General features: G+C 34.4%; 38 protein-coding genes, 2 pseudogenes and 1 other annotated feature. Of the genes and pseudogenes, 27 read left to right on the plus strand and 13 right to left on the minus strand.

What is annotated here, in order from left to right; all coding sequences use genetic code 11:
- Positions 1 to 178 precede the first annotated feature (178 nt).
- From HNQ35_RS12555 to HNQ35_RS12575, 5 genes are all read left to right on the plus strand, one after another.
- Complete coding sequence (locus tag HNQ35_RS12555) at positions 179 to 2,398, plus strand: DNA translocase FtsK (RefSeq protein WP_146938651.1); 2,220 nt, start codon at positions 179 to 181, stop codon at positions 2,396 to 2,398.
- A gap of 74 nt (positions 2,399 to 2,472) precedes the next feature.
- Entirely contained in the window at positions 2,473 to 3,582 is a 1,110-nt protein-coding gene (locus HNQ35_RS12560; RefSeq protein WP_146938650.1) for a nicotinate phosphoribosyltransferase, read from the plus strand.
- A 163-nt stretch (positions 3,583 to 3,745) separates the two neighbouring features.
- The gene (murC, locus tag HNQ35_RS12565; protein ID WP_146938649.1) at positions 3,746 to 5,050 is read left to right on the plus strand and encodes a UDP-N-acetylmuramate--L-alanine ligase; all 1,305 of its coding nucleotides are present in this window, start codon (positions 3,746 to 3,748) and stop codon (positions 5,048 to 5,050) included.
- A gap of 156 nt (positions 5,051 to 5,206) precedes the next feature.
- A complete protein-coding gene (locus tag HNQ35_RS12570) occupies positions 5,207 to 5,617 on the plus strand; it encodes a DUF948 domain-containing protein (protein WP_146938648.1) in 411 nt (136 codons plus the stop codon).
- A 38-nt stretch (positions 5,618 to 5,655) separates the two neighbouring features.
- Complete coding sequence (locus tag HNQ35_RS12575) at positions 5,656 to 6,108, plus strand: YtxH domain-containing protein (RefSeq protein WP_146938647.1); 453 nt, start codon at positions 5,656 to 5,658, stop codon at positions 6,106 to 6,108.
- Positions 6,109 to 6,754: 646 nt separating this feature from the next.
- Here HNQ35_RS12575 and HNQ35_RS12580 read toward each other — a convergent pair.
- Positions 6,755 to 8,881 (minus strand): cell division protein FtsA, encoded by a 2,127-nt coding sequence (locus tag HNQ35_RS12580; RefSeq protein WP_146938646.1) that lies wholly within the window; start codon positions 8,879 to 8,881, stop codon positions 6,755 to 6,757.
- A gap of 155 nt (positions 8,882 to 9,036) precedes the next feature.
- On the opposite strand from HNQ35_RS12580, the gene HNQ35_RS12585 reads away from it, so the two are divergent.
- From HNQ35_RS12585 to motS, 4 genes are all read left to right on the plus strand, one after another.
- The gene (locus tag HNQ35_RS12585; protein WP_146938645.1) at positions 9,037 to 10,116 is read left to right on the plus strand and encodes a bifunctional 3-deoxy-7-phosphoheptulonate synthase/chorismate mutase; all 1,080 of its coding nucleotides are present in this window, start codon (positions 9,037 to 9,039) and stop codon (positions 10,114 to 10,116) included.
- 211 nt (positions 10,117 to 10,327) lie between these two features.
- Positions 10,328 to 11,323: a catabolite control protein A gene (gene ccpA, locus HNQ35_RS12590; protein ID WP_146938644.1), complete on the plus strand. Its 996-nt coding sequence runs from the start codon at positions 10,328 to 10,330 to the stop codon at positions 11,321 to 11,323.
- Positions 11,324 to 11,438: 115 nt separating this feature from the next.
- Positions 11,439 to 12,263 carry a flagellar motor protein MotP gene (motP, locus tag HNQ35_RS12595; RefSeq protein WP_146938643.1) on the plus strand — a complete coding sequence of 275 codons (825 nt, stop codon included), beginning with the start codon at positions 11,439 to 11,441 and terminating at the stop codon, positions 12,261 to 12,263.
- Positions 12,253 to 13,053: a flagellar motor protein MotS gene (gene motS / locus HNQ35_RS12600; protein WP_146938642.1), complete on the plus strand. Its 801-nt coding sequence runs from the start codon at positions 12,253 to 12,255 to the stop codon at positions 13,051 to 13,053. The genes motP and motS overlap by 11 nt, the downstream gene beginning before the upstream one ends.
- 19 nt (positions 13,054 to 13,072) lie before the next feature.
- Here motS and HNQ35_RS12605 read toward each other — a convergent pair whose 3' ends face one another.
- The 4 genes from HNQ35_RS12605 to HNQ35_RS12620 all read right to left on the minus strand — a co-directional run bounded on the left by HNQ35_RS12605 (position 13,073) and on the right by HNQ35_RS12620 (position 18,783).
- On the minus strand, positions 13,073 to 14,251 hold the full coding sequence (locus HNQ35_RS12605) for an acetoin utilization protein AcuC (RefSeq protein WP_146938641.1): 1,179 nt from the start codon (positions 14,249 to 14,251) through the stop codon (positions 13,073 to 13,075).
- Positions 14,251 to 14,898: an acetoin utilization AcuB family protein gene (locus HNQ35_RS12610; RefSeq protein WP_146938640.1), complete on the minus strand. Its 648-nt coding sequence runs from the start codon at positions 14,896 to 14,898 to the stop codon at positions 14,251 to 14,253. The genes HNQ35_RS12605 and HNQ35_RS12610 overlap by 1 nt, the downstream gene beginning before the upstream one ends.
- 18 nt (positions 14,899 to 14,916) lie before the next feature.
- Positions 14,917 to 15,555 carry an N-acetyltransferase gene (locus HNQ35_RS12615; RefSeq protein ID WP_146938639.1) on the minus strand — a complete coding sequence of 213 codons (639 nt, stop codon included), beginning with the start codon at positions 15,553 to 15,555 and terminating at the stop codon, positions 14,917 to 14,919.
- 447 nt (positions 15,556 to 16,002) lie between these two features.
- Positions 16,003 to 18,783 (minus strand): transglycosylase domain-containing protein, encoded by a 2,781-nt coding sequence (locus HNQ35_RS12620; RefSeq protein ID WP_146938638.1) that lies wholly within the window; start codon positions 18,781 to 18,783, stop codon positions 16,003 to 16,005.
- 129 nt (positions 18,784 to 18,912) lie between these two features.
- Positions 18,913 to 19,138, plus strand: a binding site (T-box leader).
- Between the two features lie 57 nt (positions 19,139 to 19,195).
- Here HNQ35_RS12620 and tyrS point away from each other — a divergent pair.
- Entirely contained in the window at positions 19,196 to 20,467 is a 1,272-nt protein-coding gene (gene tyrS / locus HNQ35_RS12625) for a tyrosine--tRNA ligase (protein WP_146938653.1), read from the plus strand.
- Here the strand turns inward: tyrS and HNQ35_RS14605 are convergent.
- Positions 20,421 to 20,728, minus strand: a pseudogene (locus HNQ35_RS14605) (hypothetical protein); the annotation flags it as partial. The gene tyrS and the pseudogene HNQ35_RS14605 overlap by 47 nt on opposite strands.
- A gap of 565 nt (positions 20,729 to 21,293) precedes the next feature.
- Between HNQ35_RS14605 and nfsA the strand changes: the two are divergent.
- Positions 21,294 to 22,043 carry an oxygen-insensitive NADPH nitroreductase gene (gene nfsA, locus HNQ35_RS12630; RefSeq protein WP_146938637.1) on the plus strand — a complete coding sequence of 250 codons (750 nt, stop codon included), beginning with the start codon at positions 21,294 to 21,296 and terminating at the stop codon, positions 22,041 to 22,043.
- Between the two features lie 309 nt (positions 22,044 to 22,352).
- Here the strand turns inward: nfsA and HNQ35_RS12635 are convergent, their stop codons facing one another.
- A complete protein-coding gene (locus HNQ35_RS12635; RefSeq protein WP_146938636.1) occupies positions 22,353 to 23,120 on the minus strand; it encodes a DUF3891 family protein in 768 nt (255 codons plus the stop codon).
- Between the two features lie 119 nt (positions 23,121 to 23,239).
- Between HNQ35_RS12635 and HNQ35_RS12640 the strand changes: the two genes are divergently transcribed.
- The 4 genes from HNQ35_RS12640 to HNQ35_RS12655 all read left to right on the plus strand — a co-directional run bounded on the left by HNQ35_RS12640 (position 23,240) and on the right by HNQ35_RS12655 (position 27,838).
- Positions 23,240 to 24,526, plus strand: coding sequence for a S41 family peptidase (locus HNQ35_RS12640; protein ID WP_170226731.1), 1,287 nt, complete (start codon positions 23,240 to 23,242; stop codon positions 24,524 to 24,526).
- Positions 24,527 to 24,745: 219 nt separating this feature from the next.
- Positions 24,746 to 26,143 carry a 23S rRNA (uracil(1939)-C(5))-methyltransferase RlmD gene (rlmD, locus tag HNQ35_RS12645; protein ID WP_146938634.1) on the plus strand — a complete coding sequence of 466 codons (1,398 nt, stop codon included), beginning with the start codon at positions 24,746 to 24,748 and terminating at the stop codon, positions 26,141 to 26,143.
- 419 nt (positions 26,144 to 26,562) lie between these two features.
- Positions 26,563 to 26,901 (plus strand): YolD-like family protein, encoded by a 339-nt coding sequence (locus HNQ35_RS12650; RefSeq protein WP_146938633.1) that lies wholly within the window; start codon positions 26,563 to 26,565, stop codon positions 26,899 to 26,901.
- Positions 26,902 to 27,511: 610 nt separating this feature from the next.
- Positions 27,512 to 27,838 carry an AbrB/MazE/SpoVT family DNA-binding domain-containing protein gene (locus HNQ35_RS12655; protein ID WP_170226730.1) on the plus strand — a complete coding sequence of 109 codons (327 nt, stop codon included), beginning with the start codon at positions 27,512 to 27,514 and terminating at the stop codon, positions 27,836 to 27,838.
- A 404-nt stretch (positions 27,839 to 28,242) separates the two neighbouring features.
- On the opposite strand, the gene HNQ35_RS12660 is transcribed toward HNQ35_RS12655, so the two are convergent.
- From HNQ35_RS12660 to HNQ35_RS12670, 3 genes are all read right to left on the minus strand, one after another.
- Positions 28,243 to 28,905 (minus strand): ABC transporter ATP-binding protein, encoded by a 663-nt coding sequence (locus HNQ35_RS12660; RefSeq protein ID WP_146938632.1) that lies wholly within the window; start codon positions 28,903 to 28,905, stop codon positions 28,243 to 28,245.
- Positions 28,902 to 30,122: an ABC transporter permease family protein gene (locus HNQ35_RS12665; RefSeq protein ID WP_146938631.1), complete on the minus strand. Its 1,221-nt coding sequence runs from the start codon at positions 30,120 to 30,122 to the stop codon at positions 28,902 to 28,904. Before HNQ35_RS12665 ends, HNQ35_RS12660 begins: the two co-directional genes overlap by 4 nt.
- 712 nt (positions 30,123 to 30,834) lie before the next feature.
- A complete protein-coding gene (locus HNQ35_RS12670; protein ID WP_146938629.1) occupies positions 30,835 to 31,164 on the minus strand; it encodes a hypothetical protein in 330 nt (109 codons plus the stop codon).
- 263 nt (positions 31,165 to 31,427) lie between these two features.
- On the opposite strand from HNQ35_RS12670, the gene HNQ35_RS14100 reads away from it, so the two are divergent.
- A complete protein-coding gene (locus tag HNQ35_RS14100; protein ID WP_218026202.1) occupies positions 31,428 to 31,616 on the plus strand; it encodes a response regulator in 189 nt (62 codons plus the stop codon).
- 297 nt (positions 31,617 to 31,913) lie between these two features.
- Positions 31,914 to 32,330: pseudogene (locus HNQ35_RS12680) on the plus strand (ATP-binding protein); the annotation flags it as partial.
- A 529-nt stretch (positions 32,331 to 32,859) separates the two neighbouring features.
- On the opposite strand, the gene rpsD reads toward HNQ35_RS12680, so the two are convergent.
- Positions 32,860 to 33,462, minus strand: coding sequence for a 30S ribosomal protein S4 (gene rpsD, locus HNQ35_RS12685; protein WP_146938628.1), 603 nt, complete (start codon positions 33,460 to 33,462; stop codon positions 32,860 to 32,862).
- A 246-nt stretch (positions 33,463 to 33,708) separates the two neighbouring features.
- Positions 33,709 to 34,206 (minus strand): free L-methionine (R)-S-oxide reductase MsrC, encoded by a 498-nt coding sequence (msrC, locus tag HNQ35_RS12690; protein ID WP_146938627.1) that lies wholly within the window; start codon positions 34,204 to 34,206, stop codon positions 33,709 to 33,711.
- A 104-nt stretch (positions 34,207 to 34,310) separates the two neighbouring features.
- Here msrC and refZ point away from each other — a divergent pair, with 104 nt between their 5' ends.
- The 9 genes from refZ (at position 34,311) to HNQ35_RS12735 (ending at position 42,224) form a co-directional block, all read left to right on the plus strand.
- Complete coding sequence (refZ, locus tag HNQ35_RS12695; RefSeq protein WP_246118115.1) at positions 34,311 to 34,925, plus strand: forespore capture DNA-binding protein RefZ; 615 nt, start codon at positions 34,311 to 34,313, stop codon at positions 34,923 to 34,925.
- A gap of 154 nt (positions 34,926 to 35,079) precedes the next feature.
- The gene (gene ezrA, locus HNQ35_RS12700) at positions 35,080 to 36,768 is read left to right on the plus strand and encodes a septation ring formation regulator EzrA (RefSeq protein WP_146938626.1); all 1,689 of its coding nucleotides are present in this window, start codon (positions 35,080 to 35,082) and stop codon (positions 36,766 to 36,768) included.
- Positions 36,769 to 36,856: 88 nt separating this feature from the next.
- Positions 36,857 to 37,996, plus strand: coding sequence for a cysteine desulfurase family protein (locus HNQ35_RS12705; RefSeq protein WP_146938625.1), 1,140 nt, complete (start codon positions 36,857 to 36,859; stop codon positions 37,994 to 37,996).
- Between the two features lie 7 nt (positions 37,997 to 38,003).
- The gene (thiI, locus tag HNQ35_RS12710) at positions 38,004 to 39,203 is read left to right on the plus strand and encodes a tRNA uracil 4-sulfurtransferase ThiI (protein WP_146938624.1); all 1,200 of its coding nucleotides are present in this window, start codon (positions 38,004 to 38,006) and stop codon (positions 39,201 to 39,203) included.
- 150 nt (positions 39,204 to 39,353) lie between these two features.
- On the plus strand, positions 39,354 to 39,557 hold the full coding sequence (locus HNQ35_RS12715) for an alpha/beta-type small acid-soluble spore protein (RefSeq protein WP_146938623.1): 204 nt from the start codon (positions 39,354 to 39,356) through the stop codon (positions 39,555 to 39,557).
- A 129-nt stretch (positions 39,558 to 39,686) separates the two neighbouring features.
- The gene (locus tag HNQ35_RS12720; protein WP_146938622.1) at positions 39,687 to 40,232 is read left to right on the plus strand and encodes a DUF2953 domain-containing protein; all 546 of its coding nucleotides are present in this window, start codon (positions 39,687 to 39,689) and stop codon (positions 40,230 to 40,232) included.
- A 5-nt stretch (positions 40,233 to 40,237) separates the two neighbouring features.
- Complete coding sequence (ytfJ, locus tag HNQ35_RS12725) at positions 40,238 to 40,696, plus strand: GerW family sporulation protein (protein ID WP_146938621.1); 459 nt, start codon at positions 40,238 to 40,240, stop codon at positions 40,694 to 40,696.
- A 62-nt stretch (positions 40,697 to 40,758) separates the two neighbouring features.
- Positions 40,759 to 41,733 carry a class I SAM-dependent methyltransferase gene (locus tag HNQ35_RS12730; RefSeq protein ID WP_146938620.1) on the plus strand — a complete coding sequence of 325 codons (975 nt, stop codon included), beginning with the start codon at positions 40,759 to 40,761 and terminating at the stop codon, positions 41,731 to 41,733.
- A gap of 11 nt (positions 41,734 to 41,744) precedes the next feature.
- Positions 41,745 to 42,224, plus strand: a complete 480-nt coding sequence (locus HNQ35_RS12735) for a MogA/MoaB family molybdenum cofactor biosynthesis protein (RefSeq protein WP_146938619.1) — start codon at positions 41,745 to 41,747, stop codon at positions 42,222 to 42,224.
- Positions 42,225 to 42,345: 121 nt separating this feature from the next.
- Here the strand turns inward: HNQ35_RS12735 and HNQ35_RS12740 are convergent, their stop codons facing one another.
- Positions 42,346 to 42,777: a universal stress protein gene (locus HNQ35_RS12740; protein ID WP_146938618.1), complete on the minus strand. Its 432-nt coding sequence runs from the start codon at positions 42,775 to 42,777 to the stop codon at positions 42,346 to 42,348.
- Between the two features lie 173 nt (positions 42,778 to 42,950).
- Between HNQ35_RS12740 and HNQ35_RS12745 the strand changes: the two genes are divergently transcribed.
- Positions 42,951 to 43,112: a hypothetical protein gene (locus HNQ35_RS12745; protein WP_170226729.1), complete on the plus strand. Its 162-nt coding sequence runs from the start codon at positions 42,951 to 42,953 to the stop codon at positions 43,110 to 43,112.
- Positions 43,113 to 43,226: the final 114 nt, after the last annotated feature.

Consider the following 43,226-nt stretch of genomic DNA (forward strand, 5'->3'; position numbering starts at 1 on the left):
AATAACCATAAAAAGGCGTGGGGCCTACACTTTTTTAGTGTAAGCTCCCACGCCTTAGTTTTTATTTACTGGGGTTTTGTCCCAGCCTCTTCTTTATGAACAAAGGTTTTTCCCCTATACTTTATTTAAAAAACTGATAGAATAACTTTAGAGAGATCTTAATGAAATGAGTGACACTATGTGGAAACGACTTAAAAAGAAACTAGAAAGAATATTATATAAAGAAATTGAAGTCGAAGTTGAAGAGGAATACAATCCTGTTCGTCGGTTGAAGGTTGAGAATGATTCAAATATAAATTCTCGAGTAGCATATCGCTATCCAAGGCAAAGAGAGTTTCCATTTCCAGCAATTCCTGATCGACAAAGAAACAATTCAAAGAGAACAACATTCGATGATATTGATATCCCAGCATATAAACGTAAACGGATGATTAATGAAACACGTCGTGCGCCAGCACTAGAGCATATTGAGCAAGAAAAAACTGAAAATAAAAAGAAACCTTTTCAACCTAGTCGGGTGCCATCGCCAATCTATGGTTATCATAAGCGAGAAACGAGACGTCAAGTGGAACAAGTTCCAGCTTTTATCCGTAAACAAAAAGAGCAAAACAATGAACAAATAAGTAATAATACTAAACAACAAGAAGTATGTGAAGTACCAAACAATGTAATGAGTGAACAAGAGGTAAGTGGAGCAAAAGAAGACTCACATACAACTGAACAGTCATTAACACCAAATACTCTTCCCCGTCGTAATAAAAAGCAATATGAGGAGAAACAGAGACAACAGACAAAGCAGGAGAGTAGGGGTAGGCAAGTATCCACAACGGATCTACCGAACAAAAAGTTAGAAGGTCCATATAATGTCATTATGACACCACGTGACAAAAGAAATCTTTTATTGCAAAAACAGGAACAAAAATCTAGTAAAACGATAGATAATCGTCCATTAAAACATCAAAAGAAAGATAAAATTGGCTATTTTCCATTGCATTTATTAAATGACAGTGATGTAGACTATGAACATGATCAACCGTGGATTGATGAACAGACACGTCTATTAGAGCGTACGTTGAAACATTTTAATGTTCGTGCACGAGTAGTCAATGTATCACAAGGTCCATCTGTAACACGATTTGAAGTGAAACCAGAAATGGGGGTTAAAGTAAGTAAAATACGTAATTTAAGTGATGATTTAAAGTTAAATATGGCCGCTAAAGATATTCGTATTGAAGCACCTATTCCAGGGAAGAATACAGTGGGAATAGAAGTTCCGAATGTATCTCCGCGAATGGTTAACTTGCAAGAGATTTTTACAGCATCAGCTTTTAAAGAAAATCATTCTCCATTATCAATTGCATTAGGTCTTAATATCGAAGGAGCACCTATTGTAACAGATATTGGTAAGATGCCTCACGGTTTAATAGCAGGTGCAACAGGATCAGGAAAAAGTGTTTGCATAAACGCCATTTTAATTAGTTTATTATATAAAGCACATTATGATGAGGTTAAATTTTTGCTCATTGATCCGAAAATGGTGGAGCTGGCTCCGTATAACGGTATACCACATCTTATTTCACCTGTTATTACCGATGTTAAGGCAGCAACAGCAGCTTTAAAATGGGCCGTTAATGAAATGGAAGAGCGTTATGAACGATTCGTTAAAGAAGGTGTTCGTGACATTAAAAGATATAATGAAAAAGTTAAATCCCAAGAACGTTTAGAAGAAAAGATGCCTTACTTAGTGATTGTGATTGACGAACTAGCGGATTTAATGATGGTCTCACCACAAGATGTTGAAGATGCCATTTGTCGTATTGCACAAAAAGCACGAGCAGCTGGGATTCACCTCTTGTTAGCAACACAACGCCCATCTGTTGATGTTATCACAGGATTAATTAAAGCAAATATTCCTACACGAATTGCTTTTAGTGTCTCATCACAAGTAGACTCAAGAACGATTATCGATCATTCAGGTGCGGAAAAGCTATTAGGTAAGGGTGATATGCTATTTGTAGAAAATGGCTCTGGTAAAAGCATTCGCCTCCAAGGCCCATTCGTTTCTGATGATGAAATTGAGCGAATTACAGCACATGCTCGTAGTTTAGCTGAACCGAATTATATGTTTGAACAAGAAACATTAATAGAACAGTTCACTTTTGAAGAGGAAGAAGATGAACTATTACCGGAAGTCATACAATTCGTTATTGAGGAAAATAAGGCTAGCACCTCATTATTACAACGCCACTTCCGAATTGGTTATAATCGTGCGGCTCGTCTTATTGATTGTTTAGAGCAAAGAGGAATTATTTCGCAACAGAATGGTAGTAAACCACGTGATGTATTGTTGACACAAAGTCAGTATGAAGCACTCAAGGAAAAACAAGAACACAGATAGGACTTGTTTAATTGTTAACGTTTTTATATGATGAATGATAGTAATATAAAATAGAATATATCGAGGGGAAAGCCATGAAAGAAATCGAGAAAAAGTTAGCAGGTAAGATTGAACGATTAACAAATAAGACATTTAAGTTTGATGAGCGAATCGGAGAAGGCTGGTTCTCTGCCGTATATTTCTTAAAAACACGTGAAATTGCAGAAAAGAAGTTGCCAAATAACCGTGTAACAATGCAATTTTTCCAAAAAAATCATGCAGTCCTATGTGGAACAGATGAAGTGATTGCTCTTGTACACAAGTTTGCTGATGAACCGGAAACATTGGAAATCTACTCCTTAAAAGACGGTGATAAAATTGAACCTTTTGAGACTGTCCTAACAATTACAGGTTCTTATCAACAATTTGGCTTTCTAGAAGGCATTATTGATGGAATTCTAGCTAGAAGAACTTCAGTAGCTACAAATGTATACAATGTAGTAAAAGCAGCTCGCTCTTCTGGAAAGCAAAAACCAATTATTTTTATGGGAGATCGAGATGACCATTATACGCAACAAGCAGGAGATGGTTATGCAGCATTTATTGGCGGTTCAACAGCACAAGCTACTCATGCGATGAATGAGTGGTGGGGTAAAGAAGGAATGGGAACAATGCCTCACGCTTTAATTCAAATGTTTCGTGGAGATGTAGTTGCTGCGACTCGTGCTTATCATGAGACATTTCCAGAAGATGACTTAGTCGCTTTAGTTGATTTCAATAATGATGTGATTACTGATTCGTTAAAGGTCGCGCGTGAATTTGGAAAAGATTTAAAAGGTGTTCGCTTAGATACATCACGCACTTTAGTTGACAAATACTTTCTTAGAAATTATCATCAGATGGGTTCGTTTGATCCACGTGGTGTAAATCCAGAACTTGTCTTTGCATTACGCCGTGCTCTCGATAAGGAAGGCTATGATCATGTAAAAATTATGGTAAGCGGTGGCTTTACAGAAGAACGAATAAGACATTTTGAAGAGAACAATGTACCTGTTGATATGTACGGTGTCGGAAGTAGTTTGCTCAAAATTAATATCGGCTTTACTGGTGATAACGTTCTTCTAAATGGTGAACCTTGCGCAAAGCAAGGCCGCCGTTATCGTCCTAACCCACGTCTTGAAAAAGTCGAATATCAAGAGCAATAACCATGATTTAATAATCAGTTAAAAATTAATTTTCATCTTTGTTCTGTTCTGCTATAATGACAATGATATTATAAAAACAATGTAAGCATGTGAATAAGAAGCAAGTTTATTTCTATTAACTCATGAATCACATGCTTTTTACACATATTTGGGGGTTCTTTTTATGAAAACTTACCATTTTATTGGTATAAAAGGGACGGGAATGAGTGCTCTTGCGCAAATTCTTCATGATTCGGGTGAAATGGTTCAGGGATCAGATGTTGAAAAAACATTTTTTACAGAAGAAGCATTGAGAAAAAAGAAAATTCCAATCTACCCGTTTTCTGAAACAAACATTAAAGATGATCATATCGTTATCGCAGGAAATGCATTCCCAGATGATCACATTGAAATTCAAGAAGCAAAAAGGCGTGGTAACGTTTATTATCGTTATCACGAATTTTTAGGTGAATGGTTAAATAATTATACAAGCATTGCTGTGACAGGATCACATGGGAAAACATCAACTACTGGACTCCTATCACATGTTTTAAATCAAGCATATCCGATTTCTTATTTAATTGGTGACGGGACAGGTAAGGGACATAAAGACAGTGAGTATTTTGTCTTTGAAGCTTGTGAATACCGCCGTCATTTTTTAAGCTATGAACCAGATTATGCTATCATGACGAATATAGATTTTGATCATCCAGATTATTTTTCTAGTATTAATGATGTTTTCGATGCATTTCAAGAAATGGCTGACAATGTAAAAAAAGGTATTATTGCTTGTGGTGATGATGAGCAACTACAGAAAATACAAGCTAAAGTTCCAGTCGTTTATTATGGATTGTCCGCTTCCAATGATTTTCAAGCACAAAACATCATTGAAGATGAAAAAGGAACAACATTTGACGTATTCGTTCGTAATACGTATTATGATACGTTCTCTATTCCTATGTTTGGAAAACACCACATACTAAATGCTCTAGCAGTCATTGCGATGTGTCACTACGAAGGGATTCCAGCGGATGTGATGAAAGAAGTCGCCACATTTAAAGGTGTTAAAAGACGTTTTACCGAAAAAAGAATCGGTGATCAAATTTTAATTGATGATTATGCACATCATCCAAAAGAAATTACGGCGACGATTGACTCTGCACGTAGAAAGTATCCAGATAAAGAGATTGTGGCTATTTTTCAGCCGCATACATTTACACGTACGAAGACATTTCTGACGGAATTCGCAGATAGTTTAAGTCTTGCTGATCATGTTTACTTATGTGATATATTTGGCTCAGCTCGAGAAAATTCGGGTCAGATGACGATCGATCAACTTGTCGATCTTGTAGAGGGAAGCACATTATTGGATATATCCGAAACAGCTGTTTTAAAGCAATACCGTGATAGTGTGTTAATTTTTATGGGAGCAGGAGATATTCAAAAATTTCAACAAGCCTATGAAAAAACGATTGTTAAATGTAATTAAATGAATAATAGCCTTCGAATGACCAACACTATCATTTGAACCGAGCTGTCTTTTTATGGTAAGATTAAGAACATAATCAAATTTAATTTCTAGGACAAGCTCTACTATTTGAAGTTTATTAATTTTATTAGAGCATAAAAGGAGTTGTTTTGGAAGATGCAAGGATTGTTATACATTTCCGCATTAATTGCTGCTGTTGCCTTTGCAGTACTAGTTGTATACTTAGCTATTACATTAAAAGCTGTGGCACGTACAATGAATAATGTAGCAGACACATTAGAAGGCTTAGAAAATCAAATGCTTGGTATTACAACAGAGACAACAGAATTATTGAAGAAAACGAATCGTTTAGCTGAAGATGTCAATCAAAAAACTGCTAAATTAGATGGTGTTTTTGATGGTGTTAAAGGGATTGGCGATACATTGAATGAATTCAACACATCTTTAAAAGATGTGACGAATAAAATTAGCCGAGATGCTTCTGAAAATCAAGAACAAGCAACTCAAGCAGTAAAATGGGGTTCAGCCATCCTTGAATTATGGAGAAAAAACAGGCGTAAGTCATAATTTGCTTAAACAATTCACTACGTGGGGAGGCCATTTATATGAGTAAAGAACAAGATTATGTTAGCACAAAAGACTTTTTGGTAGGTACTGTAATTGGTGCAATGATCGGTGCTGGTTTAGCCTTGTTATTCGCTCCTAAATCAGGAAGAGAATTAAGAGGCGATATTTCAGTTGGTGCTCAAAAAGCAGTAAATAAAGCTAATGAATGGAAAGAGACTGCCCAAGTAAAAGGAATCGAGTTAAAAGACAAAGCAGTCTCAGCAAGTAGTGATTTAAAGGAAAAAGCAACTAAAAAGACAAATGAATTGACAGAAGCTGTAACAACGAAGACAAAAGAATTAAAAAATGCGGCTACAAAGAAAGTCCAGAATCTCCAGAGTAAAGGTAACGAAGCGATGGAAGAAATTGAAGACCAAGTTGAAAAGGTTGCAGAAAAAATTGATCAAGTCGCTAAAGAAATGGCAGATGACAACGTAGAAAAAGAACAATAAATATTGGCTTGTTTGAACGCTTTTAAACAAAAAATACAGAATAAAATAAACGGAAACGTTCGTCCTTATTTCCTGTCGAATTGACAGGGAAGATAAATTAACTTAAGCGGTTTAAGCTCTGTACTTACGAAGAGCAAAAGCCGTCTTTTTATTTGTAGCCTTGTATCTTTGGGAAATCTTTGTTTCAGCCTTAAGTATGAACGTATCATTCTTATTTATCGTATTTTCAATAAATTTGTATAGAGAAATGATTTATAAGATATATTTGTTCAAATTGAAGTAAGGCAATAGCTAACGTTGGTCCACATAACTCGTTGATTTTAGCATGTGTTATTGGATACGTTTCAAAGATCTACAAGTCAGTTCTTTGAGCCGTCACGATCACACCAGTAAAGAGAAATCCACCCCTTCAAAAAGGAGTGGATTATTGTTTTTTATAACAAATGATTTAAACCTTGCTTACAAACTGTAACTTTTGTGTAAACCAACAGACAATCATGTACTCATCGACCATTGTTAGTTGTTCTTAAACGCACTGTTTTCTATAAAAGCTATTTCAACATATACATTAGACCAATTATAGATGTTTATTTGATGTATAACAATTTTTTCAAAGTGGTGAGTTATAACGATAGGATTCATTAACTTATACGCCCCATTTTATTGACAATCGATCTCCATCAACGATCTCAGCATCAAATTGTGTCGGAACATCATTTTTCATTAAACGATAGGTACCACGCATCTGATCTGTTTGAATGTCGATATAACGGAAAATATCTTGAAAAATAAAAGGTTCGAATTTCTTTTCTATTAAACGAATATCTTCACCTAGGGACAAAGAGTCTGCTTCCTTAAGTTCACCTTGTTTATTTTTAATGATGAATCGCTTTTTACGCAATGTGATCACTTTATGATTAAATGTTACATTTATTTTATACCAATATTCTTTATTAAGAGTTTGCAGTAAGTCTTTTACTGTCGGTTTTGTTAGAGAGCTGTATTCGATGGAATCGTTATCTTTTAATCGCTGTTCAGGATGAGCTGGGACGCCATTTATTGTCAATGATACCCCATTATTTAGTTGAACTTTCCTTCTATTGATATATATGTAAAATCCAGTATCTTTAATTGGTTCACCTAATATATTTGAGAAAAAGTCTTTAATCGTTTGGATGTTTTTAAAAGATATGACATCTTTATCTTTAATTTTGTAATCTGGTGATACTAATTTACCATTGACTTCATAAATTGCCTTCACATGAAATGGCTTTTTATTGTAATAGACACGTATCGATGACATATCCCCAAATAATTGTTTAATAGTGACATGAGGCTCACTTCCATCTTTTCCTTTATGTACCTCGATTATATCTCCATTTTTAATAATCGTGTCTACGGTCGCTTTTGTATTATTTACTAAGATTTCTGGTGCTTGACCAAATTCACCTGGAAGTTGAAGTGATTTACCATTAATTGTTATGACATAGCCGTGACCAGGTTTACCGTATAGTTTTTTCATATCAATGCCTGCTTGGACACATGCATCTCCAACTGTAAGTGAGTTCATTTCAAATAATCGTGTCGGTTCATTATTGACATGAACTGTAACATACTGTATTGGATTACGGATACCAGACATGGCGATCCCGATAGGCGTAATAAAGTCGGGACCTGTAGGGGTCTTTTCAGCTGTGATTAAGTCTTTGATTGCATCCATTCGTCTAACAGCGACACGATTGATAGGAAGTTGAAGCTTTTTCGCGAGTAATTGTGGTAATAAAGGTGTTAAACTTCCACCACCAATTAACATAATGGCACGGGGTGGTCGCTTGTTAAGTGTTATTATTTCCTCAGCTATTGCGTGTGCTAGGTTATGAACGGTATCATGAATTTTTTCGTTTAGTTCTTGAAGCGTGACTTCTGTTTGAAATCCGAGAATATCTGTAACAGTCGCTTCACCCTCATGGACAATTTGTCGCTTCATTTGTTCAGCTTCAGGGAAATCAAGTAAATAATGATCACTAATCGCCTCGGTTACTTCATCACCGGCAATAGGTACCATCCCATAAGCTGTAACGGTACCATCTGCTGTTAAAGCAATATCACTTGTCCCAGCACCAATATCTACAAGAGCAATATTTAAACGTCGCATTGATTCAGGAACGAGTAATTGTATCGCAGCAATAGGTTCTAATGTTAAAGCCTTCATTGATAAATCAGCTCGTTGAATCGCAGCAAAAAGTGATTCGACAACTACTTTCGGTAAAAAGGTTGCGATTACTTCAACGCTTGCAATATTTCCTTGTTGATCGATTAAAGATCCGATTGATTCATGATCTAATTTATAGTGTAAAACTGAATATCCTACACAATAATAATTAGCAAATTCGCTTGTGTTATCATTCTTAGCTAAACGTCTCTGTGCATCATTAACAGCACTTAGTTCTAAATGTTTTACCATTTGTTCGTTGGAAATCTTGCGCTTATCTAATGTTATTTCGGCTTGACCTTCAATTGTTTTAAGTGATCTACCGGCGGCAGCAACACTAACATCATGTAATGGGCCGTGTTTTTCTTCTAATGTTCGCTTAACATCTTCAATAACTTGTGAAACTTCAATAACGTCATGTATTTGGCCATCATGCATTGAACGATCTTGATGTTCTTTTAAGCAATAATCAATTAAGTGATAAGTATCTTTTTCTTTTTTTAATATAATACCAGTAACTGTTCGCGTCCCTATATCGAGTGAAAAAATAGATTCCCCCATAACAAATCTCCTCTCTCTGTCTCTATCTAATTTAATAACGAAACGTACTAGCCTATTAATATTATAATCGTATTCTAATTAAAGGAAAAATTATTAGCTAAACTGTCGTTAATTTACTATAATGATTAATAGTGATTACATGAGGAGCGTCGAAAATGGCAGGAAATGAATTACAACAGTACCGTAAAGAATTAGATAAATTAAATATGGAATTACTTGAACTTATTAATAAACGAGCATCGTTAGTTCAAGAAATTGGTAAAATAAAAGAAAAACAAGGAATAAAGAAATTTGATCCTGTTAGAGAACGAAAAATGCTAGATACAATTACTAAACAAAATAACGGTCCATTTGAAAATGCGACAATTGAACATATATTTAAAGAGATTTTTAAAGCTAGTTTAGAATTACAGGAAGTTAATCAACAAAAAGCGTTACTCGTCTCGCGAGAGGTTAAACCAGAAGATACAGTGATTCATATTCAAAAACAAGCGATTGGAAATGGGAATCCTGAATTTATTATGGGACCTTGTTCAGTAGAAAGTTATGAACAAGTTGAAGTAGTCGCCAAAGCACTAAAAGAAAGAGGGTTAACATTTCTAAGAGGTGGTGCTTTTAAGCCAAGGACATCACCATATGATTTTCAAGGATTAGGTTTTGAAGGATTAAAAATATTAAAAGCAATTAGTGAAAAATATAACTTAGCTGTTATTAGTGAAATCGTTAATCCAGCTCATATGGTGGAAGCGGCAGAATATCTTGATGTCATTCAAATTGGGGCACGGAATATGCAGAACTTTGAACTACTGAAAGCAGCTGGCCGAATAAATAAACCGATTCTTTTAAAGCGTGGTATGTCAGCGACGATTTCAGAGTTTATTAATGCAGCTGAATATATTATGGCCCATGGTAACGGTCAAATTATTTTATGTGAGCGTGGCATTCGCACATATGAAAAAGCAACGCGTAACACATTAGACATTACTGCAGTACCGATTTTGAAACAGGAAACACATTTGCCGATAATCGTTGACGTAACCCATTCGACAGGAAGAAGAGATTTACTAATTCCAGCGGCTAAAGCAGCGCTTGCTATTGGAGCAGATGGGATTATGGCAGAGGTTCATCCAGATCCTGCGGTTGCTTTATCTGATTCGACACAACAAATGGATATACCGATGTTTCATAAATTTATGGATGAGATAAATGGGTTAAAACGACGATTAGTTGATTAACGAACTGGCTGGTCCCATTCTCACAATGGTCCAGCCAGTTCATTTTCAAATATTCGCCATAGTCTTGTTAGAATATTGTATATTTATACAGGTTCTCTTTGAGTTTTTTATAGGCATATCGTATGATAAAAATAAAACATGTGAACGCGATGCATGGAGTTAATCAAAAAGTGGCATAAATATTAATGAAAATGAATATGGAGGAATTATTATGACAGTTACAATATATGATGTTGCAAGAGAAGCAAATGTATCAATGGCTACGGTATCCAGGGTTGTAAATGGAAACCCTAACGTCAAACCATCGACAAGAACAAAGGTTCTGGAGACGATTGAGCGTTTAGGTTATCGACCGAATGCTGTTGCGCGTGGTTTAGCTAGTAAGAAAACAACAACAGTTGGAGCGATTATACCTGATGTTTCAAATATTTTCTTCTCCGAGTTAGCACGTGGAATTGAAGATATCGCAACGATGTATAAATATAACATAATACTAAACAATTCAGATCAAAATAGAGAACGAGAATTACAATTAATTGATACGATGTACGAAAAACAAGTCGATGGCATTCTCTTTATGAGTGATAATATTTCAAAAGAACATATTGAACAGTTTAAAGGTGAATCTGTCCCTGTTGTTTTAGCTGCTACGTATGATGAGAAGAATCGAGTTCCTTCCGTTAATATTAATTATGAAGCAGCAGGCTATGAAGCTACAAAATATTTAATCGATCAAGGAAATGAACGCATTGCTTTTATTTCTGGAGATAAGGAAGCTGTTATTAATCAATTGAAATATCAAGGGTATATTCGGGCGTTGAAAGAATCTTTTCTTCCAATTAATGATGATTATATCCTTAATAACCAATATACTCATGATGATGCAGTTCAATCGATTCAGCAATTATTAGAGATGACAGACAAGCCAACGGCAGTATTTACAACATCAGATGAGTTGGCATTAGGTGCGATTCATGGTACACAAGACAAAGGATATAAAGTACCAGAAGACCTTGAAGTGTTTGGGTTTAACAATACTCGTTTAGCAACAATGGTACGTCCGGCCCTAACAACAATTGACCAACCAACATATGACATTGGTGCTGTAGCGATGCGGTTACTTACTAAATTAATGAATAAGGAAGAAGTAGAAGAGTCAAATGTCATTTTACCTCATCGAATTGTAGAAAGAAACTCAACAAAATAAAATAAATGCCGATAATAAATATAGCAATGCCCTGATATGAATCGTTGTATGTCGTACATGAATATATACTAACGATTTATTTCATTGATTACCAAGAAAGTTAGGGAGAGAGAGTATGAGAAAACGTGATTTATTAACTCCTATCGGTATTACATTAGGTTTTGTGATGCTCTTTTTAGCTATTGCAACAAGAGGTGGCGAAAATGCTGCAACATTTGTAGACGTTTCTTCTATTTTTATCGTTATTGGTGGGTTATTAGCATCATTATTAATTACCTTCAATAAAGAACAAATTAAAGTGACGGGTAAAGTCATTCGTGAAGCGTTCCATCAAAATGATCAGCGTTTACCAGAACTTATTGATTTATTTGTACAATTATCAGAACGTGCAAGAAGAGAAGGTATTCTTGCATTAGAGAATGAACTAGATGATGTTGAAGACCCGTTTATTCGTAAAGGAATCCATTTAGCAGTTGATGGTATCGAGCCAGAAGTCATCAATGATATTATGAATGCTGAAATTACCGCAATGGAAGAAAGACAATACCGTGGTCGCCAAATAATTGAAAAAAGTGCTGAATATGCGCCAGCTTGGGGAATGATTGGTACGTTAGTTGGTCTCGTTCTCATGTTAACAACATTAGAGGACCCAGAATCATTAGGACCAAGTATGGCTGTTGCTTTATTAACGACTTTATATGGAACTGTATTAGCGAATCTTGTTTTTATTCCGATGGCTAGTAAGCTCGAAAGTAAAACAGACGAAGATGTTTTTTTAAAGCAAATTATTATAGAAGGTGTTATTGGTGTTCAATCAGGCCAAAACCCACGTATTTTAGAAGAAAAGCTAAGTGCTTTCTTATCAGAGGAAGAAATAAAGAGGAGAGAATACATGAATTTAGATAGATCGGTAGTGGAGGAAACCGTCAATGAAGCCTAGAAAAAGGGTTAGACGACAGACTAAAAGAGGCGCACCAAAATGGATGGTAACATATTCTGATATGATTACACTTATTCTTGTATTTTTTATTCTTTTGTTTTCTATGTCACGTCTTGATTCGCTTAAATTCGAAGCCGTATCCGAATCATTTCGTAACCGGGCAGTTTTCGATTTTCTTTCATCTACGGTCCCAGCAGATTATTCTACTGTTGGGTTTGGAGAAGTGACAAATGAGATTGAACCATCTGATCAAGGTCTACCTTCAAAAATAGATAAAGAAGAAAAGAAAGAACTTGAAAAAGTAAAAGAAAAACAGGACGCTCTCAATGCTTTAGTCGATGATATTGAAGGATATCTTGATGCAAATGATTTACATAATGTTATTACTGCTAACCGTACAGATCGTGGCGTCGTCTTAGTATTACAAGAACAAATTTTGTTTGATACAGGCGAAGCAGAAATACTTGAGTCAGGTAAACCGTTTCTAAATAAAGTCAGTTCATTATTAAAAAGAATTCCAAATCACGTCAAAGTAGAAGGGCATTCAGATAGTCGTCCGATATCTACTTATCGCTATCCATCAAATTGGGAACTATCAGGAGCACGTGCTAGTAGCGTTGTTCGTTACTTAATTGAGGAAAATGATTTTGATCCGTCGCGTTTTTCATTAGCAGGGTACGGAGACACTCGCCCAGTTGTCCCAAATACATCACCAGAAAATTGGGATAAAAACCGCCGTGTTGAAATTGTTATTTTGGATGAAGACGCAAATGAGGTTAATAATGAATAAAAATAGGATTGTCCCATCATTATTCATGGGACAATCCTTTCTTTTTGTATTTATTAATAAACGCTAAGGCATGATGTAACATTTGCTTATTTTTTTCAGTGATTTCATTTTTCCTTGGAATTGAGGGCATTAGTGACTCTGGATCATGCCAATGCGTTGGTAATGGATGTGATGCCTTATGTTGCCATTTCTCAATCCATGAATCTGGTAATCTACCTCTAAATGGTTCATCATCGTGCATGATTTTCCAAATCTGTGCCCAAGCACGTGGTACAACACGCCATATATCATATCCGCCACCGCCAAGTGCAATCCAGCGTCCGTCACAGTATTCATGAGCTAGCTCGTGTGCTAATCGTGGAATTTCTTCATATATCTTCATACTAGCACATAGATGTGTAAGCGGATCATAAAAATGAGAATCTGCGCCATTCTGTGTAACAATCACATCTGGTTTAAAAAATTCAACAACTTCTCTGAATGCGCTTTCATATATTTCAAGATATGAATCATCTTGAGTGAAAGCATCCAAAGGTATATTAAAACTGTAACCGTAACCTGATTTTATTCCACGTTCATTAACATAGCCAGTTCCAGGGAACAAATGTCGCCCAGTTTCATGAATAGATAATGTACATACATTCGGGTCATCATAAAAAGCCCACTGCACACCATCTCCATGGTGTGCATCTGTATCGATATATAACGTTTTTAAACCGTAATTCCTTTGAATATGTTTTATCGCTACTGCTGCATCATTGTATACGCAAAAACCAGATGCTTTACGTTTAAACCCGTGATGGAGTCCACCACTTAGATTCAAAGCATGTTCTGACTTTTTCTCTAAAACAGAATCTACTGCTTCAAGTGTTCCACCAACAATTAAAGAAGCTGCTTCATGCATACCTAAGAATACAGGTGTATCTTCAGTTTCTAAGCCAAAGTCAACTTTTTGGGGAGGAGAGAGTTCTTGTTCACTTGCACGTTTAACAGCATCAATGTATGTCGGATCATGAAAAAGGGCTAACTCTTTGTCAGTTGCATAACGTGGAAGAATAATATGTGATTCTTCTAGGACATGCATCGCTTCTAATAACTCTTTTGTTAATTGAACTCTTATCTGATTAAATGGGTGTTCAGGATAAAACTGATAGTCTAATAGTTTATCGGAATAGACAAAGCTGCATTTACAATTCATTATTCTGCCCCCAATAACGGCTGTGGCCAAATAATTTCATAGCCAGCGATTTTAAGATCATCAACGACAGGTTGCGGGTGGATTGTTTGTGCACGGATGACAAGAATTTTATAATCATCCTCCTTTTGATGTGGATAGATTAGGATAGAAACAATATTAATTTTCCTCCTCCCGAAAATTGAAAAAATTTCTGCTAGCTTTCCCGGCTCGTGTGGAACCTTTATTTCTATATGTGAACTCTGCATATGGGTGCCTGTTAGTTGAATCAGTGTGTAGAGCATATCTTTTTCGGTTACAATTCCAACTAGTTCACCTTCACTAACAACTGGTAAACAGCCAAATGCTTCGTCATAAAATATTTTGGCAATATCCTCAACAAAATCTAATGGATGAATGGTAACAACAGGATAACTCATAATTGTCTTAATCGGCTTATTTAATACATTTTGTTTAGCATGTTCATCTAAAATTGAAGGTGATGCATCTCTTACGTCACGGTCAGATACAATACCTATGACTTGCTTCGTTTCATCGATAATCGGTATATGTCTAATCCGTTTGTTATTTATTAGTTGTAATGCTTCACGAATCGTTGCAGTTGGTGGCAGTGTATAGACATTTTTCTTCATTATTTTTTCTACTAACATTAAAAAGGCACCTCCATGTTATTGTTTCCTTCGATGCTTACTTAAAAATCGTAATGTATTAAATGTATCAATTGATGATTGCGGGACATTTTTTCCTATGCGAACCATAAGGCAATTAGCAGGATGAGATATAATCTCTGGATCATCTGTTGTCGATGGTTTAAGATCACCATAAGCCATCATTTTTTCCATAACTTTCCTATATTGCCAGACATTTAATCCTGTTCCACGTAAATCCCAGTGCCAATAATATTCTGTTGAAATAATAATGTAATTCTCCATAAATTCATCCATCATAGAAACTTCGAGTAAACTTGATGCGATCTTAAATTGGCGAAAACGCTCTGTCACTTCTACAGCACCTAATACTAGTAAATCAGGCATTTCGAATGTAGACCATCTTTCTAATGGATCAGGATGTAAATATGTGACATATCCAATAATTGTATGATTATGACGAGCTATAATGATTCTTCCTTCTGGGAAGTTAGCTATTTGTAATAGCGCTTCAAATTGCTTTGGAGCTGGCCGAAAGGCAGTTAAACCTTCATCAAAATGATAGTTTTTTAATCTGTCAGATGGAACCGGTCCTTCAATGACGACATTACCGTAAGATGTATCTTTTGTTATTGAATGATATGTTTTCTTATGTTCCACCCTAACACCCCCAGTCGATATCGTTTACATTTATTATATAAGATTCTTGTTATGTGAAGACAAGAAAATGTGAAGAACAGTAGACAAAATGATAAATATAATACAAAAATAATGTGAGATCACTTGAGTGATGAACACGGACTTAGCAAGGTAATATGATAGAAAAAATACGATAAAGTATAAATAAGCAAGCACATTTCCGAATTCTTGCAAATTCATCGAGCCATATATTCTGACTACCATGATAAGAGCTATATAAATGATTTAACGGCTTTAGCTCTTTATGGAACATAGAGCAAAGCCGTTTTTATTATTTACACTGTCTATTTAATCACATTCAGTCTGATTAAGTAGGTCCTAGCCCTATATAAATATGTTCAGAATATTTTGTTCAAGCTTATATCGATGTTAGACTTATATGCAAATTGACATAGATTGTTATGTTAATTAATCTTGTTGGTTATCTTGCTTATCTTTTCCAGCATTCTCATCTCTGTCTTCTTCTTTTGGTTGTTTAGGTTTTTCTTCTTTTGGTGGCTTAGGCTTTTCTTTTTCTTCATCTTTAGGTTTGGCTGGTTCAGATTTTTTCTTATCACCTTTTGATTCTTTTGATTTATTTTCTTTTTCTTCTTTATTTATTTTCTTTTTCTTATTTGGTTGCTGCTTTTCATTCTCTGTCTTTTTATTTGTTTTCTCGTTTTCATTTGATTGCTGATGTTCTTCATTCGTATTTTTACTCTCTGACCGTTTCTTATCAGTGCTGTCATTGTGATCAGTAGATTTTTTATCACTGTCTGTTTCATTATTAAGATATTTACCTTTTGTAAGACCGATTCTCTCCCACAACTCCCTATTACCTTTTCGTGGAAATAAAAGCGATAAGTCATCTAGGTGATCGTAATTCATCCGTTTTATCCATTGTGGGTTAAAGTAATACCCTTTTCCATCTGATAATAAGCTATCATCAACTTTAGTAGGAACATATTTAACATTAAATAAATCACTTCTTGTTAGACCAGCTTTACTACATAATTTAGATGGTAGCATACCAGAAATAGCACAAATACTACGATGTGTAATGCCTTCAGGCTGTTTCATTCGTTCTTTAGGTGCCATGAGTTCTGGATTAATTTTTGTTGCTTCATTCACAAGTGCTGTCCAAAAACGAATATTACGTTGACTATAACTATAACAGCTTGGGCAATTATTGAGAGATTTTCGTGATTTATAACCGAGCCATGTTCCCATTGTCACATTTGGATTTGTTCCAACGAACCATGCGTCCATATAGTCGTTTGTTGTTCCTGTCTTACCTGCCCAATCAACACCAGGCTGATGAAGTAATGACGGAATAGCGGCAGCGGTTCCTGAACGAACGACATCACGCATCATATCGTATGTTAAGTAAGCTGTTTGTGGTGAAAATACTTTAACAGGATCGACTTTATGTTCATATATGACTTTACCGTCTTTTGTTGTTATTTTTTCTATAATATATGATTTTTTATATTGACCTTGGTTACTAAATGTTGTAAATGCACTTGTGTTTTCTTCGACAGTCGCTCCATTAGTCAATCCACCAAGAACTATAGATTCTATGCTTTCATCCGCTTTTGAAATTCTTGAAAAGCCCATTTTCTTTAAATATTTTTCAACAGGATTTGTTGGTAATATCTTTTGATATACTTGAACAGCTGAAACGTTATAGGAATGTGCTAATGCTTCACGAGCTGAAACAAGTCCATAATAAATATTACTGTAGTTTGACGGGTTATAACTTCCACGTAAAGGTATATCTGCAACTGGCGTTCCCGGTTGGATGACTCCTTGCTCAATTGCTGGTGCATAACCTAATAACGGCTTCATTGTACTTCCATTTTGTCGTGGTACTTCTGTCGCATAGTTATATTCATCAATATCGAAGCCACGTCCTCCAACAAAGGCAATCACTTTTCCAGTTACGTTTTCTATTAAAATTGCACCTGGTTGAACTGGGTCTACTCTTGATTCTGTTTTTCCACTTTCTTTGTTTTTCGCTTGGACTGTAACATCTGGTCCATAATGCGGGTAGTTTTTGGCAACTTTTTGAAAGGCATCATATATATCTTTATCAATTGTAGAATGAATTTTATAACCTTTCATTTTTAAGTCGCGTTCAGCTAATATCTTATATTTCTCTTTTAACTCTATATTTTCTTTTAAATCTTCTTCGCTATATCCATCTTCTTCAGCTAACAAAACTGTCAAAATATCGGTCGCTCTTTTTTGTACTTCTTTGATGACGTAAGGATACCGCTCACGCGAACGCTCTTTTGTCTTAATAAAGTCTTTCTTGATATCATATTTTAAAGCTTTTTTGTATTCTTTATCAGAAATATATCCTAAATCATGCATTCGCTTCAAAACAATTTTCATCCGATTTATGCCTGGTTTTAACCCTTTTTTATCTTTTAATTCTCCACCTAAAGCATATGGAGTAAAAAGATAAGGGTTTTGTGGAATTCCTGCTAGGTATGCGGCTTGTGGAATATTTAATTTCTTCGCTGGGATTCCGAACACCCCTTGAGCAGCTGTTTCAATTCCAGCAATATTACGTCCAGAAGAATTTCTGCCGTAAGGAATAACATTTAAGTAAGCTTCTAAAATCTGATCTTTTTCAAAAAAGTTTTCTAATCGCATTGCGAGCAGAATTTCCTTTGCTTTTCGCTCGAACGATACTTCATTCGTTAATAATTGATTCTTAATTAACTGTTGCGTCAAGGTGCTGCCACCCGTTTTTGTTTCGAGATTTAATGCTTCTTGAACTATTGCTCGAATGATTGCTTTCGGTACAACGCCTTTATGTTCTTCAAAATACTCATCTTCCGTTGCAATAACGGCGTTAATTAAGTGTTCTGATATATTTTTTAATGCGATTTCTTCCCGATGAATGTCCGAACGAACATCTCCCATATAAACATTATTGGCAAAATACATTTTTGATGTTTCTTCATAGTCATAGATTTCTTTTTTCATACTTTCATAGCTTCGAACAGGTTCATCTTTCACTAATGAAGCGAAGTAACCAGCACCAATCCCAATGCCGAAAAAAAGTCCAATAAATCCAATAATAATGAAAAACAATATAATATTCCAAATGACGTCATATGTTATGCGAAAAGAGCGTTGGATTTTTCCATCACCCCACTTTGATTTTATCTTTTCGTGGAGACGTTGTTTTTTCTTCACATTAAAAACCTCCTAAAAATTCAAGTTTAATTATAGCATAAGGACGTTATTTGGTATATCGTTTAGACGATTAATATTGCATTTTAACCAAGCATATGGTAAATATATTATATATCATTATATAAATATTAAAAAGCTGTGAAGGAACCTAAGTAGCCAAGCAAATCCCTATTAAAGAGAGCTGACGGGTGGTGCAAGTCAGTATATATTTGCTAGCGAATTACACTCTGGAGCTTCTTCTTTGTTTGTATTTTTAGTGGGTAAAGAAGACGGTGAAATCATCGTTAACAAACCTAAGTGGTAAAGCTTTTGCTTTACAACAAGGGTGGTACCGCGTATTCAACTCGTCCCTTTAATAAAGTGGAGGAGTTTTTTTAATTTTAATAGACAATTAATGGAGAGTGAATAAATGATGGATTTACTTCAAGATTTAGAAAATCGTGGTCTTATTAATCAAGTAACAGATCGTGAAGGGTTACAAAAACATTTAAAGGAAAATCAGGTGACATTATACTGTGGTTTTGATCCGACAGCAGACAGCCTTCATATTGGCCATTTATTACCAATTACAATGTTAAAACGGTTTCAAAAGGCAGGCCATCGTCCGATTGCATTAATCGGTGGTGGTACAGGAATGATTGGTGACCCAAGTGGTCGTTCGACAGAGCGCTCTTTAAATGAAGCGGAAGTTGTTCATGGATATGCTGAAAAGATAAAACAACAAATAGGAAAGTTACTTGCATTTGATCAAGGTGAGAATCCAGTCGTTGCCCGTAATAATCACGATTGGTTAGCTGACTTAACATTTATCGATGTTCTACGTGATGTGGGAAAGCACTTTACAGTCAATTATATGTTAGCTAAAGATGCTGTTGCTTCTCGAATTGAAGATGGTATTTCGTATACCGAATTTAGTTATATGCTTTTACAATCATTAGATTATATGAAGTTGTATGAAGAAGAGAATACTACATTACAAATTGGTGGTAGTGATCAGTGGGGGAACATCACGGCTGGTATGGAATTAATTCGCCGTACACGGGAAGACAAAGATGAAGATATTCAGGTGTTTGGGTTAACCGTCCCACTCATTACAAAAGCAGATGGCACGAAATTCGGTAAAACAGCGGGTGGAGCTATTTGGTTAGACCCTGAAAAAACGAGTCCATATGAATTTTACCAGTTCTGGATTAACACTGATGACCGTGATGTGATTAAATTCATTCGATATTTTACATTTATTCCAGAAGAAGAAGTGTTAGAATTAGAAAGAGAATTAAAACAACATCCAGAAAAACGTCTCCCACATCGTCGTTTAGCTGAAGAAATGACAAAAATGGTTCACGGAGAAGATGCATTAAAACAAGCACAAAACATTACAGAAGCGCTATTTAGTGGCAATATTAAACAATTATCAATGAGTGAAATTAAACAAGGATTTAAAGATGTTCCTACTTATGAAATGGCCAAAGAAGAAATCGGTTTAGTTGAGCTACTCGTTAATGCTAATATTTCTTCTTCAAAGCGTCAAGCACGAGAAGATATTAAAAACGGTGCTATTTATATTAACGGTGAGCGCGAACAAGATGTGAATTATACTGTAACAGCGAAAGATTATTTAGAAGATACATTTACAGTTATTCGTCGTGGTAAGAAGCGCTATTTTTTAATAAAATATATTTAAGCAAATGGAGCTGGGACAAACCAGTCTTAAATGAGAAAAATTGCGGAAACATTTCAATGTTGTTTCCGTAATTTTTTTGTTTCGGATTGTTATGATCATTATTTTATATTTTTGAGGTATACTTTCTTAAGTTTACTACCATTGATGCAAATGCTCATTCATTTTCTACTCTTGATCTTTCTCTGACCGAAAGTCGCGAGAATGACAGATTAGTCTTCAGATATCTAAAACTGACTCAACATCTATTTTACGTTTTTTATATTTGTTCTAATCTATTAGATGATAAAATACAAAAAAACAAATTGGAAACGCGTAAAGTTCTCCACTTCGCATAGTTACGCGTAAACCTTCGAATCCATGCAGAGTAGCTAGCTCTACCCCACATGGTTACGTGCAAATCTTCGAATCCATGTAGAGTAGTTAGCTCCATCCCGCATAGTTACGTGTAAATTTTCGAATCCATGCAGATTAGCTCTCTCTTCTTCACATGATTTCATCCAAAAGTTCAAACAATAGCGAATAATCCTCGACAATAGTTTTGTAGTATCTCTTCACTATATAAACAAACCCCAGCTCGCTCAATTGATCATTCACGTACTGTCATGATCATTAGGAGAAGGTGACTGGGACAGAAGGAAAAAAGTGAACAAAAATAGTTTTTTCATCTTTCAGAGGTTTTGTCCCAGCTTCATTTTTTCTGCATATTCAATGAGGCTATGTATTATAGACGTCATATGATGTTAAAATAACCAAACAAGTTGCATCACTAGACATTCTATCAGTAAAATAAGAGAAGCTAGATGAAATCAACTTAGGGGGATGAATCATGAATGAAACAATAGAGACAATATTGAATCACCGTTCGATTAGAAAATTTACCGACCAATCTTTGTCTGAAGAGCAAGTTGAGATAATCGTTCGTGCAGCTCAACAGGCTTCAACCTCGAGCTATATGATGGCGTATACGATTATTGGTGTGACCGATCCTGAGATAAAGAAACAATTAGCTGAAGTGTCTGGTCAGTTTTACGTCGAAAAGAATGCGCATCTCTTCGTTTTTTGTGCTGATTTAAGTCGGATTAAAGCAATTGAAGCATCAGAAGAAGAAAATAAAATGATTGAAGAAAATTTACAAAGTACAGAACAGTTTATTGTTGCAACGGTTGATGCTGCCCTTGCTGCACAAAATGCGGCAATTGCTGCAGAGTCGCTCGGATTAGGTATTTGTTATATCGGGAGTTTACGAAATGATATTAATCGTGTAAATGAAATCTTAGAATTACCCAAATATGTTTATCCATTATTCGGTATGGTGATGGGTTATCCTGCACATGAACCAGAAAAAAAGCCACGCTTTCCAAAGGAACTCATTTATCATGAAAACACATATAAAAAACATAAAGAAACAGAGCAATATGTTAAAGATTTTGACGAAACATTAAAAACATATTATGCTAATCGATCATTTAATACGCGCCATGATACGTGGACAAAACAAATGCTACGTAAATATAAAGTACCACAACGTTTAGACGTTGGCCCTTATATTAAAAAGAAACAGATGAATAGGCACTAATAATAGAAAACAGCGTTAACAAAATTTTGCTAACGCTGTTTTTTTTGATGGAAAGTGTATTAACCAGCGTGTTAATCGCATTTATCATGTCCGATAGAAATAATAAAAATCCCTCGTGTCCTTAGCCTGACAATGAGGGATTATTTCCCAAACTTGTCCCCCTCATGATGGGGTTGGTCTGTTGGGTAACCGAATCATGTTCTAGCATGATTCGGTCCTTACTAATTTATGACTTTCAAATGACAGTATACCTTATTTTTTTGAAAAAAATAAATACGAGAAAAGTGAATGAACACTTGAGATATTATTTTAAATGGACTGTATATTTATATCCAATGTTTTATTAGGTGTTTTTACATAAGTTTCAATTAGACCGTTCATAGCAATATCTGATTTTAATACGACTTTGTAGCTGAGTGTCACTTGGATTGGTTGAGTAAATGGAAACTTCCTTAATACGATGGTATGATTATTTTGCCATTCAACCTGGATATGCTTTTCAGATAAATCTTGAAAAGCACTTGGTGTCGGAATACCACTGCGGAAAAAAGGGTGAATGTGTTCTTGTGTAGCTCCTGGTTCACTTAAACAAATAAACAAAGAAAGATTGTCCGCAAATTGTAACAAGCTATAGTGCATAGTAAATAAATCTTTATTAAAATTTGGTAAGCGATCAACGATGCGTTTAAAACGTACATGCTCAGTTTTTACATATTGTTTTACTTCGTCGACATCATGTTTTTTCACAAAGCGTGTATAATGTTCACTACATAATAAAGCAGCATAGGGATCTTTTCGTTCAACTTGATCGATACCTTGTTTATATAAAACGAGTTTTGGTAGCAGCGGAAAATCTATAAACGAGTAGGGAGCTTGCTTTTTGTCATTCCAGAAAGGCTGTCGATCAAATAGTTTCCATCCACAATCGTGTTGTTCAATGGCAAATAGAACGGAATCAGTATACGTCTCATTTATAAAATAATGTGGTTTTAAATAGCGCATGAACTCCGCTGACATACGTGCATGTTCATGTTGCTCAATTAGAATAAATGTCTGATCTGTTTCGCGAATAATCATGTATTTTCATCCTTTCTCACTTAATAGAAGCATAGCATATTAAGTTTGGCAATAAAAAAAGTTAGCCTTTATTTTAGAATTTATATAAAATAGAGTAAATGACGTATGGGGGGGATAAAATGTATCATGAAATTTTTAATGACATCGTTGAAATTATGCAACAAGATTATGCTGGTTGTAAGGATAAGATGGGGTGGGATTATCCTGACATATTTAAATCCAAACTTGCCAAATTAGAACAGCAAAATGAATTAAATCCTAACTCATTTGTTGAATTAGTTAATGATTATTTAATTGATTTTAAAGACTATCATGTTTATTTTAAGTTGAAATCGGATTCTAGTTATAAAGAGCGAACTGTTGGATTTTGCGTTAGAAGATACAAAGATAAATTATATGTAACAGATGTGACTCATGAGAAGAGACTTCAAATAGGAGATATCATTCACTCAATTAATGGTTATTCAATTCAGCAGTTAGTCGATTTACATAAACGTGAATTGATAGAAACTGAAGCTGAAAGGGAAGATTGGACGACAGTGCTTCGGAAATATAATATTTGTCATGTGAATCGTGAAGGTAAACAATATCGCTTAAAGCTTCAATTCTATGAAAGCCAAAACAGGCAATCTGTATACAAAATTGAATCACTAAATCAAGAGACTTTATTAATGACGATATCTGATTTTACAAACCCTGATTCAATACGACAGATGATAGAAGAAAATGATGGTTTACTACGAAATACAGAGCATTTAATTATTGATGTCCGTAACAATGCTGGTGGTAGTGATACATCTTTTCGTGCACTTATACCTTTTATATTTTCTGAAGGAACGGGGACGTATCAACTGGATGATAAATATGATATGGCATTTCATGCCACTGAAAGAAATTGTCAGCTAATGATTGATAAGTTTCAACAAAGCTTAAAAAATATTAAAGATAAATTTGTGAAAAGATCAATTCAGGCCTTAATGAAAAAGTGGGAAGAAAATCGCGGCAAAGGATTTGTTAAATTTAATGATATAACTGAGAAGAAATTCACGATTACAGGAACTGTGAAGCCGAAGAACATTATCATTCTAATCGATACCTTAACGGCTAGTTCTGCTGAAATATTTGCAGATATTTGTAAACTATCATCAAAAGTACAAATTGTCGGTCGCCCTACGAGTGGGATGAATGATTATGCTAATTTAACATGTATGACTTGGAATGATACATTTGAGTTATGGTATCCAACATCTCGGTTAACTTGTCTAGATCATTCTCATATGACAACGTCTAGAGTAGAACCTGATATATATATTCCATGGACACCAGAACATATTCATAAGGATAAAGATATTAAATGTGCACTGAAATTATTGGAGAAACAAAGGAAGGTGCCTATAGATAAGTAATATACGATATAAAAATGTTGAATTTTTAATTCTTTAACACATATTAGTGATAAAAATATACGATCATAATTTGTAGCACCAGCTTTTTATTTAATGTCATAACAGATGTGTCTCTTAAAGTTGCAAAAACGCCCTCTTTCCAGTAGAATATCCTACGCTAAGAAAAAACAAATCTATTATGCTTTATATAAAATTAAATTTGTTTTAGGGAGGTAAGAGATGGCATACCGTTATAATGAAAATACATTTGTTGTTGCAATCGATCATTTAGATGACAGAGGCGCGGGCCGAGCATATGTCCCACGTGAAAATAAAAAAGGAAAGATAAAAAGACAAAGGGTTACCATTCCATATACACTGCCAGGTGAAACAGTCGAAGCGACGTTAGTTCCACCATATCGCAATAAAAGAGCACGAGTTGATAAAATCATTGAATCGCATCCAGAACGGATTGTAGCTCGCTGTCCACATTTTGAACGATGTGGTGGATGTTCATGGCAACATTTGACATATGATGCTCAACTTGAACAGAAAACAAATCAAGTGAAACGCTTCCTAGATGAACAAGGTTTTAATCCGTCGCTCGTTCGACCAACAATGCGTGCTAACTCTCAGTGGCACTACCGAAATAAAATGGAATTTACTTTTGGCCCAGATGGCTCTCTTGGATTACATGAACAAGGAAATTTTCGGAATATCATCCCTTTAGAAACGTGTTTAATAGCTCGTAAAGAGATGGTTGAAGCAACGATGGAAGTTGCTGATTGGGCGCGAGAACATCAATTACCAGGATATCATAAAGAAACACATGAAGGACTATTACGTCATTTAATGGTGCGTCATTCTGAAGCAACTGGTGAAATGATGCTCGCTTTATTTGCAACTGAATCACCTGAACATATTCCAGCATCAACGGATTTAGTCAGACGTATCGAAAAAAAGTTCCCACAAGTGAAAAGTTTTATGTGGCTTGAAAATAGTGATATAGCAGACCGTGCACAAGCAGAAACATCACATATCTTATTAGGTCGGGATTTTATTTTTGATGAATTAGCGGGTTATCGTTATCGTTTATGGTTCGATACATTTTTCCAGACAAACCCTGCACAAGCGGAAAAATTGGTTGAGCTCGCTATTGAAATGGGGAAACCTGAAAAATCCGAGTATATGATCGATTTATTCTGTGGTGTCGGGACGTTTTCATTACCATTTGCGAGCCGAGTACGTGAACTTGTCGGAGTTGAAATAGTCGAGACATCAATTGAATCAGCTAAGCGAAATGCGACAGATAACAAGATTACGAATACGCATTTCTTAGCAAAAGATGCCCGACATGGATTGACTGAAGTGATAAACACATTTGGTAGCCCTGATTTATTATTATTAGATCCACCACGTTCAGGAGCAGGTGGGAAGGTCATGCGCCGTATCGCACGCTCAAAACCGAGTCGGATTGTCTATGTCTCTTGTAACCCACAAACATTTGCAACGGATATTAAAGAGCTTATTCCATTTGGTTATAAATTAGAAAAAGTACAACCGGTTGATTTATTTCCACAAACATATCATGTTGAATTGGTGGCGTTGTTGTCAAGAGTTAATACAAGCACATTATAATAAGTCTTCATAAAGTAATAGAATAACAGAAAAATTTAGATAGAGACTTTTTAATTAATCCTTAACTGGGGATGTCATTTAACAGTTAAGGGGATGGGCAACTATTCATACCGTTGTATAATTTTTGACGTTGATGAAATAAATCACTTTTTCAGGCGAGAAGTGATGGCATTTTTTCATCAGCGTCATTTTCGTTTCATAATAGAATCGATATTAACGACCTTTTAATCGCAATGAATATTTCTGTAGTAAATTCCAAGCAATTTATTTGTAATAAGGGATGTAACTTTTCTTTATATTTATTGTTTGTTTACGATGAGTGTCATTAAAGGATGCTCTTTTTTATTACTAGAAGTCATTCCCACTTGAATATAGAACAAACGTTCCTTATAATAAATAGAGAAAGTATGGTGGTTTAAATGAACGAGCATATTAAAGATCGTGGCACAAAGAAATGGACATCTATTATGTTACCAGAACATGTCAAAGGATTAAAAGAGCTTCATGAGGCATTGAACAAGGTGCCAAAGCCTATTCTCGATGAACAAACGATTTCGGAAAATGAAGTTAAATTACAAATGGCTTTACATAAAGATTTAACCGTTAAATTAAAACTATATGATGATGGCCATTTTATAGACATTAAAGGTAAGATATTGTTAATGGATTCAATTAGTAAATCCGTTAGGTTGGATAATGATGTCTTAGAGCAAGTAAAAATTAATTTTAATGATATTGTTGATGTTACTGTATTATAGACTCCTCTATGTGAGGAGTTTTTTATATAAAAAAGAATGACTGTCTATAAGTGATTTTAAAAGCGTCTACCTATATGATGTTTTAGCCCCAAATACATGCTTTATAATACATGATCATGCATGGTTGAACAAATAGAAAAAGCCTTGAAACATTGATATATCAATATCTCTAAGGCTTTTTGTGTTATAGTTTGCAATACAGTTCTATTAACGTGAGTAGTGTTCTAAAGCATTTAAAAGCCTTATATATCAATCTTTACAGACTGTTTAAAATCAATTAGCCCCCAATTGCCAGACTCTCACTGAATGCAACTACTGCTTTATCCTCTAATTCTTTGAAGGAATGAGAATATACATTTTTCCTCAAAAATAATATTTTTGTCTTGAATATCCAGTAAAATTTTAATATCATTAAGAATAGACAAGTGAATTCCCTCCTGAATTTGGTTTTCGTCGACTTTAATTCTACAGGGAAACTCACTTGTTTTCTATTTTTTATATAAAAAATAGTGTGAGTGAGTAATGACACATTCGTTAAATTAAGAGTTAATTTAACGAATGTGTTTTTTCTTTCACCAACACTATTAATTGTAGGGCCGAATAACTAACATTGACTGAAAAACAGCTGGTATTTTACTCAAAAGTACAAAAGTGGGATAGCGATTTAGCCATTATTCTTCCTGATAAAGTCATAGACAAATTAAAGATAAAAGATGGGACAGAAGAAATTTTTATATTAGATGGACAAACAATAACGATAAAAAAGAAATCAGCACTTAACAAATTAATGGCGCAAACAACAGATGAAAACAAACACGAACAGGTTGATTGGGGAAAATCAAAGGTGAAAGAAACCCCGATCAATTCCCAAATTGGTCACAAACTGGTTATGAATGGGTGTATGAAGAAATTTATGGTGCAGATTTTTCCACACTGATTAAAGCAATAGAAGAGGGTACTCTTTAACCCTCTTTCCACATTAATTTCCGATTACCCTTTATTTTTAGAAGTGTCGTAATACTACGTTATAATTAAGTGTTGACGGTGGTAATTAAATGCATAAGAGACAACACTACTCTTTCTTGATCATATTGTTGTGTATTATTGAATTTTGAGAATTTCTAACAAATTCAGACCCAGATACCAAATATAACTCATTTGTGATCTATGTATAACTACGATTCTTAATGAGGCCTTGCTAGATAAACAGCAAAAAGAATGAGAATGATTCCTAGAACTATGGAAAACTTGTATAAAAAGTTACGTTTCCTACGAGAAACACCAATAATGGTAAAGAATATGCCAAGTATGAATGACACGAGCATTATATAGAATCCCATTTTATTCATTCCTTTCGAGAGTAATTATTCGTTCATGACGATTGGCTACATCTAAATCATGAGTCACTGTAATAACAGTAGTATTAAACTCTTTATTCATATCAAAAAGTAGATTGATAATTTTTTCTTTATTTTTCGAATCTAAAGACGCAGTTGGTTCATCTGCTAAAATTATTTGGGGATTCATAATTACAGCCCTAGCAAAAACAGCTCTAGCTCGTTGGCCACCAGAACACTCAAGCGGTTTTTTTTTCAAAATGGGCTCAATCCCAATTTTAGTAACAATTCGTTTAAAGCGATCTTGCACAGTTAGGTCTTTTTCAATATTAGCATACATAAGCGGCAATTTAATATTATCCTCTATGGTCAAAGAATTAATTAGTGCGGATTCCTGAAGAACAAAACCAATTTTTTGATTACGCCACTCAGCTAGTTTATTTCGTGATAAATCCTTAACAGATGTATCAAAAAGCTTATAGCTCCCTTGATATTGAGTATCAAGTAGGCCAATAATATTAAGCAAAGAAGTTTTTCCAACTCCAGACTCCCCTATAATAGAAAGTTTTTCCCCAGGTTCAACTTCCAACTCAAAATCATTTAAAATAGAAAAACCTTTCTTTTTGAATGTTTTTTTCCGGATTTTTAGTTTAATTATACTATTCATTGTAATACCCCCATGGAGATCGGAATACTTTTAATTTTTCTTATCGTAAGTTCAACAATCGCAAATCCAATAATCAAATCTATAAACAGGACAATAAGTAAAGCAATCCAATCCATGCTTATTAAGCCAAATATTCCGTAAGTAGCAAAAATTGAGTCCTTATTTAACCAAAAGCTGTATCTATCAAAAGCGGTTATCGCAAATAATATGGCTAGAGTAATAGAAAACAGTACTCCAAAATAACTATAAAAAATTACTCTTAGTTTTGAATAACTTAATCCGACTAATAAATTGATTGTAAAATCTTTTATCATTAACCGAATACTTACCAAAGTATTCCAGATAGCTAGGCAAACAATGACTATGAGTAAAATTAAGGTGATAGTACAGATGATAGTTAATGAATAGAAATAATAGTCTTCAAAGTAATTGAAGTTTTCTTGTTGATTAAAAAAGTTAAATTCTAAACCTAGATTTTCCTGGATATGGTCATTTAAGTTCATTGCTTTCTCTTTTGTCGAATTAAGAAGCGCAATGTCCATCAAACCATTAACGTGCAGGTCAAGACTCGCACTTTGAATAAAATTTTTATTAACAGGTAGAAAAATTGAAAAATTGAAATAATTCTTTGAATTAGGAGCATAAAAATTAGAACGATAAGTATTCTCCTTTAAGACTCCTTCAACTTTTAAATTGACTAATTGTTGGGTGGCAGGATCTGTAATCTCAATAGTTGACCCTACAGGATATGTTGTGGCCAGACCTGCACCTACTAAAACAGGTATTTCTTCTTTATTAAATTTATAGTTGAAGTTTAAGTGGTTTCCTTGAGATAATCCAAATTGATTTATCTTATAAGCCTCTTCATTGATATAATTGAAAGAAACTTCCATCTCATATTCATTATATAATGAAGTGACAAAACCATCGACTTGTAGAGCATAAGTATAATTGTTGTTTAAATATTCATATACTTTTTGTGTATCATCTATTTTAATTTTATCAAAATCAGGTTGACTATCTGGGTCAAGATTAGCAATATAAATTCCTTCTTGATTCAGGGTTTCCATTTCTTGATAACCTTGAAAAGTTGAAACAATTGAACGAGCAGTAGTAAAAGAAAGATAATTAGCTAAAAAAAGTATTATTAACATACCCAAAACAAGTATCCATCTTTTTAAAAAAATTCTAATTATAAAAAATCTTAAAATCCTCATTTATTTTTTCACCAGACCTGCACTAATTAATATATATATAATAAAAATAAAAACTAAGTAGAGATTACTAGTTACATTTAACTTTAAATAAAAATTTAATGAAAGAGATAATAAAAAGCTAAACATTAATATAGTTAGACTATTCAATATATATCGGATTATAATATTTGCCATTGTATCTCCTACAAGTATTCGACAGGATATTTCTATTTTCCTACGGTTTAAAAATTGATAGTGAAATACTATGATAATAAATGTAAGAAGAATATTTATAATAAGTTGATAATCTATAATACTTTCAATAAAAGACTTTAAAATAAAAGAACCTTCTAAATTCAACGTTTGTACATAAATAAATAGTAAGTTTGAAGCAAAACAGATTAGGTAGATAGCAACCGCCTCACAAACGTCGATAAATCTAAATAAAGAATACTTCATAAACTACTCCTTAAAGATGGCATCTATAAAATTATAGTATCACCTTTTAATAAATACCTACTCGCAACTGTAAAAATATTAAATTTTTATTCATAATTAAGTAATGCGGTATATTATAAGATTTAAAAATCGATAACATTATATCTAATTAAATTCGGGACCTGTAGAAAATACCTATCAGGCCCCAACGATTTCCTACAATTCATTAATGAGATCTCATAGATGTTTCATTAAATTTTGTTAAGTTAATATTAAGAAAATCAACCAGGAAAAATTATTTACGCGGTCCACGTTTCCAATTAAATTTTGTAGTATACTTGTCTCCCCATCTTAGATCGTCCCAAACAGAACCTGTCACTTTGGTAGTATAGGCTGTTTTACTTAATAAAGTTCTACCATTTCGTGAATATTTAAACATAGTATATTTATATGGTGAATTACTGTAATTCCAGGCGGCACCATTATATTTAATTTGAAAAACTTCTTTAGAAGAGGCTCCACTATACTTATTTCCAAAAGTTGCCGCCAACGTTGTATTTGCACCTAATCCAATTGTGCCAACTACTAACAACGCGATCATAAACTGTTTTGTTTTCTTTTTCATAGTACAAACCTCCTTTCTATTAGTATTTTATGGTAATACAATTATAAATTAACATAATTTACAGTAAATCACAATAGATAAAAAATAAATTATAATAAAATAAATGATTTTACAGAAGATTATAATGTTATAACGGAAATGGGTCACGGATACAGCGGCCTGTCCATAACAAGATCTTCCTCCTTGTAACTGCTAGTCTAAAGTAGACAATTTTCGCAAGATAAAAATGAACACTTTTCTACGGGGAAAAGGTATGTAAAAGGATGTTGCCCCGTAGGGGTGCCGTCCTTTTACACGCTTGCCGGTTGAGCGGTGGCTCTAGATATATGGTAGGGGAAGCATTAGAAAAATGGGGTTTTGAAACCGTTAAGATCGAAGACTTTGACCAAATAATGCAGGTATTTCTTAATTATGATCATTACCTAGTCATTATGGATATCAATTTGCTATAGCTTGACGGATTTTACTGGTGTAACAAAATCAGAGAAGTTTCAAAGGTCCCAATGATCTTTCTCTCTTCCCGTGATACACCAATGGATATAGTAATGTCGATGAACATGGGTTGAGACGATTATATTCAAAAACCTTTCTATATGGATGTATTGATAGCGAAAATGAATGCGCTCCTTCGCAGGACCTATTCATACTTGGAAACACATTATAAGACAATGGAACATGACGGAATTGTATTAAACCTTGATGACGGAGAGGTCTTACATGGAGATCAAAAATAAGATTTCACGAAAACGGAATTTCTTATTCTGAAAATCTTCATGCAAAACAAAGGTACCATTGTAAGTCGAAGGAAAATGATGCGAAGCCTTTGGAAGGATGAAAATTTTGTGGACGAAAATACAAATGCTTTAAAATATACAGATGAAGGTGGGAAAATCACCGTACAATTTAAGGAAGATCGAAAAGAAAAGCGGCTGCTGATTCAAGATACAGGCATTGGGATTAAGCTGGAAGATATCAGCCGTGTATTTGAAAAAGGATTTACAGGATCTATTGGGAGAAGTCATTCCAAATCTACCAGGATAGGCCTTTACTTTGCAAAACAAATGGCCCTTAAATTAGGATATGACCTCTTCATTCAATCGAAAGTAGGAAAATATACAAGGGTCACCATCCACTTTTCGAAAATCAGAATTTATTATCATCTATAAGTATAATGGTGGGGTTAAAAAATTGGGTAATCGGAAAATAAGTATCAAATTAAAGATGTTCAAGTAGAATAATGTTTATCCCGAGGCTTATAAGAAATAGTAAAATAATTTAGTCAATAGTAAGTGAATTAGGTAACAAAAGGGTACCGCAATCAAAAAAAGGTAATAAAAGACGTAAAAACGTTATTCCCAAATCCCCCCGTTGTGGCTATATGCAATAGATATTACAGACCTGTGCGGTATGATATAATAAACACATTTTTACAAATTGAAATGTAAGTTGGGTCAATACTTTTAAAAAGCTTTAACACTAAATACAAGTCTTGGTTTATTCAACTTTAGAAGAGTGTCATAACAGGTTCATAAAAAAATCGCTTGCTATACTGATGATTATTAGTCCCCCCAATTTAGCCCCAAATGTGTTCATTTTCATGCTTTATCCTGCAATCGAAAAATAGAAAAAGCCTTGAATCCTTGGTATAACAAGGTTTCTAAGGCTTTTAATATCATGCTTTGCAGAGTGAAAAACCTAACGTGAGTAGAACTCAACGATTAATGATTCGTTAATTTCAGCTGGTAGTTCTTCGCGCTCAGGAAGTCTTGTAAAAGTACCTTCTTGAGAATTTTCATCATAGCTTAGATATTCTGGAACGAAAGTGTTCATTTCAAGCGCTTCTTTAATAATATCTAAGTTTTTAGATTTTTCACGAAGGCCGATCGTTTGACCAACTTTCACTTGATAGGAAGGGATATCAACACGTTGACCATCAACAGTAATGTGACCATGGTTTACTAATTGACGTGCTTGGCGACGTGTACGTGCAAAACCAAGACGGTAAACTAAGTTGTCAAGACGTGATTCAAGAAGAATCATGAAGTTCTCACCGTGAACACCCTTCATTTTTCCAGCACGTTCGAACAAGTTTCGGAATTGACGTTCGTTTAAACCGTACATAAAACGTAACTTTTGTTTTTCTTGTAGCTGTAAACCGTATTCAGAAAGTTTACGACGCTGGTTAGCACCATGTTGCCCTGGTGCGTATGGGCGTTTATCAAGTTCTTTACCTGTTCCTGTTAGTGAAATGCCAAAACGACGAGATTTTTTCCAAATTGGACCTGTATATCGTGCCATAGGACATTTCCTCCTTTATTTGTTTATTTGTATAAAATAAACAGAGCGTGTTCCTAACCGTTGTGTATTTTATTTTCATGTACCATCGCCCCAGCAGCTGAGGGTTACACGATACACCTCTATATTAGAGGAATAAAATACGAACAAGCGGTGGTTCACTTAGGCTACTTATTATTTTACACAACCAATAGTATATAATTTACTATAACTTAAGTCAACTTATTTCTATATTTTTTCGCAAGCCGTTTATATTGCATGCGCTTTTTCTAGTGCTTCTGATAAAACAGCAACGAACGTTTCTAAATAATGTTGATCTGTTTTGTCAAAGCGATTAAGGATTGGACTATCAATATCAAGAACACCGTAAATATGACCATGAACAAAAATCGGAATGACGATTTCGGATTGGCTTGCTGCATCACAAACGATATGTCCCGGGAAATGATTGACGTTTGGAACGTTGAGCGTTTCTTTGTTAGCAACAGCACTGCCACAAACACCTTTTCCATAAGGAATACGAATACAAGCAGGTAGTCCTTGAAATGGACCGAGAACCAACTCATTATGTTTCCATATATAGAATCCTACCCAATTAATATCGTTTAAAAATTGATTTAACAGTCCTGCCGCATTGGCTAAATTAGCAATTTCATCTCGTTCATCAGCGATTAACGCATCTAGTTGTTTTATAAGTATTTCATAATTGTCTACCCGTGATCCTGTGTCGTTTATTTTTTGAAACATGGTGTATCTTCCTTTCTTTAAATAATGTCGAAAAATGAATGAAGGATTCTGACAGTATTTTGTCGTATGTAACAAGTAAGTCGATAATGAATGGAGGTACAGTTGTGGTGACAACGAAGCCGACAAAACAGAAAATTATGCGAATCGCATCTACTCTATTTTACCAAAAAGGATTTCAAGGTACATCGATTCGAGATATTGCAGCACAAGCAAATGTTAATATCTCGGCGATTAGTTATTATTTCAACGGAAAACAAGGTCTTTTAGAACAGACAGTGACGACTTATTATGAGTCATATTTGAATGTTTTAGAAAAAACATATGAGGAGACAACTAAAGTAGCTCCACCAGAACGTTTGAAAAAATTAATTGCTACAATTCTTCAATTTAAACAGGAAAATGAAGAATTAACATGTTTTATATCACGTGAAATGGCCTTTGATTCAATGTTTGTACGTGAAATTGTTGTCACGTACTTAGCTAAAGAGAATTATTTGATTAAAAAAGCTTTTTTTCCAGTTTTACAAATGAAGCAAATGAACCGCCGTGAACAGCAATTATTATTCATGCAGTTGGTTGGGATGTTATCAACGCCATATCTCGTTCATCCTGATTTTAAGCAACATACGATAGGTTATATAAATAAAAATGATTTCGTTAAATATTATTTAAGAACAATCAATCATTGGCTTGATTGGTTAATAACGAGAGAAATATGAACTTTATGAGATTTTTTTAGCCAAAAATAGTCAGAACATGGTATTATAAATAGTATACTTATATTTTTTGATAAAGTCATCTTAACGATAAAAGAAGTGATTGATTATAGATGGAAAGTCCTCTTACCAAGGAGAGTCAGCTAGGAGGTTACGTATGATATTTATCATAGGTTCTATACTACTCATAATACTTATTTTAATAATCGGTCTGATTTTACGCAAACGAACGTATGATGAAGTAGATCGACAAGAAAATTGGAAAGTAAATATTATGAATCGCAATGTAGCGGGACAACTGGCTCGCATTAAAGAGCTAAATTTATCAGGAGAAACTCAGGAAAAGTTTGAAACATGGAAAGAAAAATGGGAAACGATTGTAACGAAAGATTTAGCAGATGTAGAAGAAGCATTGTTTGAAGCGGAAGATTTAGCAGACCGTTATCGCTTTCCGACAGCACGTAAAGTGATTCAACGCACAGATGCTATTCTTGAAGCAGTTGAAAAAGATATCGATCAAATATTATTAGAATTGGATCAGTTGATAGATATAGAAAAGCAAAACCGTGAAGAGATTGAACAGATAGAACCACGGATTAAAAAATTGCAAAAGCATATGCTTCAAAACCGTTATCAATATGGGAAAGCTGATATTTTATATGAAAAAAAACTCGAACAATTAGAAGAAAAAATCGCTTCGTACTACGAACTCGTTCATGAAGGGAATTATTTACAAGCGAAAACTCTTGTCGATGAAGTTAAAAATGAATTAACAATAGTCGATCAAGCTATTCAGGATTTTCCAGCTTTGTATAAAATGTGTAAAGATACACTCCCACATGAGTTCAATGCGTTATTAACAGGTATTCAAGAAATGGAAGAAGCAGGTTATCCGATTAAACATTTTGATTTGAAAAATGAGATTGAAAAACATCAAAAAAGTCTTGAAGACAGTTTAGAAACACTTGGAAAAGGCCAACTAACACCTGTTAAAGAAATGATATCTGAAGCAGAAGAACGGATTAAAGAGATATATGACTTGTTAGAAAAAGAAGCCTTAGCTAAGAACTATGTTGATTCTCATATGCCGACATACCGAACAACATTAAAAGAAACAGTGGCGACTTTTCAAGAAACTAAGTTGGAAGTTGAACATTTAAAACAAAGTTACTATTTAACAGATCAAGATATGGAACAATATATGACAATAGAAAAAGCAATCGAACAATTAGAGTTTCAATTGGATAAGATGAACACGACATTAGAAAATAAGGAACATACATATACAGATTTACGTAAGAGTCTTGAAAAAGATTTGGATGAATTAAAGCAAATTAAACAAAATCATAATGACTTTAAAGAAAAGCTAAACAGTCTCCGTCACGATGAAATTGAAGCAAAAGAAAAATTATCTCATATGCGCCAAGACATTCAGAATACGTATCGAAAAATTGAAAAAAGCAATATTCCTGGTGTACCAAAACACATTACTAATATTTTAGAAGAAGCTTGGGAGAAAAATGATGCTGTTTATAAAGCGTTGGAAGAACAGCCACTTGATATGGCGCATGTCCAAAATATATTGACAGAAGCTCAAACGTTAGTGAACCATCTTAAGGAACAAACCGCTTTTATGTTAAATCAAGCGTATTTAACGGAACAAGTTATACAATATGCTAACCGGTATCGCAGTCGCTCACCACTTTTAGCGACCGAACTAAATGAAGCAGAACAATTGTTTAGGAAGTATAATTATGAATTGGCTCTAGAAAAAGCAGCAAAGGCGATTGAAGAAGTAGAGCCTGGGGCATTAAAAAAGATAGAAAATATGCAGACAATCGGATAAGGTAGAAGAAAACGGGGCTGCCTGATGGAAAGATATCCATCGTCAGCCTTCTATTTTTGAACATAGTCTTTTTAGGAGGGTATTTACGTTGATTTATTTAGATAACAGTGCAACAACAAAACCACATCCTGATGTCATTAACAGTTTTAATCATGTATCGACGAAATTCTTTGCTAATCCGTCCTCGATTCATCAACTCGGTGGAAAGGGAGAGCAACTATTACTAACAGCGAAAAAACAAGCGGCAGAGCTACTGAATGTGTCAGCTGATGAAATTATTTTTACATCTGGTGGAACAGAAGGAAATAATTTAGCTATAAAAGGAGCCGCAATACAACATCGTGAGCGCGGTCAACATATTATTACGACAGCTATTGAACATTCATCTGTATACGAAGCGTGTAAAAGTTTGGAAGAACTCGGTTTTAAAGTCACTTATTTACCTGTCAATGAGGACGGCGTTATATCCGTCAATGATTTAAAAGCGGCGGTTTGTGATGAAACCATTTTAGTATCTGTTATGCATGTTAATAATGAAATTGGTTCAATTCAACCAATCGAAGAGATTGGTCAGTTTTTAAAACAATTTCCTAAAATTTTATTCCACGTTGATGATGTTCAAGGATTTGGAAAAATACCATTATCCATAAGAAAAAATCATATTGATTTATGTACGATATCTGCCCATAAAATCCATGGTTTAAAAGGAAACGGTATTTTATATAAAAACAGTCGTGTGACGTTATTTCCACTCTTTCACGGTGGATCGCAAGAAAATTCTGTTCGTCCAGGAACTGAAAATTTACCCGGAGCTGTCGCTATGACAAAAGCGATGCGATTAATTGAAGAAAGAAGACAAGCGGAATTTCAAAAGTTAGCAGACTTGAACCAAATATTAAGACATGGTCTTATGGATATACAAGGTGTTGACATTAATTCGTCCACACAAGCCGCACCGCATATTATGAACATATCGGTACCAGGGTTAAAACCTGAAGTCATTATCCATGCTTTAGAGAAAGAAGATATTTATATATCTACAAAGTCAGCATGTTCTTCTAAACAAATGGAAGAAAGTCGAGTCCTTAAAGCTTGTGGTAAAAGTAAAGACCATGCATCATCTGCCTTAAGGATAAGTTTGTCTTATGACCAAACGAAAGAAAATATAGAAACATTTTTACACGTATTTGAACGAACTGTAAAACAATTTAAAGAAATGATGAGGTAGAATGAAGATGGAATTTGATCATATTTTAATTCGTTACGGTGAACTAGCCTTAAAAGGTAGAAACCAAAAATATTTTATAAATCAGTTACAACATAATATTCAACATAAATTGAAACCATTTCCGAATATTAAATTAAAGCGAACCCAAGGAAGGCTGTTTATATTACTAAATGGAGAAGAACCACAACCAATCATTGAAAGGGTAAGATGGATTTTCGGCATCCATAGTTTAAGTTTGGCCATTAAAGTACCAAATGAATTGACGAAAATTGAGGAAGCAGCCCTTTATGCATTGGAAAACTCAGATGGAAAAACATTTAAAGTGTCTGTTAGACGAGTAAATAAATCATTTCCAAAAGGTTCACAAGAAATGAATCAACATCTAGGTGCCCATTTACTACGTTATACAGAAGGTATTCATGTTGACGTGCACAACCCTGATGTAGAGATAAAGGTAGAAATCAGAAAAGATGCAACGTATATTACATCACATGTTATTCCTGGTGCAGGCGGATTGCCTGTCGGAACGTCTGGAAAAACATTGCTTTTATTATCAGGTGGAATCGATAGCCCGGTTGCTGGTTATATGATGATGAAACGTGGCGTTGAATTAGAAGCAATCCACTTTCATTCGCCACCTTTCACAAGCGATCGTGCGAAGCAGAAAGTGCTGGACTTAGCAGAAAAATTAACTGCTTTTGGACATCAGTTGAAAGTCCATGTTGTACCATTTACGACATTACAACAAAAAATCTTTCAAGAAATACCTGAAGGATATGCCATGACAGTGATGCGCCGTATGATGTTTAGAATAAGCGAAGCTGTTTGCCGTAAACATAACATCTTGTCAATGACAACAGGAGAAAGTTTAGGACAAGTTGCATCACAAACGATGGAAAGTATGCATACCATTAATGAAGTGACAAATTTTCCAATTTTACGGCCCCTTGTAGCTATGGATAAACAAGAAATCATAAAAATCTCTAGAGCGATTGATACGTATGATATTTCAATTCGCCCTTATGAAGATTGCTGTACGATTTTTGTTCCAAAGTCACCAAAAACAAAGCCAAAACGAGATAAAGTGAATCAATTTGAAGAAAGTTTTGATTACCAATCATATATTGATGAAGCGGTTCAAAACATTGAAACGATTGTCGTTTCTGATGAAAAACGACAAGATAATCTTTTTGATGAACTTTTTTAATAAATATAGTTAGGTGAAGCTAAGCGATGAGTATTTGAAGCATTTCAATCAATATATGTTCGTATGTTAATTACAATACTTACCAGCTAAATTTATGCATGTTTCATCTCTTTTGTTACAGGATAAACAGTACCAAGGGAGGTGAAAAACATGCCAAACAGAAACTCTAACCAACTAGTGGTACCTGGTGCTGAGCAAGCTCTTGAACAAATGAAAACTGAAATTGCTCAAGAATTTGGTGTACAACTTGGTCCAGATACAACCTCTCGCGCAAATGGTTCTGTCGGGGGAGAAATTACAAAACGACTCGTACAGATGGCGCAACAACAATTTAGTGGAATGCAAGGACAGTAAAAAATAGCATAGTGAAATGGCTTAAGAATCATCCAGTTAATTGGATGATTCTTTTTAAGTTTTTGGCATAAATATTAGGAACCGTTCCAAACTAAAGAACGACGATTGTTTAAAGTGATGTGGTAGTCAATGAAGTTTATTGTCCTTTTGTTCATCATACTATTATTTGTTTTTTTACTCATAAAGTGGTCACGTATTTATTTTACGTTGGAGTTCAAGAAATCATCCAATTATAACCGACTTATCATTTCTGTGTATATTTACAAATGCCGTGTCATTAGAAGAAAATGGACATATTCTTCAATTAAATTTAAATCAATTAATACAAAAAACTTGAAAGAAGATTGGGCAAATAACTTAATATTTATTAAAAAAATATATCCACATCTGTTAACATTACAAATTCATTCATTTCAATGGAGTACAAGAATAGGAACAGGAGAAGCCCACCATACAGCTTTATGTACGGGTACGTTATTATCAATGAAACAAATAATGATATCATTTTTACAACGAAGTTTTAAATTTAATGTTCGACCAGCAGTTACTGTTAATCCAGATTTTGTCCAACCTAATCTTGCTATCGAGTTAAAAGGTACAGCTTCTTTAAAAATGAAAACAGCTTTATACGTTTTAATACAAATCATGCGTCAATATAGAAAAAAGAAAGGGTAGATATTATGGAAGAGCATCCGATACAGAGTCTTATGGCAACGACGATGGAAAATTTGAAAGAAATGATTGATGTAAACACGATTATTGGTGAACCAGTTGAAGCGGCGGATGAAACGTTAATCATTCCGATTTCTAAATTAGGATTTGGTTTTGCTTCGGGTGGGAGTGAGTTTTCCCAATACGAGCAATCATCTGAAGATGCGATGTTACCTTTTGGTGGAGGTGCGGGTGGTGGTGTTTCAGTTACACCGATTGCTTTCTTAATCGTTCATAAAAAAGGTGTAAAAATCATACATTTAGATGAAAATGTACATGTATATGAAAAATTACTCGATTTAGCACCACAAGCACTCGAAAAGGTAGAACATATTTTGTCCGATTTACTAAGAAATAATAGGAAGTCTTATAAATCGAGAACCAAAAGTGAAGCGGATGAGCCTGGGAATCATAATTTCATGATATAATAGATGTTTAGATTGAACTGTTTCCATTTTAGTAAAAGGAAACGATTGGGGGAGAATATATCGTGGAAAAGATTGAAACACTATTTTCATGGCTTGATCATACAGCTGAAAGAATTGAAGAAAGTCAGGATGAACCATATCTTGATTGTTTAGCTCATGCAATGGAAATATTATTTCATAGAGAGGTTTCTAATATTGATGATGAATTAACGATTAAAAAAATTGAAAAACGATTAGAGAATATTGATTTAAATGATTTTCAACAAAAAGATATCCGTAAAGCTGTGCAAATGGCTATTTTAAAAGGAATGAAAGACAATATTCAGCAACAGCACCTCATAACACCGGAAGCAGTTGCGTTATTTATCGGGTATTTAGCTAATAAATTTACGGCAAAACAAGAGACATTAACGGTATTCGACCCAGCATGTGGTACAGCGAACTTATTAACAACGGTCCTAAGTCAATTAAACAAATCAGTTACTGCCTATGGTAGTGATGTTGATCCAACATTAATGCGATTATCGGTAGCAAATGCTAATTTACAGAAATTAGAAATCGAGTTTTTCCAACAAGACAGTCTACGTCCGCTTTTATTAGCACCCGTTGATTTAGTCGTAAGTGATTTACCTGTTGGCTATTATCCAGATGATGTCAATGCAAGTCGATTTGTATTAAAAGCGAAAGAAGGTCATTCTTATGCTCATCATTTGTTTATTGAGCAAAGCTTAACATATACAAAAGAAAAGGGTTTTTTAATATTTCTAATACCTAACTTTTTATTTACAAGTGACCAAGCTGACCAATTAAGAACATATTTAAAAGAACATGCACATATTTATGGATTACTCCAACTACCTGAGAGTATTTTTAAAGCAAAAGAAAATGCAAAGAGTATTCTTGTTTTGCAAAAGAGAGGACAAGATACATTAACGCCAAAACAGCCACTACTTGTTCAATTACCTTCATTTAAAAATGAAAAAGCAATGGCCGATATTATTGGTCAAATAAACGCTTGGTTCTCAAAATATTTGTGAGGGGGAGTGAGATGACAATTCGGGCAATGATTGTAACAATAAGTGATACACGTACACTTGAAACAGATAAAAGCGGCCAATTAATAGAAAAATATTTAACTGACTCAGGACATCGTGTCATAAAAAGAGATATTATTAAGGACGACATCTCATCAATTAAAAGCACACTTGAACATGCAATTAATCAGCCAGATATTGATGTTATTTTAACAACAGGTGGTACAGGTATTGCTTATCGCGATGTAACGATTGAAACAGTAAAGCCTTTATTAGATAAGGAATTGACAGGATTTGGTGAGATATTCCGTATATTAAGTTACACTGAAGATATTGGTTCTAGTGCTATTATGTCACGTGCTATTGCTGGAGTAGCTAAGCATAAAGCCATCTTCTCAATGCCTGGTTCATCAGGTGCAGTAAAATTAGCAATGGAAAAATTAATATTACCTGAGCTCACACATGTTGTTCATGAGATAAAAAAAGACCTTTAAATTAAACATCATGTTGTCTAGGAAATATGAACCTATTCTACATAGAAGCATTAGGAAACAAGAAAAAGAGCTGTCATTGGACAGCTCTTTTATAACAAAATGGAGCAAACTTTTCATTGAATTAACGTACTACCAATACACTACATGGTGCAAAACGAACGATGCTTTCAGAGACACTACCAATTAAGAATCGTTCAACAGCACTTAATCCTGTCGCACCACAGACGAGTAGATCTGCTTCGAACTCTTTAGCAATATCTTTAGGAATCTTTACACGTGGTGAGCCGTATGCCACATTTTTAATGACTTTCGTCACACCAGCTTTTTTCGCTTCTTCAACATACACATCAATTAATTCATTTGCTTGTGCCTCGGCACGTTCTCCTAGCGTACGATCATATGCCTCAACCATAGCAAATGAGCGAGAATCGATAACATTTGTAATCATTAATGTTGCTTCATTTTTCTTTGCGATATTAACGGCTTTGTTAAATGCTTTTTTCGCTTCATCTGAACCATCTACGGCAACGAGAATTTTTTTGTATAGTGCCATCTGTCATTTCTCCCTTCAAATAACTTCTAAATATAAGTATACACTATTAATTACCCTTTTTGGCAGAAAGAAACAGAGCATTCTTACAAATTTTTGTACAAACTAATTGTGAGACTTGTTTTGTTATCCTCTTAGATTAGATAGATATGAATGCCAGTTGGGAGATGATTTTATTGAGAAAGAAGGATCAAAAAGAAGAAAGAGAACTATATGAAACAATAAACGGGATTGAAATTGTTAAAAATCAACTGATTGAAAGTTATCAAAGTGGTGTTGTTGAAGACCGTTTAATAAAAAAACGCTCCGTACCTTTATTTAATAATCAGAATAAATAACGACAGTCATCATGAACCAAGGGGCTGGGACAAAACTAGCTCAAAATAGTATAAAAAATGGTTCCAAGCATTAAAAATTGCTCGGAACCATTTTTTTGTATGGTTATTTCCATC

This window comes from Cerasibacillus quisquiliarum (genome assembly GCF_014202495.1).
Classification (GTDB): Bacteria; Bacillota; Bacilli; order Bacillales; family Amphibacillaceae; genus Cerasibacillus; species Cerasibacillus quisquiliarum.

What these genes read in the sequence shown, in the direction of transcription:
- HNQ35_RS12665 (WP_146938631.1), bottom strand. Translation starts at nt 30,122, where the DNA reads ATGAGGATTTTAAGATTTTTTATAATTAGAATTTTTTTAAAAAGATGG.
- rlmD (WP_146938634.1), top strand. Translation starts at nt 24,746, where the DNA reads ATGGCATACCGTTATAATGAAAATACATTTGTTGTTGCAATCGATCAT.
- motP (WP_146938643.1), top strand. Translation starts at nt 11,439, where the DNA reads ATGAGAAAACGTGATTTATTAACTCCTATCGGTATTACATTAGGTTTT.
- HNQ35_RS12575 (WP_146938647.1), top strand. Translation starts at nt 5,656, where the DNA reads ATGAGTAAAGAACAAGATTATGTTAGCACAAAAGACTTTTTGGTAGGT.
- HNQ35_RS14100 (WP_218026202.1), top strand. Translation starts at nt 31,428, where the DNA reads ATGTTGCCCCGTAGGGGTGCCGTCCTTTTACACGCTTGCCGGTTGAGC.
- HNQ35_RS12610 (WP_146938640.1), bottom strand. Translation starts at nt 14,898, where the DNA reads ATGTTAGTAGAAAAAATAATGAAGAAAAATGTCTATACACTGCCACCA.
- HNQ35_RS12635 (WP_146938636.1), bottom strand. Translation starts at nt 23,120, where the DNA reads ATGATTATTCGCGAAACAGATCAGACATTTATTCTAATTGAGCAACAT.
- thiI (WP_146938624.1), top strand. Translation starts at nt 38,004, where the DNA reads ATGGAATTTGATCATATTTTAATTCGTTACGGTGAACTAGCCTTAAAA.
- ccpA (WP_146938644.1), top strand. Translation starts at nt 10,328, where the DNA reads ATGACAGTTACAATATATGATGTTGCAAGAGAAGCAAATGTATCAATG.
- ezrA (WP_146938626.1), top strand. Translation starts at nt 35,080, where the DNA reads ATGATATTTATCATAGGTTCTATACTACTCATAATACTTATTTTAATA.
- ytfJ (WP_146938621.1), top strand. Translation starts at nt 40,238, where the DNA reads ATGGAAGAGCATCCGATACAGAGTCTTATGGCAACGACGATGGAAAAT.
- HNQ35_RS12720 (WP_146938622.1), top strand. Translation starts at nt 39,687, where the DNA reads ATGAAGTTTATTGTCCTTTTGTTCATCATACTATTATTTGTTTTTTTA.
- motS (WP_146938642.1), top strand. Translation starts at nt 12,253, where the DNA reads ATGAAGCCTAGAAAAAGGGTTAGACGACAGACTAAAAGAGGCGCACCA.
- msrC (WP_146938627.1), bottom strand. Translation starts at nt 34,206, where the DNA reads ATGTTTCAAAAAATAAACGACACAGGATCACGGGTAGACAATTATGAA.
- HNQ35_RS12570 (WP_146938648.1), top strand. Translation starts at nt 5,207, where the DNA reads ATGCAAGGATTGTTATACATTTCCGCATTAATTGCTGCTGTTGCCTTT.
- rpsD (WP_146938628.1), bottom strand. Translation starts at nt 33,462, where the DNA reads ATGGCACGATATACAGGTCCAATTTGGAAAAAATCTCGTCGTTTTGGC.
- murC (WP_146938649.1), top strand. Translation starts at nt 3,746, where the DNA reads ATGAAAACTTACCATTTTATTGGTATAAAAGGGACGGGAATGAGTGCT.
- HNQ35_RS12580 (WP_146938646.1), bottom strand. Translation starts at nt 8,881, where the DNA reads ATGGGGGAATCTATTTTTTCACTCGATATAGGGACGCGAACAGTTACT.
- HNQ35_RS12555 (WP_146938651.1), top strand. Translation starts at nt 179, where the DNA reads ATGTGGAAACGACTTAAAAAGAAACTAGAAAGAATATTATATAAAGAA.
- HNQ35_RS12715 (WP_146938623.1), top strand. Translation starts at nt 39,354, where the DNA reads ATGCCAAACAGAAACTCTAACCAACTAGTGGTACCTGGTGCTGAGCAA.
- HNQ35_RS12735 (WP_146938619.1), top strand. Translation starts at nt 41,745, where the DNA reads ATGACAATTCGGGCAATGATTGTAACAATAAGTGATACACGTACACTT.
- HNQ35_RS12605 (WP_146938641.1), bottom strand. Translation starts at nt 14,251, where the DNA reads ATGAATTGTAAATGCAGCTTTGTCTATTCCGATAAACTATTAGACTAT.
- HNQ35_RS12585 (WP_146938645.1), top strand. Translation starts at nt 9,037, where the DNA reads ATGGCAGGAAATGAATTACAACAGTACCGTAAAGAATTAGATAAATTA.
- HNQ35_RS12740 (WP_146938618.1), bottom strand. Translation starts at nt 42,777, where the DNA reads ATGGCACTATACAAAAAAATTCTCGTTGCCGTAGATGGTTCAGATGAA.
- HNQ35_RS12650 (WP_146938633.1), top strand. Translation starts at nt 26,563, where the DNA reads ATGAACGAGCATATTAAAGATCGTGGCACAAAGAAATGGACATCTATT.
- nfsA (WP_146938637.1), top strand. Translation starts at nt 21,294, where the DNA reads ATGAATGAAACAATAGAGACAATATTGAATCACCGTTCGATTAGAAAA.
- tyrS (WP_146938653.1), top strand. Translation starts at nt 19,196, where the DNA reads ATGGATTTACTTCAAGATTTAGAAAATCGTGGTCTTATTAATCAAGTA.
- HNQ35_RS12660 (WP_146938632.1), bottom strand. Translation starts at nt 28,905, where the DNA reads ATGAATAGTATAATTAAACTAAAAATCCGGAAAAAAACATTCAAAAAG.
- HNQ35_RS12560 (WP_146938650.1), top strand. Translation starts at nt 2,473, where the DNA reads ATGAAAGAAATCGAGAAAAAGTTAGCAGGTAAGATTGAACGATTAACA.
- HNQ35_RS12640 (WP_170226731.1), top strand. Translation starts at nt 23,240, where the DNA reads ATGTATCATGAAATTTTTAATGACATCGTTGAAATTATGCAACAAGAT.
- HNQ35_RS12670 (WP_146938629.1), bottom strand. Translation starts at nt 31,164, where the DNA reads ATGAAAAAGAAAACAAAACAGTTTATGATCGCGTTGTTAGTAGTTGGC.